Source organism: Clostridium sp. HMP27 (assembly GCF_000765165.1).
GTDB lineage: Bacteria > Bacillota > Clostridia > Clostridiales > Clostridiaceae > Clostridium_AK.
This window is the reverse complement of record NZ_JMFY01000012.1, coordinates 1-57671: the sequence shown is the minus strand read 5'-3', so window position 1 is coordinate 57671 and position 57671 is coordinate 1. Positions and strand designations below refer to the sequence as shown.

The following is a 57671-nucleotide window of genomic DNA, read 5'->3' as shown; positions in this document are numbered from 1 at the left end:
TTTTACAAAATTATAATTTAGAGGAATATTAGATGAAATTATATCTACATTGGTATTTAAATTAGATTTAAGCTCAATCATTAATTAGTTCCCCCTTTTATAGAAATTATTAGATACTTTTTTATTTTTAATTATAATAATTATGGAAGTTATTATTCCCCACAACATTCCAAGTCCCACCATATACGGAGTAATCTTATCTATAATATCTGCTCTGTTGTATTCAGGAATCATAAATATACTCCCAATTGCTGATAGAATTATAGCAATCAGTACACTTGCTTTGTATTTTATATTAAAGGCCTTTGATAAGCAGTATGCTGAAGCAAATAAATAGCACACAAGAATTCTAAATATAACAAATGCCCATAGTACCATTAATGTTGTTCTAAGGTTCTCAATTATAGGTATTTCTAAAATAGAAGCTAAAAATAAAATTGGATATGAATTTTTTGAAGTTATTTCCCATCCTAAGCTGTAGATGATTACAAATACATTTGATGCATATACAAATATAGTAAATAAAACTGCCTGCATACCCGCCTTCTTCGTATTAGTTTTATTACTTATAAAATATATAACTATATAGCTTAATTCTATTCCCGCATATGAATATAAACTATTTGGTATAGCTGAAATTATATTCTTAAAGGATGAAAAGACTGGTCTAACATTTATTATATGTCCCTCAACTAAAAATGAAATCATTATAATTACCAGTATTATCAATACGTAAGATACCATCTCACATAATCTTCCGACCATCGTAAGACCATTTATAGCTGTATAAAATGTCATTAAAGATAAAATAACTATTATCATATAAGGAGATATAAATGGAATAATTACTATTCTTGCTACATTACTAAATCCAGAAATAACACTGGCCTCAGAAAAAATAAATCTCATAGAAAAAATTATTAATATTATTTTAGATAAAACCTTCCCATATATCTTATTATTTATTTTTTCAAAACTATAGCCATTCATTTTTTTATCAATAAATGATGCTAATAATACTACAATTATAGGATATACGCCTCCAAGGATTACAGATATCCACGCCTCTTGATATGCACTTTTACTTACAACCCTAGATAAGGATAATATTCCTATAGCTATCATAGATGCTTCTACAATCGATCTATATTGATTTTCTGTTATTTTGTTGCTAATATCCATATTTTCTGCTTTCCTTTTAGTTATAATTTATTAAAATTAACAAACTATTCATTTCCATTTATTTTTCCCCTAGAAATTAAACATATGCAAAAATTTACACTACTTACTTAGGAATATTTCAAGAAAGTATTTTAAATAATAAATAGGTAGTATTTTAATAGGATAAACAATAGAAACCATACGGAGGTATGCTAATATGAGTGATATGCAAAACTTCATACAAAACTTCCCTAAACAAATTCCACCTCAGCATCAAAATATACATCCTGGAATTGAAAAGGATATGAATCCAAAACCTATTTATGATAACCCTAATTACAAGGGATCAGGAAAACTTCAAGATAAAGTAACACTTATAACCGGCGGGGACAGCGGAATAGGAAGAGCTGTAGCCATTTCCTACGCCAAGGAGGGCTCGGATATTGCAATAGTATATTTTAATGAACATCAAGATGCCGAAAAAACTAAAGAAGCTGTTATAAAATGCGGAAGGCGCTGCATACTTATCCCCGGTGACATTAAAAATTCTGCGTTTTGTAAGTCTGCAGTAATACAAACTGTAACAGAACTTGGAGGATTAGATATTTTAATAAATAATGCTGCAGTTCAGTATGTACAAAATACTATAGAAAATATTACAGATGCTCAACTTGAAGAAACCTTTAGAACTAATATATTTTCTATGTTTTATTTAACTCGTGAGGCTCTTTCTCACATGAAAAGAGGATCATCTATAATAAATACAGCTTCTATTACAGCCTATAAGGGACATGAACTTCTTATAGACTATTCATCAAGCAAGGGTGCCATAGTTACTTTTACCCGATCTATGGCAATTTCGCTAGCATCTCAAGGAATAAGAGTAAATGCTATAGCACCGGGTCCTATTTGGACTCCACTTATACCTTCTTCTTTTGACACCAATAAGGTAAAACAATTTGGTTCAAATACTTCCTTTGGAAGACCAGGTCAGCCTGTAGAGCTTGCCTCAGCTTATGTATTTTTAGGTTCTGACGATGCCTCCTTTATAACTGGAGAGATTATTCATGTAAATGGAGGAGAAATAGTTAACGGATAAAGTATAGGATTTTAGGCTGTATCTATAAAATAACCCTAGAGATCATTCTACTTCATAGATTGGTCTCTAGGGGATTATTTAAAATTTCATCTTAAATCTATTCTCGAACTCTTCCATTAAACTTAATCTAAATTTAGGGTGTGCAATGTTGATAAGTTCCCTTGCTCTATCCCTTAAAGTTTTTCCTTTAAGTCTTGCTATACCGTATTCAGTTACTATATAATCCACATCATTTCTTGATGTAGTTATAGCAGCCCCTTCGTCAAGTAGCGGTACTATTTTTGATATTGTTCCTTTTGATGCCGTTGAAGGTAGTGCCATGATAGATTTTCCATTCTTACTCATATTGGCTCCTCTTACAAAGTCAACTTGTCCTCCAACCCCACTTATTTGTGTAAGTCCTACACTTTCTGATGCAACTTGTCCAGTTAAATCAACTTGTACACAAGAATTTATAGATATCATATTATCATTTTGCATAATGATATACGGATCATTTACATAATCTACAGGATGTAATTCAACCATTGGATTATCATCTATAAAATCATAAAGTCTCCTTGTACCCATAAGGAAAGTTACAATCATCTTTCCTGGATTGATAGTTTTTTTCTTGTTTGTTATAACTCCAGATTCCACAAGCTCTACTACTCCATCAGATATCATCTCTGAGTGTATTCCTAAATCCTTTTTATCTTTTAAAAATAAAAGTACTGCATCTGGAATGGCTCCAATGCCTAACTGAAGAGTCGCCCCATCTTCTATAAGTGATGCACAATTTTCTCCTATAGCTTTTTCAACATCAGTTATCTTAGGAGGCTTTAATTCTATTAAAGGGTGAGATGATTCTACTATATAATCCATATCGGAAATATGAACAAAACAATTTCCTAGTGTTCTTGGAAGCTTATCATTTACTTCTGCAATTACAAGTTTTGCACATTCTGCAGCAGGCTTTATATAATCACTAGAAACCCCAAGACTACAATATCCATGTTTATCTGGAGGAGTTACTTGAATTAAAGCTACATCTACAGGTATATAACTTCTTTTAAATAAGTTAGGTATTTCATGAAAAAAACATGGGGTGTAATCTGCTCTTCCAGAAGCCACTGCATCCCTGGTTCTAGCTCCAACAAACAAAGCATTGTGTCTAAAATGCTTTTCCATGCCGATATTTACATATTCCATCTTACCCATAGGCAGCATATGAATAATCTCAACATTTTCATAGCCTTCCTTATTTTTTACCATAGCATCTACTATTGTGGATGGCTCTGATATAGCATGTCCAACAACTACCTTGTCTCCTGATTTAATTACGCTTACAGCTTCTTTTGCAGAAACTAATTTAGCATTATAGAGTTCTCTCCAATCCATGTAAACATCACTCCCCCTATACTTACATTAATATAATAAATTGTATTTCTTTTTGAATTTTATGATAAGTCTTCCTTACTTATTCTTTAATTTCAAAATAATTTTCAACTTTAAATTTAAGGTTCTAATTTAACGGGTCATTATTAGCGAAATAACATAAAAAAGAAGCTGGCATAAAATTATACCAACTTCTTTTTAACTTCTATTTTTCTCTGGGTGTACATCCATAAAATGGATATACCTCTGGAGTGATCCCAATTATCTACTGTTAGTCTGCTAAGCTTCTAGTTTGATCATCAAATACAACTACGTCATACTCTGGCTTATTTCCAAGCTGAATTAATAAGCAAAGTATTATACCTGTAATAAGTCCCCATGCAGCTCCTCTTGTGGCAAGTACCGCTCCCATAACACCTGCTATTCCTAAGTCATTAAATGTACGAGCTTTCATAACACCTACTCTTACAGAAACATAACCTTGAATAAGCATCGTAGATGCTAGTGCTATTCCAAGTATTGGAGTAACAAGACTTACTATTGGAAGCAAGAAATATCCTGTAAGTGTTCCAAATCTAAAGGATCCTGCTCCACCATGTAATGAATCCATAGCTTCACGTCCATGTTTATATCTTTCGCATACAACAACTTGCATTGCTGCCCAAAGTGGTCCACACATAGTTACATCTGGTCCAATTATAGACATTAATATATTTCTAAGTCCAAATACCATATGTGATCTATTTGGATTATAATCTACGTGTTCATCTTGTCTAATTCTTTGTGAATCTTCAATTAAAGCTTGTGATTGAATCATATCACCAAATAATACTATATAAGCTGAAAATACCATTGGAATACTCTTTATAAACATCTCTGCAGATGGAAATCCTACTGCGAAGAATGTCCATTCTGTCCATAATGCATGGAAATCTGGTTTTGTGATACCCCATTGGATTTGTGGCCATGGAGTTTCTCCAACTAATGGTCCTATAACAACTGCAAGAAGTATAATAGGTAATATTCCTAAATTCGAAATTATTTGCAAAAGCTTTGTTTTATGACTTATAGATTTAAAATGATTTGAGAATAGAAGGTAAAATCCTAGTCCTATACATATAGTAATAGTTATTGGAAATGTATCAAAACGTGCACCTTTTGTAAATATCATGTTTACAGCTGCAACACCAGCACCTAAAATTATTCCTGACTGCATTGCATTTGGAACAATTGAAACTATCTTTTTACCAAGTCCTGTAATACCCATTACAAGGGCTAATGTTCCAAGCATTAATTCAAATGCTATAAGCGCTTGCATTCTTTCAGGACCCGCCTGGAAGTCCTTTACATATAATATTAATAACGGAATTGCAGGAGTTACCCATCCTGGAACTACTGGATCTCCTAAAAATATATGAGTGCAGTACAATATACCATTTAATACAACTACAGCCATTGCTACTTCAAAAGGCATTCCTAGTGCATCTTGAAGCATTGGAATAGCACTTAAACAAACTGCACACATTATAAGTCCTTGTATATAATCTGCCCATTCAAATTTGTAATGAATAAATGGAATTCTGATTTTAAACGGTCCCGCTGGAATATAAGGTTGTTCTTTTCCATACTCTCTTTGTAGAGCCATGATTAATCCTCCCCGCTTTTAAATATTAAAACTTGACTTTAAATCTTTTCTCAAATTCCTCAATTAAACTTGGTCTAAAGTTTGGATGTGCAATGTTTATAAGTGCCCTTGCCCTATCCTTTAAAGTCTTTCCTTTTAGCTGCGCTATGCCGTATTCAGTAACTACATAGTCTACATCATTTCTTGACGTAGTTACAGCAGCTCCTTCATCTAATAAAGGCACTATCTTAGAAACCTTTCCTTTAGCTGCAGTTGATGGCATAGCCATTATTGATTTACCATTTTTACACATGTTAGCCCCTCTTACAAAATCAACCTGACCTCCAACTCCACTTATTTGCGTAAGTCCTACACTTTCTGAAGCAACTTGACCCATGAAATCTACCTGTACACATGAGTTTATGGATACCATCTTATTATTTTGCATAATGACACATGGATCGTTCACATAGTCTACAGAGTACATTTCAACCATTGGATTGTTGTTTACAAAGTCATATAGCCTCTTTGTTCCCATAAGAAAAGTTACAACAATTTTCCCCGGGTGAATGGTTTTTTGTTTGTTAGTTATGACCCCTGCCTCTACTAGTTCTACTACTCCATCGGATATCATTTCTGAATGTATTCCAAGATCCTTTTTATCCTTTAAAAATAGTAGTACTGCATCAGGAATAGCTCCAATGCCTAGCTGAAGTGTTGATCCGTCTTCTATAAGTGCTGCACAGTTTTCTCCTATTGCCTTTTCTACATCACTTATCTTAGGAGGCTTTAGTTCAATTACAGGATGGGAAACTTCAACCATATAATCTATTTCTGAAACATGTATGAAGGAATCTCCCATAGTTCTTGGCATTTGATCATTTACTTCAGCAATTATAGTTTTGGCAGATTCTGCAGCAGGCTTTGTGTAATCATTGGAAACTCCAAAGCTGCAATATCCATGTTCATCTGGTGTACTTACTTGAATTAAAGCTACATCTACAGGCAAATACCCTTGTTTAAACATCTTAGGTACTTCTGAAAAGAAACATGGTGTGAAGTCTCCCCTTCCTGATGATACTGCATCCCTAGTAGTTCCCCCTACAAATATGGAATTGTGTTTAAAATATTTTTCCACGCCGGGCTGAGCATATTCAGCTTTACCCATGGCTACCATGTGTACAATCTCAACATTTTCATAACTTTCTTTGTTTGCGACCATTTCATCTATTAGTATTGATGGCTCTCCTACTGCATGTCCAGTTACTAATCTATCCCCTGATTTGATTTTACTTACTGCTTCCTTTGCAGAAACAAGCTTACTATTATAAACTTCCTTCCAGCTCACACATACCACTCCCCTTAAAGAATGTTTCATAGATATCTTCTATATCATTTTGAATACCTATATAATCCTTCTCACTTTTCATAAATAGCTTTTTGTATTTAGCTTTTAAATTTTCATGATTGGCACAGCAACTTGTGCATCCACATAAAACTAACACTATATCGTAAATAATATTTTCTTTCCCCAGCTCTATGTTGAATTTAGGATATCTATCTTTTAATTTTGAAACTATACTTCCTCTATCATACCTTGGATTACATCCTCCACAGTACTTTATCCCTATATTCAATTTAGTCACCTATTCAAAATCTTTCTTGCCATTTGGAGTAATTCTTCACTAACTCCTTGTTCAACAATCACCTGCTTTATTTCAGGTAGTTCTTCTTTAAGACTTGCTTCTATTACATCTTCTACAGTATATTTTGCAGAAGGGCATCCACTACATTGTCCAAGTAGCCTTATACTTACCACTCCATTTTCCACACTTAAAAGTTTTACATCTCCTGAGTGACCCTGCATATAAGGTCGTATCTTTTCTTCGATTAATTTTTCTACTCTTTCAAACATAATATCAACCCTTCCTTAATCTCAGTTTTTAGTCTTTTATTCTAGCAATAGCCTTTGCTAAAGCCTTTTTATGAGCTAAGTTGCTTTGTCTTGCTATCATTATTCTTTGAGCCTGTGGTGAACCTGCACCATGCATGGATTCAGTTCTATATCCTACAGCTGCAGTTCCAAGTGTTAAATTTTCTATAAGTCTTAATATTCTCATTCTATTTTCTAGTGGTACTGATGACACACCCTTTAAGTATTTTTCTATATAGTGTCCTACTTCTGGACTTCTATAATCTTTTTCTGAAGGCATAGTAACCATTAGTCCACCAGCAATATCTTCTGCAAGTCTTGCTATTTCATATGGGAATCTAGTTACATTTTGTTTACATACATTAGCAAGTAATAGGTCTATTATATAGTTTCCTGACTCAGTTTTACTTCCCTCTGCAGAACAAGCTATTCCACAAGCATATAATGTTTCATTTAAATGAGTCATTTCTATTAATTTATCTTTTACATGAGATGCCTTATGAGCTCCATTATAATCTGCAGCAAGAGCAGTTGCTCCTATAAGTACATCACCAACACCAACTTTACATCCACCATAACTTTGTCTGTGGTATCCTGCAAATCTTTCAACAAGCATTCCTGCAAATTCAGTTTCTCCATTTAAAAATATTCTGTCGTTTGGCACAAATACATTATCAAATATAGTTAAAGCTTCCACTCCACCATATACTTTATTTCCTACATCTATGTCTGCTCCCTCTTCTGATTTTCTTGAGTCGCAAGATTGTCTTCCTATTATCATTGTTATACCTTCTGAATCTGTAGGAACTGCAAATGCTATAGCATAATCTTTGTCTTCTGGTCTCATTGCTATAGTTGGCATAACTAAAACTTCGTGGGAATTACATATTCCTGTCTGGTGAGCCTTTGCTCCTCTAACTACCACTCCATCTGGTCTTCTTTCAACTACTCTTAAATATAAATCAGGATCTGCCTGTTTACTTGGTGCTAATCCTCTATCCCCTTTAGGGTCTGTCATAGCTCCATCCACTGTCAAATCATTTTTTTGTGAATATTCAAGAAATTTCTTAAAGTTTTCATGATAATTTGTTCCATATTCTTTGTCTATTTCAAAGGTTGTACTATATGTTGCATTAAAGGCATCCATCCCAACACATCTTTGGAAACAAGCTGCTGTCTTTTGTCCACAAAGTCTCTGCATTTTAACTTTCTTAACTAGATCATCGGTACTGTGATGTATATGGGAAAATCTGTTTATTTTTTCCCCTGTCATATGTGATGTAGTTGTCATTAAATCCTCATATTCAGGTAACTGAGCTAAGTCATATGTTGCTCTTACTGAGTTTAATGATGGACGAAGCACAGGATTATCTACTGGATTTTCCACCTTTTCTCCAAACATATAAACATTTAAATTAAGCTTTCTTAAACTTTCTACATACTGTTCCCCTGTCATTAGCGACATCTTTAACCATCCCTTTCATAAATAAAATAATTTAAGTTCTGCTTTTACGCATTACTAAATTAAAAAATTAAATCTTTACACTTTATATATAAAGCAAGTAACATGCCAAAGTTTAATTAATAAATTATATATAGTAAATAATAATTAAAAATCATTTAAAACAGATAGTTTTATACTTACTTTATATAGAATATCAATTTCCAAAGAAAAAAGAATCGTTGCAAATTTACAACAATTCTCTCCCCCTTCATTAATATTTACTAAAAACGGTTTCATAACGCGCTATTTATTGACTTTTTGCAAAAATGCAACATGTTTTATTCTTGCAACACATACTTTTCTCCATACTTTTTACGCTTTCTTACTAAGGTTGATGCATCTATTCCTAAGGATTTTGCTGCATCTCTCACATTACCATACCTTTCAAAAGCATTATTTATAAATTTAAGTTCTACCTTTTCTATTACTTCTTTAAGACTTACATCTTCCTTACAACTTTTTAATTCTCCATCTAAAACTCCAAGTTTATTTTGTATAGGAAGCTCACTTTCAAGTATTTTGTCAGAGCTACTCATTATGACTACTCTCTCCACTACATTTTTAAGCTCACGTACATTTCCAGGCCAGTTATATTCTTTAAAACAATCCATAGCACATTTAGTAAAACTTTTATTAAATTCATATTTTTTATTTAAGATTCCAAGAAAATGTTCAATAAGAGGGTCGATATCACCTTTTCTATCTCTTAGAGGTGGAATAACTATAGGTACTACATTCAATCTATAGTATAAATCCTGTCTAAATATTTTTTTAGCTACCATATCCTCAAGGTTTCTATTTGTAGCTGCTATTACTCTTACATCTATTTTTATAGGTTTTACTGAGCCAATTCTTTCAACTTCTCTTTCTTGGAGAACTCTCAAAAGCTTTACTTGCATGTCTAAAGGAAGTTCTCCTATTTCATCTAAAAATATAGTTCCTCCATCTGATATCTCAAAAAGTCCCATTTTCCCTTCTTTGTTGGCTCCTGTAAAAGCACCCTTTTCATATCCAAAGAGTTCACTTTCAATCAAATTAGCAGGTATTGCTCCACAATTAATCTTTATAAATTGATTCTTATTTCTTTTACTATTCTTATGTATATATTTTGCTACCTCTTCCTTACCCGATCCTGTCTCTCCTAAAAGCAACACAGTAGTATCTACATTAGCTACTCTTTTTGCCATTCTCAGTGTATTTAACATATTCTTATCTTCTGCTATAATATCTGTAGAATTTAAAAGCTGGCTTCTCATTGCTTCTATTTCTGAATGATACTTTTTAGATAATTCTCTATGCTTGGCCAATTGTTCATTAAGTTCATATAATTGAGTTACATCACGAACATTAGTAACTACCATGGTGATTTGGCCACTCTCATTAAATATAGGGCTTCCTGAAACTAAAGCCCTTTTCCCAGTTTTAAAAGATTGGTTAATAGTTATGGACTTTTTAGTTTTTAGAACCTCCAAGGTTGCAGAGTTTGATATAACACCAGCTCTAACAAGTTCCCTCATATTTTTGCCCAGCATATCTTCTCTCTTTAGCCCCGTAATATTTTCATAAGCCTTATTTACCTTTATAGTATTTGCATCTGCATCAGTAATATATATGCCATCATATGAAGATTCAATTACTGCATCTAAGTCTATCACAGGCCTGCCCCCCAAATTTAATTTTTTATATAAATACTTCGCACTTTGATTGTTATCACTTGTTAATTTTATCGCTTCTCCCCAATTCCATTTTAAGTAATATTATACATTTAATTTAAGTTTTCTTCAATGTAAAATAAAAATGCAAAGCATTTTTCAATAGCCAATAAATAGTCCCCAGTAAAATGTATATTTGACTTACAAAACATTTATAACTGGTTACTACTATAGTGGTTACTAAAATTCTTTGCAGATCTTTAAAGTTAAATTTTTAGAAAAATTAATTTAAATGATTATAAGTCCTCACTAAGACTCAATGAACACCATCTTAAAAGTTCATGCATTACTATCATCCCATCCCATGGGTAATCATATATGTTCATACTTCCTAATGCTATAACTCTATCAGCCCCTCTTCGGGTAATCTCCTCTGTAAAACTTAATGCTTTACTTTTATCATTAAACGCAATACCTACAGTTTGAACTTTAGGAGTTATTAAATCTTTTATTTCAAATACATCGGGCACTTCCTTTAAAAATACGGTTCTATATCCTATGGGTTCTTCTAGGTTTATACTATTATTCACAAGTATTGTGTAATTAAAACATTTAGAGTTATAAAGCATTTTATCTAAACTTAATCCATATTCCGCTCTTTTGTTTATTATTTTAGCTGCTGCCCCCTGATCAATATGCTTTAATGGATATTTTCTAGATACCTTATCGAATACCTTTGCAAATCTATTGCCAACTTCATCTAAAGATACACTTCCCTTTTCTATAAAAACAACATGGGGCGATGAGCAAGCCTTTTGATTAAATGTAATTATATCTATTGCAAGCTTTTCAAGATATTTTTCAAGCTCAATACTTTCTACAGCTTCCCTATCCATTACCGCAAAGGAATACTTAGGCCCAAATATTATATCCTTACAAGTTGTCTTTTGAGTAAGCTTTTTCACCGAATTTAATGCTTCTTCTCCACCCCAAAAAACGCGTCCATCAGCAATAGAGGACATTTCATTATTCAAACTAAAATTATTACTTTTAAAATATACAAGCGAAATGGCCTTTAATAAATCTTCTCCTCTATAATAAATTTCGTTTAAGTTTACTTCAACTTCTTTTAACGGCTTTAAAAGCCTTAAAGTGATACTTATAAGCTCTTTAGGAACTCTAATTAAATTAGAATTTCTACAAAGCAAAGATTGTATTAAGGAGTATATACCTAAAGTTCCTACATTTCCTGCAATCCAATGGCATATGAGCCCCTTTCTTTGAGCTTTTATATACTTTCCATTCCCAACATCTACAAAGCCATTTAAATAATTCTTATTTCCTGTACTTAAATCAACCATTTTATCTATACTATTTTTCTTTAAATAAAATGTTAAAAAAGCCGTTCCCTCTTCCCTTAACAACTCTTTATCTCTGGAGATTTTTTTGCTGTACTCATCTATTAAACTTATTATTGCCTCTATAGGAAAATCCTTTATATTCTCTTGCCCAAAATCAAGTTTATTTTTAATATCATCAAAGTCTGTAAAACACATAGGGCTTTCATAAAATTCTCCACTTAAAGAATAGCATTCAATCATTTCCTACCTTCCTTTCAGCAAAAGTATCCCCACAACCTCTTACTTCGGACTTCTCTACTCTAGATAAAAACTTAAAATACTTTCCTTTCCTTCCACACTTGCAATCATCTACCCCCATAAATATCCCTATATCCTCTGTGAGTATTGCCTGAGCAGGATAACTTGTGGAAAGAGTACTCATTACTTCAATAAATCCTGTTTCCCCAATTTCAACCTCATATAGGGTATTTAAATCTCTTATTATTATCTCAGCAAAATCCGGTACATGCTTATTCCCACATTCACAGTCTATAAATATTACTCCGAGCTGTTCTACCATTCCATAAAAATCAAGTACACTAGTACACTCAATATTCAATATATGACTGCAGGTTTTAGAAAACTCCTCCTTAGACACCTTTCCTTCGGTGAGCTTTTTCCATCCACCGCTATGCAAAAGCGTTGCCTTCGGGAAATTAAAAGTCATATTATTTTCTTTTAACTTACTTATAAATTCACTCCAAACTATAAAAGTAAACCCATATATAATTACTTCTTCATCTCCATAAAGTCTTTCAAATTCCCTTATTCTATCTAAATTTATGCTTAATGCATCTCCATTCTTGTCCATTGCATATACTATCTTACTTGCAAAATTACTTATTCCTCTTACCGCTGCCCCTCTTGCAGTTAAATTGGAGCCATTCTTATTTATATCTTCACTATCTATTATTAGTACCGGTCTTCTCTTTTCCCCTAGAAAGTTTCTTAAGGTAGCGATAAGCGCCTGAGTTTGTCTTATTGAGGTTTGCTTATCTATATATATCTTACTTGGTACCCCTGTAGTTGTAGCGCTTGATTCTAGTACCCTTACTATGTTTTTTTCATCACAACTGAATAACTTAAATTGTTTAAACATATTTACGGGTACAAAAGGTATGTCCTGTAGCCTATTAAAATAATTTGTATCAAATCCTGCTTTATCATACATGCATTTTAAGTTTGGGTTTTTTCTGTTGCTTTCCAATTGTTCTTTAAATATATTTATTAAAACTTGTTCCTTTTTACGCTGTTCATAATTGAACTGTTTATTAAATATGAGCGTTTGGATCAAGTCGTTGCTTTCCATTTTAGTCACCACCTCTGCAATAATCATTCTGGATTTATTTCAACTGATTAAGAAGAATCTTTCCAGAAGAGTTTTTAGGAAGGGCTGAAACAAACTCAATATATTTAGGCACCTTATATCTTGGCAGCTTATCCTTACAGTACGCTTGTATATCTGCAAGTGTTATATTACTTTCCTTGCAGACTACTACTGCTTTCACAGCCTCTCCTAAGGTATCATCGTCCACTCCTATAACAGCACATTCTAATACTTCTTCAATTTCTAAAATTATATCTTCTATTTCCTTAGGACTTATTCTATTCCCCCCACTTTTTATTATATTTTTTTCTCTAGCTATAATATATATATATCCGTCTTCATCTACAGTTCCTAAATCTCCGGTATAAAGATAACCGTTTTTCAATACTTTATTCGTTTCTTCCTTATCATTGAAGTATCCCTTCATTATATTTTCCCCTCTAGCAACTATATGTCCTATTTCTCCTGGCTTGACTTCTTGATTATATTCATTTATTACTTTAAGCTGTGTGCCAGGTATCCCTTTCCCTATAGATCCTAGCTTATGATCTAAAAGATCCGGCGGAAGATATGAAAGCCTTGCTGTAGCTTCAGTTTGTCCATACATTATATAAATGTCTACTCCTTTTAATATATCCATAATATCTTTTATAAATATATTAGGAAGCCTTCCTCCAGCTTGAGTAACATATCTTAAAGAAGGGAACTCGCTTTGTTTTATATTAGTCATTTTTAAAAGTATTTGAAAAGTACTTGGCACCCCTGCAAATCCTGTACATTTATACTTATTTATATCCTCTATAACCGTTTGAGGAAACATAAATTTATTATTTATAACTAAACTTCCACAAACCCTAAAGTGAGTATGAAGGAGAGATGTTCCATAACAATAGTAAAATGGGAGTACAACTTCTACTCTGTCTTCACTAGTAAGTTTTAAATATTGTATTATTGAATCGGTATTATAAATTAAGTTATTATGAGACAGCATAACTCCCTTAGGCCTTGCAGTTGAACCTGAAGTAAAAAGAATTACCGCAATATCTTCTTCATCTATATTAGGCTGATCTTCCTCACTTAAATCATTTTTTATAGTTCTTTCATAAAAAATGTATTCAATATCTTTTTCTGTATATACATTTATTAAATTTTTATTAATTTCCTCGATCTTATTTAAAAGCTTATGCTGTATAAAGATATCCGTTATAGAAAGTTCATTTATTATATATTTTATATCCTCCAAAGATATAGAAGGATTTATAGGTATGCATATTCGTCCACTTTTTATAATCGAAAAATAGCAGGTTATAAAAAATGTTGAGTTTTCCGATATCAAGAGTACAGGTTCATTATTCTCGCTGCTTTTTAACATGCAAGCTATTTGTAAAACCCTTAAATATATACTTTTATAGCTTATTTCATCATTATCAATTACTGCTACATCTTCGCTATCTTTGGAGTACTGGAACACATAGTCAGTAAAGGTCATATCTCAACACCGTACTTTTTAACTATTTTTTTTATATCTCTTATAGTGTACATTCTAGATGCATCTAAAACATCTATAGATAATCCAAACTTTTCTTCAAGCCCAGTTACAAGTTCAACCTGAGCTAATGAATCCCATGATTCAATTTCATCCGGACTTAAGTCATCACTTAACTCTGATTTATCCTTAATATTAAATACATCGCATATTAAATTATTTAACTTATCTAAATTTGTCATAATAAATTCCCCCTAAAATAAATAATAGTCTTACTGATTAGTCAAAGCAAATTTTATACCAATTGGTGTTATTCATGCTAAACCTTAAGCAACTATTACCATTCACTATAATTTATAGCTAGTTATTATTAGAAACCCTATATTTATAAGGGGAAATTAAAAAGAATTTGTTGCATTACCGCAACAAATTCTTTTACATAAGCTGTATACTTACTACTAATACGAATATATATAATACATCTGTTGCAATATTACATCACAATGCAATATTGCAACAGATGTATTTATAGGAGTATTATCCCTAAATTTTTTAATACAAGTTTTTTGATAAAAAACGCTTCCTCTAAGTCTATAGTTATATCTTCTATCCTCGTATCAAATATTTTCTTACTCAAAAATACTTCTATATTAAAAATATTAAATACTTCATACTTATCTACATTTAAATTATTATTTTTTAAATACACATAGGGTTCATAGTACCGCCTGGTACCACTACAAGTTCCTCATCCTGGATTAGTTTCGTTAGGTATTAAGTCTATAACTAAAGAGTGAATCTTCCTTTTATCTAGATATTTCAATACTTTTTCTGTTATATCTATACTCAAAGTAATCACCTCCCATAAATTATATGTGATTACTTCTTTACATAGCATTTATCATACCAAATTATAACCCTTAGCTTGAAACGGTAACTTGAGAATTAACGCTGCTCCACTTTCCACACCTATCTCCTAAATTGCCTATAATTACGCCATCACTTTTTATGCTTATTATTTCACATCCATTGGGACACCCCGTACATTCAAAGCTTTCTGAGCTAAATGCACTTTCAGAAACATTAAATCCTTTAAAATTAGTATACCCCTGAGCCTTTACTCTTTCTTTACTTAAAATTGCAGCTCCTATAGCTCCCATAAGCCCATAATGCTTTGGCACATATACATTGGTACCTAAGGTTTCTTCAAAAACTTTTTTCATGCCTTCATTTGCTGCAACTCCACCTTGAAAAAATATCTTATCCTTGATATCTTTTCCCTTGCCTACGTTATTTAAATAATTTCTAACTAGCGCTTCACAAAGCCCTCTTATTATATCTTCCTGTTTGTGTCCCACTTGCTGCTTATGTATCATATCAGATTCTGCAAACACCGCGCATCTTCCAGCGATACGCACAGAATTTTTAGATTCAAGAGCCATTACTCCAAAATTTTCTATAGGCACTCCGAGCCTCTCTGCCTGCCTATCTAAAAAGGAACCTGTACCCGCTGCACACACCGTATTCATTGCAAAATCTGTTACTATTCCGTCCTTAAGTATTATTATCTTAGAATCCTGACCACCTATCTCAATTATAGTTTTTACCTGTGGATCAATCTCCAACGCTGCTACAGCATGGGCTGTTATTTCATTTTTTACTGAATCCGCTCCTACTAAAAATCCAGAAATCTTTCTTCCGCTTCCTGTAGTTCCTACGGACCTTATATCTTCATCCCTGTATTTTTCTCTAAGTTTTCTAAATCCATCTTGAATAACCTGTATAGGTCTTCCTTTAGTTCTTAAATATAATCCATCAACTACATTACTTTCTTCATCTATTAAAACTATATCAGTACTCACTGATCCTACATCAATTCCCATATAATACATTATTACCTCTTCTCCTTTCTAACAAATCAGCAAAAGCTTCTATCCTTGTATCAAATCCTGCCTGCCCAGTCATTTCATCTACTACCAAAGTCATAATAGGAAAGTTTTTATCACTAGCTATTGTTGGTAAAATTGACTTTGATACAATTTCCGGCATACACCCCATGGGCAGTATTTGAACAGCTCCGTCGAACCCATTTTTATGTGCAAGTACTGCCTCTCCAACACACTCTCTACTATGCCCACCGATATACAAAGGAAGATATTTTTTAGAAGCTCTTCTTATGTTTATGGAATTTAATTTAAATGGAGATAGTACAGTATTTTTAACCCACCAACTTGGAGTTAAGCTTTTTTGAGTAGATATCCCCATATCCATAAGTTTATCTTCAATGTACTGGTTTGAAAACGGCTCTAATATAGTATATATTTCTCCTATTATAGCTATCTTAATTGGCTTTCTATGTTTATCTAGCTTCACATTGTCTAGCTTTTCTTTATACTCCATAAGTACCTTAATCATTTCTTTAGATCCTAAAGCACTTAAGGCTTTTTTCTTACATTCTCTTAATAGCCTTTTACACTCCCCCCTACTTACCTCATACCCTGAAAGAAGCCTTGCTTTTCTCTCTAGTCCATCTATTAGACTTATAATTTTATATCCTTTTAAAACTGCTACTATTTTTTGGTTTCTTGATTTTTTTGAATACTTTCCTATCTCTGCTATCCTGCTTAAAAGTTCATCTTTTCCTATACCTCCTGGCGCATCTATCACTATAAATTTAACGTTATACCCTAGCTTTCTTAATATATTCATTTGTAATTCGCAGTATTCTCCATATCTACAGGGCCCACAGCTTCCAGGCAAAATTATAGTATCTGCTCCATTTTCAATACTTTGTATGTAAGCCCCCATCATTATTTTAAATGGGAAGCACATTTCTTCTGGAGAAATCTTCACACCCATTTCAAGACAAGTTTTATTGCTTACAGGCGGTAAAATATATTCTATCCCTATGTCATCAAATATAGCTTTTACAGCAAAGTATGTATTCCCAAGTTGGGGAAAAGTTACCTTCATATCACCTCTGCCTCCTTTCTTTTCAGCATATCTGTAAATGCTTCTAGCCTTGTAACAAATCCAGCCTCCCCAGTCTGCTCATCTATCTTAAGCTCCAGGAAAGGGAAACCTTCTATTCTATGTTTTATAAGATCAACTACTACAGAGTCTATGCCACAGGCAAAAGATGAGGCGTATATTATTCCATCGGCTAGCTTATTTTCAGCCATATATGCTCCAAAACCATAAGAATTTCTTGCAAAGGTCCAAAATGGTTTTTTAAATAACTTTTCTACCTCTTTATTTATATAAGAAGTCCCTATATGTTCTTCTGTGATAACTCCTATTCCTAACTTATTTAGCTTTTCTACTAAATTCATATTAATATAGCTATCATACAAATTATATGGATGCCCTATTAATGCCACCTTTATTTTAAATTCCTTATCATTTAATCCACCTATGTATCCATTTTGTTTCTTCAATGCTGCATTAAAGGCCTTATTAATAGCTACTATATTCTTAGTAAATTTAACGCCTACCTTAAAAGCCCATTTTTTTAAACTTTTTAAACTATCCGCATATATAGGCTCTGAAATTATCGTTGGCATATTTGGGATACTATTTTGAACCATTTCTACAAGTCCACAAAATTTAGGACATATATATTCATTTTCATAAAGCTTCATTATTCTAGGTATGAATATAAAATCGCACTTATCTCTAAGATAAGCACAATGACCATGGAATATCTTCATTGGTACACAAGCTTCATCTACACAATATCTAACTCCCTCATTTAATATATCTTTATTTGTATTAGGAGATAGTACTATTTCCAAGCTAAGCTCTTCAAAAAAAGTTATATAAAAATTATGATATCTATAAAATAAAAGACCCTTAGGAATACCAACCTTCAAATTTAACACCACCTTGCTTAATAAACTCAGTTTTCTATTAAATTCTTGACAAGTTTTTATTTTTTATACAAAAAAGAAAAGCCTCATACGAGACTTTTCACTTTTCTAGCACCTAGTACCTATATTCCTAAATTAAGAACTTTAATACAAACAGTGCTGCTATTATATATGTTGTTATTGTTATATCCTTTTGTTTTCCTGTTAATAACTTTAATAGCACATAAGATACTATTCCAAATACTATACCATCGGAAATACTGTAGCTTAAAGGCATTATAATTATTGTTAAGAAAGCTGGGATAGCTTCACTAAAATCTTCTAAATTTATTTCCTTTATAGGTGATAACATAAATAATCCGACTAATATTAATGATGGCGCTGTAGCTGCTGCTGGTATCATTAAAAATAATGGTGATAAAAATAATGCTATTATAAACATTCCCGCTGTAGATACTGCTGTAAGTCCTGTTCTTCCACCTGCTGCAACTCCTGATGCACTTTCAACGAAAGTTGCTACAGTACTTGTACCAAAGCATGCGCCTAATGTAGTTCCAATAGCATCTGATAAAAGAGCCTCTTTTGCTCTTGGAACATTTCCCTTCTCATCTAGCATTCCTGCTTTAGTTGATACTCCAACAAGAGTTCCCACTGTATCAAACATATCCATAAACAGTAACGTAAATAATGCTATAGCCATATCTGCTGTAAATATATGATTCCATTCAAATTTCATAAATACAGGGCTTAGACTTGGAGGAGCACTTATTATTCCTGTAGGAAGCTTAGTTATTCCCATAGGTAATCCTATAAGTGTAGTAATTATAATTCCTAAAAGTAATGCTCCACTTATGTTTCTTGCTAGAAGCACTCCTGTTACTATAACTCCTATTATTGCAAGTAGCCCTGCTCCAGAAGTTATGTTACCAAGCGCAAGTATTGTTCCTCCATCCTTTGGGTGAAGTACTATACCTGCATTTTCAAGCCCTATAAACGCTATAAAAAGTCCAATACCAACTGAAATTGACTTCTTTATATTTGTAGGTATTGAGTTTATTATAGCCTCTCTTATGTTAAATGCTGTTAATGCTATAAATATAATTCCTTCTAAAAATGCTGCAGTTAATGCAAACTGCCAAGTATGTCCCATTCCTATAACTATAGTATACGCAAAGAATGCATTAAGTCCCATTCCTGGTGCCTGAGCAAATGGAAGCTTTGCATAAATTCCCATAATAAGCGTTGACACTATGGTAGCTAATGCTGTTGCTGTAAATACTCCTCCAAAATCCATACCCGCATCCTTTAGTATGTTTGGATTTACTATCAATATATATGCCATTGTCATAAAAGTCGTAATACCTGCAAGAATTTCAGTTTTTATATTAGTTTTATTTTCAGATAACCCAAAGTATGAATCTAAAAAGCTACCTTTTAATTCTTTTGAATTTCCCATCAAATTGCCCCTCTTTCATCATAATTTTATGTAGTAAATTGTATAATCCCATCGAAAACATGTAGTTTTTTGAAACCACAATTTTATATATTACTAGATACCGAACTATAAGTCAACATTTTTTTACGAACGTTTTTGTTTATTAACTTTATTATTATTTGCCATAAAATGATAAATGCAAAAGTACTTTTGTTTATACTTTTGCATTCAAATATATAAAATAATTCTTAACTTTTTTACTTTTTTAATTTGCCCTTAGCCTTTACCTTATTTTTATCCTTTTTATCCTCATCTTTTTTATCATCGTCGTTATATTCTTTATTGTTTTCTACATCTGTATTTATATTATTCTTTTCATCAGTATTGCTTTCCATAGCAGGGACGTCACTTTCTTCTAAGTCTACTATTTCTAGATTTTCATTTATATTATTAACATTACCTGCATTTGCCTTCCTGTTAGCTTTGGTTTCCTGATAACTATATACCAAGCTATACGTTCCTATAATAATTAAGGTAATAATTAAAAAGAATACTAGTAAGGCTTTACGTAAAGATCTCTTTTTAGTATATCTTGAAACAGATTCCTTATCTAAGAATAATCTAGTTCTTAAAATTGTAGCTTCTGTTTCTGAGACCTTATGGACTTCTTTGCTCATTTCTTTAATAGAACTATATCTTTCTTCAACCTTAATTTTCATTGCCTTTTTTATTATTTCTCTTATGTCTACATTTACATTTTTATCATAGTTTTCATCATATAATGGCTCTAACGCCGTAGATGGTGCTTTTCCAGTAAGCATAAAATAAATTACAGCCCCTAGAGCATAAATATCTGTTTGTATAGATGATTGTCCAGTACCATAAAATTGTTCTGGGGCTGCATATCCCCTTGATCCAATATATACTGTATCACTTTCTTGACCTGGCTTATATACTCTTGAAATTCCAAAATCTATTAAAACTACCCCACCTTCTGGAGTTATCATTATATTAGAAGGCTTTAAATCTCTATGTATAATAGGAGGGTCAAAGCTATGCAAGTATTCTACTATTTCACCCATTTCTGATGCAATCCTACATATCTCCTCAGTAGTTAAATTACCTTTTCTTTTAACACATTCCTTTAAGTTCTCACCCTCTATATAATCTTCTACCATATACAAATTATCATTTTCATAAAATATATCTATAATCCTCGGAATACCTGGATGTTTTAGCTTCTTAAGTATATTAGGTTCCGCTAAAAAATTCACATTACTTTTTACTTCCTTTGGGACTTCCTTTATCGCCCATAAAGTATCCAAGTTTATATTCTTGCACAAATATACGCTTCCCATTCCACCTTGTCCAATAATCCCAATAACTTCGTATTTTCTATCAAGAACACTTCCTTGTTCAAGCAAAAAAAACCCCCCTCTTCCATTCAAAAATACTCCCATAAATCTATACGGAATTTTTTTGTAATTTGAGGGGGTAATTTAACAATAAAATTTATTATCATCCCAAAATTCAGCTTATTTTTCATCTTTTATAATTAGATAAATATTGTTAAAATGTATATGCATGCTTTTCACAGAGGAGTGTTCATATGAATAAAGCAAAAATACATTATTTATATCATGATGGATTTGCAGTAGAAACTCAAAACTTCTTTTTAATATTTGATTATTACTACAATTGCCCTCAAAATTTAGACCCAACATTGGAAAATGGGATTATAGATATTCCTTCACTTAAGAGCAAAAAAAATATATACGTATTTGTGTCTCATGCTCATCATGATCATTTTAATGATGTGATTTTTAGCTGGAGTGACATAAACCCAAACATTAAATATATTATGAGCTGTGATGTTCCTTTACGGGATTATAAAAAGAATTATCATTTTATATTTGCTAACAAAGAACTTATCTTTCAAGGAATTAAAATAAAAACTTTTGATTCTACAGATATCGGAGTATCCTTTTTTATAGAAGTTGATGGATTAACCATTTTTCATGCTGGAGATTTAAATTGGTGGCATTGGAAACATACCTGTATAGAAAATCAAGAGACTATGGAACTAAGCTTTAAAAAGGAAATATGGAAAATAGCTGAAAAAAAAATAAATGTAGCCTTTTTCCCTACGGATCCAAGGCTAGAAGAATTTTTTCATATAGGAGGGGAGTATTTTATAAGTAAAGTACATCCAGATTTATTTATACCAATGCACTTTTGGGACGATTATTCTATGCCACAGAAGTTTTATCATAAAGTTAAAAGTGGTAAAACAAACATAGCTAAGATTTCAAAAAGAGGAGAAATTATTGAGTTTTAGTAACTAGTAATCAGTTCCAAAGGTTTTTAGCAGCAAAACTAAACTTACTGAAACTTGAATACTGGTTACTGGTTACTAAAGAAGGACATCTGCCTTATACTGTTATCACTAAGTGAAGATACCGTAAGACCAATGAGCCTAATACTATCTTCAAATACTATTGCATCTAATATCTCACAAGAGACTTTAAATATATCTTCGTCACCATCAATATAATTTAGCAGCGTTTTGCTCCTTGTGTGATTTTCAAAGGATGAGGTCTTAATTTTTACTGTTATAGTTTTTCCTAACAATCCTTTGTTTTTCAGATAACAAGAGACCTCATTTGAAAACTCCCTTAAATATCTCTTCATTTCATCCTTATTTTTAATATCATTTTTAAGAGTAGTTTCACGTCCTACAGATTTCCTTTCTCTAGTGATTTCAACTTCTCTCCTATCTATTCCACGTATTCTTTCATAAATTTCTACGCCAAACTTACCGAAGTATTCAAAGAAAAAATCCTGTGGTAATTTATAAAGGTCTTCTACAGTATAAATTCCTATGTTATTTAACTTCTCTCTAGACTTTTTACCTATTCCATGAATCTTAGAAATAGGTAACTGAAGTAAAATACCCGGAATCATACCCTTTGTAATTATCATTATTCCATTTGGCTTATTCCAATCCGAACCGAGTTTTGCCAAAAACTTGTTATAGGAAATTCCCATAGATATAGTTAGCCCTATTTCCTTCTTCACTCTAGATTTTATATAATCTACCGCATCCATGGTGTTTATGTTCAAATCCGATATGTCTAAATAAGCTTCATCAATAGATACCGGTTCCACTTTAGGGGTAAGCTCATAAAGTATATCAAACACCTTATTAGAAATTTCCTTATATCTTTCATGTCTAGTAGGAAGATATATACCCATTGGGCACTTTTTTCTCGCCATAAATATTGGCATAGCAGAATGAACTCCATACTTTCTTGCTTCGTAAGAACAAGTTGCAACCACTCCTCTTTCTCCAATCCCCCCTACTATTATAGGTTTTCCCTTGAGCTTTGGATTATCTAATTCTTCAACTGATGCAAAAAACGCATCCATATCTACATGCATTATAACTTTATCCATATATTCACCTATATAAGTTTTATATCTTCGTGTTTTTTAAATTCAACAAGTAAAGTCTCAACTATAGTATGTTCCAAAGTTCTAAAACTTCTGGAGCCACAAATAAATCTTAATGTAAGAACTACTTTTCCCTCAGAAAGGGAAGTATATACCGTATGAGATAGATTTTGATAGTAGATTGGTTGGGTTTTAGCCGCCATGTCTAAAGCTTCTCTTACTTCCTCTTCCATATTTCCAAGAATATCTTCTGCCTTATCAAGTATTATTTTTTTTGCCTTTTCCCAGTTGCTATCTATTGAAAGCTTTATTTCAATTTCATTCCAACTATACGGAAAACCTCCTGTTCCATTAATAACCTCGATACTTAAGAGCTTTATATTAGGTATATGAATAAGCCTTCCAGTGCTTTGTCCATATGCATTACTTGTTTGAGTTACTTCTATTATAGTTGTATAAAACCAATTTATCTCAATTATATCTCCTATACTGTCTCCAATTTTAATTCTATCCCCTAAAGTAAATGGTTTATGAGAATTTATAATTACCCACCCTAAAAAGCTAGATACTAAATCCTTTAGTGCAAATGCAAGTCCTGCTGAAAAAAGTCCTAGAAACGTCATTATGTCTTTGGTTTCATATACCCATACAGGAATTAAAATCGCTATAAAAACAATTCTTAAAATATTAGAAATAACTTTTTTTGTAGTCAGTATTTTCGTTGACTTCCAATTAGCCTCATCAACTTTCTTTACTATAACTTTATTAAAAGAATATAGCATTCCAGCCATACCCAATGTAAGTAAAAACTTAGGAAATACTCCAATCATTCCAAATTTTAAACTTATATATTCAAACCACTGACTTACTTTAACCAAAAATATATGCACCCCTATCCCCTTATTTTAATTTCTATTTTATATAATTTTATTGTTTCTAAGCATTATTTGAAGAACTAGTCTACTTACATTTACTAAATCTTTCACCTTTATATATTCCTCTACAGTATGGTCCTTAGACATTCCAGTTCCCAAATTTACTGTCTTTATTCCTTTAGATGCAAATACATTTACGTCACTACCTCCGCCTGTTGATTCTAATTTAAAGGTTACTCCTATTTTATCACAAGCTTCTCTTATTATCTCTAGTATTTCATCATCTTCACTTATTGCATAATTTCTATAGCTCAATTTATTTTCTACATAAACCTCTGCTCCGAATTTTTCTGAAGCCTTTTGAAAACAATCTGTCATATGCTCAATTTGATTATTTAATTTATCCATATTTAAACTTCTAGCTTCTGCTTTAACTTCAACATACGGACACACAACATTTGTTGCTTCTCCCCCAATTATAGTCCCAATGTTTGCTGTAGTTTCCTCATCTACTCTTAGAAGCTTCATATTTGAAATTGCATATGCAGCAACTTGAATCGCACTTATCCCATTCTCAGGTTCAACCCCTGCATGAGATGCCTTTCCCTTTATTTTAACTGTAATTTGACTTTCTGCTGGGGCCTTTACAATTACAGCTCCTACCTCCTTTGAACTATCTACTATAAACCCTTTCTTAGATTCCAATCTTTCATATTCTACGCCCTTAGCACCATAAAGTCCTTCTTCTTCTGCTATGGTAAATACTACTTCTATCGGCCCATGAGACAAATTTTTATCCTTTATAGTTCTTATAGCTTCTAAGATAGATGAAATGCCTGCTTTATCATCTCCTGCAAGTATTGTATCACCACTGCTATATATAACTTCATCTTTAATTATAGGTTTTATGCCCTTACCTGGCTTTACAGTATCCATATGGGCACAAAATAGTATTGGTTCTATAGTTAAATCTCCATCTAAATACCCATATACATTATTTGCATTTGATCCTATATTTTCTCCTGCCGTATCCGTTTCAACCCTCATTCCTAACTCTTTCATCTCTTTTATAAGAGTTTGTGCCATTTCATTTTCATTAAAACTTTCACTATCAATTTTAACATATTCAAAAAATTTATTAATTAGTCTTTCTTTATTTATCACTTTATCATCCCCTATTTACATAAGTAACATTTAATATGGAAAAGCCCTTTAAAGGGACTTTCCCATAAGCTTGTTACTTACTATATATACTCATGATTATTTAACTTTATGCTGCTTTTTTATTTTTAACTTTTCTTTCGTATCTTCCATAGATTATAAGGGCTGCTATAATAAATACTACTGGTCCTACAATCATCCATATGGTTGACATGTAATCTCCCTTCATTATTGTCGGCTCTATTATAGTAAATAAATTTGCAAATCCAACAGTTAATGTAACAAGAGCTGTTGCTAAAAATGCTATTGAGTAACTTTTAAAGAATTCAAAAGGCTTTCTTATATTAGTATTCTTTTTAAAAGCAGGAAATGCTATTGATAAAAACATGTAGGGTAATGTCATCGCTACATTTGTCATCAGTATAAGCCTTGAAAAGAACTTAGAGGCTCCTTCTCCACCAAATGATACTAACGCAATCATAACTGCTACAATACCGCATTGAACCCACATAGCATTAACTGGTATATTATCTTTAGTTTCTTCAATTTTAGGAGTCCAAAGCCCGTGTGGAGTTCCATCAATAAGCTGCTTTAAGGGTGAATAAGAAAGTGCAAAGAATGCCCCTGTCAAAGCTAAGAACATTGATAATCCTACAAATCTTGCTACCCATATTCCAATTTGAACCGATACAACTTCTCCAAGTCCAAATGCTCTTCCAAATTCATATCCAAAATTTTTCATCAATATATACGCTACATTCCCCATATGAATTCTATTGGACGATAAAACATCTTGCCAGTTCGTAAATACCCCACATAAAAATATTCCAAGTGAATATCCTATAGAAATTACTATCGCAGCTAACGTTATTCCCTTAGGAAAATTAACTCTTGCATTTTCCGTTTCATCAACTAAACCTCCTACAACTTCTATCCCACCGTAACTAAATATAGCAAATACTAAAAATCCCAAAGAAGAAATAGTAGTTTGATATCCAGGGTTTGGTGAACTTATAAATGCCCTTCCTCCTTGAAGCGGCTGCGCAAGTGTTCCTCCATTTGCTATAAAAATTAGAACCGCACCTACAATCAAAACTATATTAAGTGCCGCTACTGCAGTACCTCCTATAGAGGTTATTTTAGTTATTTGATCCACACCTTTGGATGCAATGCGAGTTACTAATACTACCCATATTATGCCTAATATCCCGATAACTTGAGTTGAGTTTAACCCAAATGCTGCCCACGTAGCTGTTCTATCATCTCCAAATATAGATGTTGAAAAAGGTATCCATATACTTGATGATATATTAACCATCCATACGATATAGGATGCATACCACATAAATGTTCCTACAAAAGCAAACTTTGGACCCACAGATTTACTCATCCATGAATAAATTCCTCCCTTTTCTTTTTCAAAAGCAGATCCAAATTCCGCCATCATAAATGCAAAGGGAATAAAAAATGCAAATGCGGCAAATATATACCAGATAATAGCTCCATATCCCATTAAATAATAAGATCTTGGCATGTTTGCAAATCCAAATACAGATGTAAAAATCATCAATACAAGTGCCTTAAGACTTAATTTTTTACTATTCTTTTTATCCATTTAACGAATCACTTCCTTGCATGATTTATATAATTTATAACTAAATGTATTATTAGCTTGTTCCTCCACAAGGTTTTTATACTTTAAGATTAAGGAAGCGTACTTAAACAATTCTTGTTTTGGATTTAATTATTAAATAAGTATTTTTATTATTAAAAATAAAAAGTTGCCATAAAAGGCAACTTAAATTATAATTTTGTAACTGAATTTCTTATTATTAAATTAGTATCCAATATAATTTGCTTAGATGGAATTTCTTCTTTATTTATTATTTTAAGAAGCAATTCTACAGCATTATATCCCATTTCATAAGTTGGTTGAGCTACAGTGGTAATCTTTGGAAATGTCACTTTAGTTAAAAATATATTATCAAATCCTGTTACAGATATTTCATCAGGTACCCTTATTCCTTTATTATTTAAAACTTCTAAAGCTCCTATTGCCATTAAATCATTCTCTGAAGCCACTGCTGTAAACTTTAAATTCTTTTCTAAAAGCTCTTCCATACACTTTATCCCACCGCTTATCTTATAATCCCCATATCTTATAAGGCTATCAATGATAGGTATGTTATACTTGCTTAGCGCTTTTTTATATCCCCTAAGTCTCTTATACTCTCCATACATACCCTTTTTACCCGATATATAAGCTATTTGTGTATGCCCATTTTGGATTAAATATTCTACTAATTTGTACATTCCCATTTCGCCATCAGTAGATATAAAAGGGACTTCATCTATAGGGCCATTTCTGTCCATAGATACAAAAGGTATTTTATACTTTCTGAATAACTCTATATTTTCTCCTTTATTTTCAAGAGTACTGGTATATATTACTCCATCTACAGACTTTTCTTTTAAAATTTGTATATGTTCTATTTCTTTCTCTTCTTTATCATCGGTATTGCAAAGTATGATGTTATATCCATATTTACTTGCAGCATCTTCTGCTCCTCTTACTATTCCAGGAAAAAAGGGATTATTTATATCCGGTAATATAAGGCCTATTATATGGGTCTTTTTTGTAACCATTCCTCTTGCCAAGCTACTGGGAATATAATTATGTTTTGCCATTATCTTTAGTATATTTTCTCTTGTCTCCTTGCCTACACCATCTTCTTTGTTATTTATAACTCTTGATACAGTAGCAATAGATACCTTTGCTTCTTTAGCTATATCCTTTATAGTAACACCCATTCTTACTCTCCCTTATTAGCTCTCCTTAAAGCTGCAACTGTCCACTTAGATAACTCACTTATTTTTAAATGTTTCATGCCTCTAACATAAGTTATTAAATCATCACCAATTGGATCTATCCATTTTTTATCTATTCCCTTAAATCCATAAATCGCACCATATACACTTGCTATCTGCGCTGCATTACAATCAACATCTTGTCCTTCCATAGAAATTATATTCATAGTTTTTTCAAAATCATTTCCTCCAAAGTAAAGAGCCACTACTTCTGCAGCTGCATTTGGATATGCATGAATCCAATTATACATTTTAAACTTTTCCTCACATGCCTTCCATGCCTCTTTCCAATTGTCATTTGACTTACACTGATTATATGCAAAATCAATTACTGAATAGTATTCTGAATCCTTAGGAATTGAATTTATAGTCTTATCAAGTATAACCTTTACATCATTTTCTACAAAAGCAAGTGACACAAGTACAGCATTAAATATTTCTCCTATTACCCCATTATTGTGATGTGAAATAACACCATCAATCCACGCAAGTCTTGCAGCTTCCCCTGCATTTCCAGGAGCTACCATACCACAAATAGCACCTCTCATCTGAGCACCTATCCATTCACGGTAATAGTTGTTAAGTTCCCCGCTTAAAGGAGGGTATATTCCTCTTTGAATATTTTTCAAAGCAATATCCTCCGCTGACCATCCTGTGGGAATAAGCCCCACCCATTCTTCCGCTATGTCAATTGAGGTTACATTATATCCTTTTTCATCAAATGCTTTCAAAAATGCTAATTCATAAGTTATATCATCATTATAAGTGTTTGGTTTTCTAACATAATTTGTTACATTGCCAAAAGTTTTCTCTATATTGTCTGAAGTATAGCCTTCAATGGCTGTTCCTAACGCCCCGCCACATATTTGAGCTATCCAAGCTGCATGAATTTTTTCTTCAAACTTCTCTGTGTATATATTACATTCATCATATTTAGGAAAACTTACAGATTTCTCATACTCTGCCCAAGAGGAATATGTTTTATATTTAAAGTAATGGGAATCTAACTCCTTTTTTGCATTGTTTAATTCATAATAAACTCTAGCAGTTATCTTACTTAATTCAATTATATTATCTTCTTCTAATGCCTTAAGTCCAAGCGGAATTAACGCTTCTGCTCTTTCCACGTTGTATCCCATATTTTCCATAGATTGAATTGCACCTATTATTACTCTTTCAGGAGCAAAGGAACCTGGTACATTGCTTTTCCAAACAAGCCTTGTAGAAAATTCTATATGATTTTCCATCTCTTGCGCTCCCATTTCCCAAGTTTGTTCCTCATCGCTTAATACAACAGGTATAGCATTACTCATCAATTCATGTTCCATTTCCCATGCCTTTTTCATACTTTTCCTCCTCTAATAACTTATTTTATTTGTTCCTTTTCCTTTACTTAAAATTTCCTTAGAAGTTCTCTCTATTTCATTCCATAAAGAGGTATTTTTTAATACAACTTTTCCATTTCTTTTTACAAATTTACCTTCCACTATAGAATGCAGGATATTTTTACTTTCACTACTATAAATTATAGATGTTAAAGGATTATATATAGGATATGTATTTGTCATATTCAAGTCCCAAACAAGTAAATCTGCATCATATCCTACTTTAATATCTCCTGTATTAAAGTCTAAAGCCTTATGCCCTCTCATTAACATTTGCCACATGCTCTTCAGCTTAAAGTTCTCAGATTTACCTTCTGCCTTTCCTATAAGTGCAAATAACCTTAACTGCTCTAATGGATTTAATGTATTTGAACTTGCTGCTCCATCTGTTCCTATACATAGTTGAAGTCTGTCGTAATTATTCCACAAACCTCCATAACCCATACCTAGTTTCATATAGGTTTTAGGGCATACCGCGACGTAAGTGTTGTCATTTGTATAATTCAAATCCTCTTCACTAATCCATAGTCCATGAGCAATTATTGCAGGGATATCAAAACCTCCTGTTTCACTTAATATTTTAAAAGGGGTTTTTCCATAAGACTTTAAGCTTTCTTCTACTTGTTCTAAAGTTTCAGAAAGGTGAATATGAATTCCTACATTTAGCTCCCTTGCCCTTTTAATAATCTTTTCAAGTTTTTCATTTGGACACGTATAGGGAGCATGGGGACCCATTCTTAAGCTTAATCTAGTACTTTGATTTCTTCTCTTTTCTATAAGTGACGCTGCATCTTCTAAAACTTCCTCAAAGTTATCAGATAGACCAAAGATTGTAGGTGCTATATCTCCTCTTATTCCACTTTCTATAACTGCGTCACATACCTTATCTGCAAAGAAGTAATGATCTGCAAAAGAAGTCACTCCATTATCTATCATTTCACTTATGCCAAGTAAGGCTCCATAATATACATCCATAGGTGTTAACTTACTTTCATAAGGAAAGATTTCTTTATTAAACCAATCCTTTATATTTACATCCTCAGCTAATCCCTTTAGTATGTTCATAGGTACATGAGAGTGTAAATTTACAAGACCTGGTGTTATAAAATAGCTTTCGCACTCTATTACTTCACCGAGTCCCCCTTCATATTGATCCAATATTTTTTCTATCTTTCCGTCTTTAACGTAAATACTTTTTCCACTAAATATATTTCCTTCCCCATCAATTATATTAGCATCCTTTAAAATCATATCCCAAGACTCAACCCTATTCATATGAATACATCATCTCCCTAAACATTTCTACGAATCCTTCTCTATTTACATTCATAGCAACTTCTGCATTAGGTTCCTTTTTAGTAACATTATAAATATCAACTACAGTTTTTCCATAAGTAAGTTCACTCTTTGTTTCTACCGCAACATAGTATTTATACTTTTCAATAATATTAGGATTAATAACCGAAGCTACCGCTAAGGCATCATGAACTATTGCTCCTTCAAGACCATAAAGCTTACATATACTTGAGCAACACTGAAAGAACTCCCTTACAGTTTCACGAATCCTGTTTTCTTTGCTAGTTATATAGTTTATCTCCTCATCTGAAATTAAAGCCTTATGCGTTGCATCAAGCCCTACCATAGTTACCGGTATTCCCGATTTAAATACCATATCTGCAGCTTCTGCATCCACATATATATTAAATTCTGCTGACGGAGTAGTGTTTCCTATATAGCAAGATCCCCCCATAAGAGTTATCTTTTCAATTTTATGCACTAAATCTGGATACTTTATTAAAGCTATCGCTATATTTGTAAGAGGTCCTAGTGCTATTATATTAAGCTTTCCCTCACACTTTATAGCCTCTTCATATATGGTATCCCAAGCGCTTTTTTCATAAAGTTTTATATTTCCGTCAGGTAAGACTACAGAATGGAGTCCAGTTTCCCCATGTACATATTCTGCAGTATGAAGCTTTCTTAAAATAGGACCAGCTGACCCCTTAGCTACTTTCGTATTAGCTCCCATATAACTTACAAGGTCCATAGAGTTTTTAGTAGTCTTTTCTAAAGGTATATTACCTCCTACAGAAGTCACAGCCCTTATATCCAACTTTTCCGATGAAAATGCCAAAAATAGCGCTAAGGCATCATCTATTCCTGGATCTGTATCTATAATTACAGGTATTTTCATGTATAATTCACTCCTTAATTGTAGTGTTCCATAGCTTCTACTAACATATCTACAAATCTTTCCCTGTCTATATCAAAAGCAACATCTGCATTTTTTTCTTTTTTAAGCACATCATAATAGTCAACAACTGTTGCTCCTAATGTATGTTCTCCCTTAGTTTCTATATCCACATGAAGCTTTTTAGTAGTCATTATTGATGGGTCAATAACCCAAGCTACTGCACAAGGATCATGAAGTGGACTTCCCTTAAATCCCATATCCATATGAAATTTAGAAAAGAAGTCTAAAAGTTCTGCAACCATCGCAGCAACTTTTCCACCAACATTTCTTATTCTTTCTACATCCTCATCATAAATTAAAGCCTTATGCGTTACATCAAGCCCACTCATTGTTATTGGTATTCCAGACTTAAACACTATATCTGCAGCTTCTGGATCTACTAATATATTAAATTCTGCAGCTGGACTCCAATTTCCACCAAAACAAGCTCCACCCATTAGAGATATTCTTTCTATCTTTTCTTTTAATTCTGGATAGCATAAAAGAAACTTTGCTATATTTGTTAATGCTCCTGTTGGTATCAAAGTAACCTTTCTATCACTTTCCCTAATTGTTTTTGCTATAAGTTCAATTGCAGATATATCCACAGCTTTTAAATTTGACTCTGGAAGTTCTGGGCCATCAAGTCCACTATCTCCATGAACTTCTGGTGCGATTATTAAATCTCTCATTAGGGGTTTATCATCTCCCTTTGCTACAGGCACATCTACCCCTGCAAAACTTAAAACCTTTAAGGCATTGTTTAATGTCTTTTCTTGAGTTTGGTTTCCGGCAACTATAGTTACTGCCTTTACATCTAATCTTTCACTAGCAAAAGCAAGTAATAGAGCTATTGCGTCATCATGCCCTGGGTCACAATCTATTATCACTGGTATTCTCATGTTTATTTCCTCCTAATTTTCTTAATCTTGTTAGTTTGCTGTATTGAGTATATAACTAGTCCAAATATTGTAGTTAAATATGGCACCATTTGAACAAATTCCGCCGGCACTCTTAAAGACTGCATTACATTAGATAAGGCATCTGCAAATCCAAATATTAAGGCAGCTGCAAAAGTTCCTATAGGAGTTCCTCTTCCCATAGCTTCAGCTGCAAGAGCTATAAACCCTCTTCCTGCAGTCATATCTCTTGAGAACCATGATACATATCCCATGGACATATATACTCCACCTAAAGCTGCAAATATACCGCTCATTATTAAAGCTAAGTATTGTATTTTTATAACACTTATACCCACTGAATCTGCTGCATTTGGGTTTTCTCCAACAGCTCTTATCTTAAGTCCTAGTGGAGTTCTATATAAAAAGTAATGTACAACTACAACTGATAATAATGATAAATATGTTAATATGTTATGTCCTGATAGTATTGACCCAAGTACTGGTATTCTATTTACTAAAGGGATCCATATTTCTGGTACTACAAGACTTTTTAAAGAAACAGAAATTCCCTTATCTTTAGCTACTAAAAATAACAAAAATACCGTCCCCCCACTAGCGAGCAAATTAAGAGCAATACCTGTTAGTATTATGTCAGATTTCAAATGCAAGGAAAAATATGCAAGAGCTAAAGAAAGTAATACTCCAACTATTATTCCAGCAACTACTCCAACCATTATACTTTTGCTAAAAGCGCTAGCAATTACACCAGCTAACGCAGATGAAAGCATTATACCTTCAAGTCCTATATTAATAACTCCCGCTTTATCCGATATTAAAGCTGCTAAAGCTGCAAAAAGTATAGGCGTTGTAACTCTGAGTATTGAATATCCAAAACTAGTTGTAAATATTAGTGAAAACAAGTTATCCATTTACTTTCCCTCCTTAACAGCCAACTGCTCTTGAGAATGCTTAACGATTTTCTTATGTTTCCATTTTGAAAGGAATCTGTTTGCTGCAATTAATATGATTATAATTGCTTGTATAACTGATATTACCTCACTTGGAACATCTGTCATTCTTGCCATGATATCTGCCCCAACCCTTAGGTATGCTAGGAATACAGCTGCTACTGGCACTAAAATTGGATTGTTTCTTGCTAAAATAGCTACTATTATTCCATCAAATCCATATCCCGGAAGGCTCTGCCACTGAAATCTTTGATACATTCCAAGTACTTCTGTACCTCCACCGAGTCCTGCAATAAATCCGCCTAGTAACTGTGAATATAAAATCACTTTCTTTGTATTAATTCCTGAATACTTTGCAAAATTCTCATTTAACCCTGTCATTCTAAGAGCGTATCCCCATTTTGACCTATACATAAATAAGTAGGTTAGAATTATAAATAATATTGCTACGAATGTTCCAGCATGTATTCTTGTACCTGGAATTATCTTCTGAAATATTGCTGTTTTATTAAATATAAATGACGCCATAAACCCTGAGTTAGGATCTCTTATAATGTTATTTATCACATATATACCCAAATATAGGCAAACATAGTTTAGCATAAGAGACGATACCAGCTCATTTGCATTCCATTTTGTCTTAAGTATTCCTGGAATAAATCCAGCTAAAGCTCCTATAAGACCCCCAAACAATATTGCTACTATTGGATGAATCCCCATAGGAAGTATTACTTTAACTGCTATAAAGGAGGCCGCTACCCCTCCAATAAAAAATGCACCTTCACTTATCATGTTAAATTGTTTTGCCTGAAACATTACACATACAGATAATCCTGTGAAAATAAATGGAATAGACATTTCTATTACATTACCAAATCGTCTTATTGAAGAAAATGGCCCTGTAAAAAGTGTGGTTATAGCATTTATTGGCTGCTTACTTATCCCTAAAATTATTAAAAATGCTAAAGTCATAGCAAGTAAAATTGCTACAAAGGTTCTTATTACCTCAAATTGAGTTTCAATCTTTTTACTACTCATTTATAGCCCTCCTTATCTCTTCAGGAGATTGTTTGTTTATGCCAAGCATGTATGTTCCTAACTCTTCTTCAGTAACCTTTGAGCTATCCTTGAAGTAAGCTACAACTTCTCCTCCATACATTACCATTAGACTATCACTTAGTTCCATCGCTTCATTTAAATCTGCAGATATTAATAATACCGCTGTGCCTTCATCTCTTAGTTCCACTAGTTTTTTATGAATAAATTCTGTTGCTCCTACGTCAATACCTCTAGTTGGTTGATTTGCTACTATAAGTTTTGGATTTGATGAAAATTCTCTAGCTACTACAACCTTTTGAATATTTCCACCTGATAACATTTTTACTGGTTGATCTGCACTATCGCACTTAACTCTATAATCTTTAATAAGTTCTTTAACCATGGAGTGTATTTTTGACATACTAAGCAGCACACCTTTACTTAATTCCTTACTATCAAATCTATCTGCAATAATATTTTCCTCTATGCTGGCTTCACCAGATGCACCAAATATCATTCTATCTTCTGAAATATGAGAAGCACCTAGATTTCTTATTTCCTTTATACTTAGGTTTTTAACTTCTTGTCCATCTATAAAAATTTCACCATCATGATACTTTTCAAGTCCTGTTATAAGTTCTATAAGTTCCCTTTGCCCATTACCCTCTACTCCAGCTATTCCAAGTATTTCACCTTTTCTTACAGTAAAGTTTATATTATTTAATATTGTCTTTCCAGTTTCATCAATATGATTTATATTATTAACCTTTAGTACCACATTACTTGGGTTATTTTTTTCTTTTTGAATTTTAAGTACCACATCACGACCTACCATAAGTCTTGAAATATCTTCTTGAGATACTTTTGCAACATCATAAACCCCTATACTTCTTCCAGCCCTTAAAATTGTTATTCTATCACATATCTCTTTTATTTCTTTTAACTTATGAGAAATAAATATTATGGTATGTCCCTTTTTCTTTAAGTTTATAAGTTCCACAAATAATTCCTTTGTTTCTTGAGGAGTTAATACTGCAGTTGGCTCATCTAGTATAAGTATTTCTGCTCCTCTAAGTAATGCCTTTAGTATTTCAACCTTTTGTTTTATTCCTACAGGCAAATCTGAAACCTTTGCTTTTGGATCAACTATAAGATTATATTTCTTTGAAATTTCTTCTGTAACTTTTATTGCCTTTTCTATGTCGATAAGTCCATTTTTCTTTGGTTCCATACCTAAAACCATGTTTTCTGCAACAGTAAGTGATGAAACAAGCATGAAATGCTGATGCACCATTCCTATACCATTTTTTATAGCCGTGCTTGGGGAATCTATACTTATCTTTTGTCCCTTTAATAAGATATCTCCCTCTTCTGGCTTCTCAAGCCCAAATAGTATTTTCATAAGTGTACTTTTACCTGCCCCGTTTTCTCCCATTAGAGCATGTATTTCTCCTGATTTAACAGAAAAATTTACATCTTTATTTGCAACCATTCCATTTGGATATACCTTAGTTATATTTTCCATGGATAAAATTTCATCTGACAAACTCTTCACCTCTCCCACATTTTATGTATTAGTTAATTAATGCACTGGAAAATTATCCAGTGCATTATAATATTGTAATTATTTATTTAGCTGTTACTTTACAGAATTTCTTATATCATTAAGAACTTTTGTATCCATTCCAATAGCTGAATCTACTTTTATTTCTCCATCTATTATTTTCTTTGAAGTTTCTTGTACAAACTTTCTCATATCTTCTGAAACATTTTTATTATAAAATTCATTTTCAGCAAGACCAACCGCTTCTTCCTTTAATCCTAAGCTTTCTGCCTTACCCCATGGTAATTTTCCTTGTTTTTCAAGTTCAATTGCTCTAACAAGTGAGTTATCAACTCTCTTTAGAACTGAGCTCATTATTAAATTTGCTTTTGCAGCATCATCTTTAAATAACATTGCCTGATCTGAATCTACACCTATAGCATATTTTTTCTGTAGCTTAGCTGCATCTAATGCTCCAAGTCCTGCTTGTGACGCAACTGGGAATACTACATCAACCTTTTGATTAAACTGTGCTAATGCCATTTCCTTACCTTTTGCACTGTTAAAGAAATCTCCAATGTAAGATATAGCAACTTTTGTATCCTTATCTACGTATTGAGCACCTTTTATATATCCAACAAGGAAGTCGTTTATAACCGGAATATCCATTCCACCAACAAATCCTATAACCTTATCTTTATTAGCTTGAGGCATAGTGGAAGTTGTTATCTTAGCCGCTAAAGCTCCTGCTAAAAAAGAGCCTTCATTTTGTTTATAGTTTATTGAATATATGTTTTTAAAATCACCTTTGTCATAATTTACTGCTGCATCAAATAATATATATTTTTTTTCTGGATGTTCTGGCGCTATCTTTTCTAAATGCTCCTGCATCTGCCAAGTACCACAAATTATTATATCCCAATTTTCTTCAGATACATCTGCTAAAGTTGGCTCCCATTTTGTCTGATCTGATCCAACTTCTATTACCTTTGTTTCAGCCTTAAATTTTTCTTTAATTTGCTTTAAACCTTCATTTGCTGAGTCGAAGAAAGACTTGTCTCCTAAATTTCCGTTAAGAACTAGTACTATTTTCAACGGTTTGTCTTTTCCTGAATCCTTTGCTGTCTTATCTCCTGAATCCTTGCTTCCACAACCAGTTAATGCAAGTGCAAGCACCATGATGAAACTTAACATTAAACCAAGTACCTTTTTCATCCTATTATTTCCCCCTATTACTGAAACGTTTTAGTAAAACGTTTACTTATTTTATCTATATTATATTCATTTATTCATCACATTTCAACCAAAATATTCTAAAAATAACATAAAAACTTCTTTAAGTTTTATTTTTAATTCATTTTAAAGCTATTTTAAGTTATTTCAAATAATTTGTACTATACAATTAGTCGAAATATGCATCATTTTGTACTATTTATGCTTTTATCAATTTGTTATAACTGATACCTCCAAATTTTGGTATAATTTATTTATAATAAATTACTTTGTTTCCAATAACATTTTATTAATTGTTTAATTTTGTTATAATATTAATATATACCAAATTTCATAGCAAGTTCAAAAGGAGTGATATTCATGCAATGTCCAAATTGCGATACGGAAATCTTAAGCTTAGATTCTAAATTTTGTAGTTGTTGTGGCTATAAGCTTTCTAATTCTGATAATTCAAATTCAACTAAAATAAAATTTCCTATAAATAAAAAAATAATTGCATTTTTAGGCCTGGTATTATTAGTTTTATCTTTTACCATTATTCGATCTTATAGCTCTGTAAATTCCAATCCTGAAAATGTCATCAATGGATTTTTTAATAACTTACAAAATAAAAACTATGAAAAAGCTTTTAAAAATTTAGATACTGCAAAACTTCAATCTTCCCCATTTTTAAGTAAAGAAAGCTTTGGAAAAGCTTTAAGCTTAGCTCCTATTAAAAACTTTACTATAGAAGAAGCAGATACCGCTCTTTATAAGACTATTGGAGAAAAAGTCCATACTATGTTTTATAATGTATCCATTTACTCTGATGAGGTTCCAACCAAAAACTTTATTATAAAACTTACCAAGAAAAATGATGATTGGTTAATAGAACCTTTCCCATTTATAGTTAAAAAATCAATATATATTCCTCAAGATAAAAATATTGAGGTAATGGTAAATGATATAAAATTAGATTTAAAAAATACTAATTCTGATAAAGAATACGACTTTTTCATATACTCTCCTGTGGTGGTTAAGTACCAAGGCTCCAATATCAAGCCCCTAGTTGTAGACATGAATAACTTAAGTGATACAAGCAGTATAGTATTTGAACCTGCAAAAATTGCAACTTCAAATCCAGATACCGAAATTTCTAAGGAAAATCCTAATATTAAAGACTTAAATAATAATTTAGATTTTATCTTCTCAAATAGTTCTACTCAAGAGCTATCTGTATATGATTTGAAAAACCTAACTAAATATGAATTAGGTATTGCAAGAAATGAGATTTATGCACGCCATGGATATGTATTTAGCCAAGAGCCTTTCAAAAGCTATTTTCAAGGCAAAAACTGGTATGTTCCAAATCCTGAATTTAAGGGATTAAACACCGACTTGTATCCCGTAGAATATAAAAATGTACAGCTCATATTGCAATATGAAAAAAGTAGAGATTAGAACTTTAGTTCTAATCTCTACTTTTTAATTTAGTATTCTTCTAGCAGTAAGATAATCAGATCTCGTAAGCGGAGATATCTTTATTACATCTCCTGTACGTGGAGCATGTATGTACTGATTTCCTCCTATATACATTCCTACATGATGAGGATCATTCCATGTACCAAACAGTACTAGATCACCAGGCTGAAGCTCTGAACGTGATACTTCAACTCCATTATGTATTTGGTCATAGGTAGTTCTTCCTATACCAATTCCAAAATGAGCATATACATACTGCATGTATCCCGAGCAATCAAATCCACTTGGAGTTGTTCCACCCCAAACATATTGCAATCCTAAAAAATTCTGTGCATAAGACACTAACTCATTACCTGATACAGAACCACTATAGCTTGGTCCTCTTGAAGGTGTGGAGCTATTGTTTGAACTATTATTTGAATTATTATTTTGTTGACTTTGAGCTGCTTCTCTAGCTAATCGTGCAGCTTCTGCCGCTCTTGCATTTTCCTGATTGATTGCTTGTAATGTTGAATTTACTGCTACCTGCGAAGTATTTATTTTTGATGCATAAATCTTCTTTTCACTATTTAAGTCTTGAATGAGCCTTTTTTGCTCAGCAGCAGATTCTTTTATCTCTGCTAACTTCTTTTCACTATTATTCTTAAATGCTACTAAGTTTTGTTTCTCTTTATCTAACTCACTTTTCTTAGCATTCAAAACTTCTCTTTGAGACTCCATTTCAGCAAATATTTCTTTATCATATTTCATTACTCTTCTTACATTTTCAACTCTACTCATAAGATCAGAGAATCCTTCTGCCTCAACAAGCACATCTAAGTAAGAAGCTTGTCCATTAACATATAAGGCTCTCACTCTTTTATTAAACAAGTCCTGCTGCTTTTCCAAATCTTCTTCTGCTTTAGTTATATCCTTATTTACTTGCTCGATATTTGCTTCGGTTTTTGATATTTTACTCTTGTATCCTTCAACCTCTGCAAGTGCCTTTTGTATTTTATTGTCCAAATGCTCTATAGCGATTTCTTTTTCTTCCAATTTTTTTGTTATATCTTCATAGGTCTTTTTTTCTTGTTCTAATCTCTGCTTTTGAATTTGCAGCTGCTTTGATAAAGGCGCTGCAGATACCACACTACTATTAATGAAAATCACTGTTAGTATACTAGCATAAATTTTTAATTTCTTATTCAAGTTCCCACCCCTTGTCCATGTTTCCTTATAGATTATTACATCTTAATTTATGAAGATGTTTCATTACTTAAATTATACTTAGTAATTACCTCCACATTATATGGAATAATTATGAATATTTTATGTAGGAAATTTTACTTTGATACTATTATATCATTTAAATTGATACTTTTTACATATTTTTTTATTATTTTTGAGTTTTTTTCCATAATTTTCGCTAATATAAGAATATGTGCTTTATAAGGGCAATATATGAACAAAAATATGAGAGCATATATAGATTTGAATTCAAATAAATCTATATATGCTCTCATAATAACTTTACTATTATCTTAGTACTCTTCTGCCTGTTATAAAGTCCCTTCTAGTCATTGCTGAAAATTTAATTACTTCTCCTGTACGTGGAGCATGTATATATGTATTATTTCCTGCATATATTCCCATATGTGTAGGACCAGACTTCCCAAAAAATACTAAATCGCCTGGTTGTAGTTCTCCTCTGGATACGGAAACTCCATTATTTATTTGGTCATATGTAGTTCTACCTAAACTAACTCCAAAATGTCTAAATACATATTGAGTAAACCCTGAACAATCAAATCCATTTGGAGTAGTTCCTCCCCATAGATAAGGGGTTCCTAAAAACTTCTGAGCATAAGCTAGTACTTGCCCTGCATCTCCACTAACTGTTCCTCCTCTAGAAGGAGTTGAGTTCATTGTATTTTTAACGTTAGAATTACTACTAGTTGTAGCAACCTGAATATTTGCGGCGTATACCCTTGATTCTTGATTTAGCTTAGCAATTAACTTCTTTTGTTCATTCATATCTTCTCTTGCTTTTATAAGCTTGCTTTCGCTATCCTTCTTTAAAACTAGAAGCTTTTCCTTTTCATTAGTTAACTGTTTTTTCTTATTATTTATTTGCTCCTTATTGGCCTTAATTGAAGTCAATACCTTCTTGTCATGGCCAAGTATACTTTTAACCATGTCAATTCTTGATATAAAATCTCCAAATCCTTCTGATTCAAACAGCACCTCTATGTATCCTGTTTGTCCACTTATGTACATAACTCTCATTCTGTCTTTAAACTTCTCTTGTTGCTCCTGTAACTTTTTCTCAGCTTCCTTTAGTTCTTCATCTGATTTCTTAATACTTTTTTCCGTTTCACTTATTCTTTTCTTGTAGCTTTCTACCTCCGATAAAGTAGATTCTATCTTGTTGTCAAATTGTTCTATTTTATTTTCCGCTTCTTCTATTCTGTCCTGTATGCTTCCTGTAACCTGTCTATTATTTATACGCTGTGTTGAATTTACCCTCGGCGCAGCTTGTACAGTACTACTACTCATAAGTACAACTGTAAGTATGCTTGCATAAATTTTTATTCTTTTATTCAAGACATCCCCCTCCTTTTCCTTTAAAGTTTATAGTACGCCATCTTTATTGTAAAAGATATTGAATAATTTATCAATAAAAGCTGAATTTTTTTTAATGGCATACCTTCCTAATATAGGTATATATGTAATTCTATATAGGTAAGAATACCTTAAACACGGTTCCTTCATTTATGTTACTTTCCACAATCACCTTCCCATTATGTGCCTCTATAACACTCCTTACTATAGCCAGCCCTATTCCAGCTCCCCCTGTTATCCGAGTTCTCGACTTGTCAGCTCTATAGAAACGCTCAAAAATATGAGGTAAATCTTCCTTAGAAATTCCAATACCTGTATCCCTTACAGTTAAGACAATATTCTTGCTTTCTTCCTCTAAAATAACATCTACATTTCCGCCTTCTTTTGTATACTTTAAGGCATTTGATAATAAATTTACTACTATCTGACTTATCTTATCTTTATCCCCAGTTATACATTTACTTAAACTTTTATATTTCAGTTCTACATTTTTATTCATATATTCATTTTCAAAATTCATTATTATATTTCCTATAAGTTCTCCAATATTAAACTTTGACTTATTAAGTAAAAACTTATCACTTTCATATCTTGATAGTTTCTCTAAATCTCCAACTAACTTGTTTATTCTTATGGATTCTTCATGACAACTTTTAATTCTTTCAATAGTAGGTTCCCATACTCCATCAATCATTGCTTCCATATGACTTTGAAGTGTAGTCAAAGGTGTTCTAAGTTCATGAGCTACATCTTGAGTTAATCTTTTTCTTAAATACTCTTGATTTTCTAGAGTTTTTGCCAAGTCATTTATTGTATCAATAAGATTTTTAATTTCTACTACATTAGATACTTCATTTATTCTATTTTTATATTCCCCTCTACGAATACCCTTGGATGCCTTTATAACTTTATATAAAGGCCTTGCTAGTGCAGAAGCCATAATAAGTCCAACCATTATAGCCATTAATAAGGATACCGTTCCTACTCCTATAAACAAAGCATTTAGCTTTTTTAAGAAAGCTAAATCATTATCACTATAGTAGAATGGTCCATAATATCCAACTTTTACACTGCCAATAATGTTATTTGCATTAACCATAGGATATTTAATTTCCACGTATTTACCCTTCCAATTTGAATACCTATCCATCATATTCTTTGCCATATTTGTAAGTATTGCTTCACACCGTCCACTATCATAAACACTTGCATCCCATATAATTTCATCATTACTATTTGATATGCTTATAATAAGTCCATTTTCTAAAGCTTCGACTCCTACAGCTTCTATAAATGCTAAATTTACATCTCCATCTTTACTAAATTGATCAGTAATAGAGGCCACTACTCCCTTTACCTTATTTTCATGGGCAGATAGTACATAGCTTTTGAACTGCTTTTCTAAAAATATATTAGAAAATATACCTATTAAAAATACACATATCATTGCTACCATTATATAAGACATCACAAGCCTTTTCCTTAAAGTTACCATATCTAAGCTTCACCACCAAACTTATATCCTACTCCGTGTACTGTTTTTATGTATTGAGGTTTTCTAGTGTCTCTTTCTATCTTCCTTCTTAAATTCTTAATATGCGAATCTATAACTCTATCAAAGCCCTCAAAATCCTCCCCCAAGGCTTTACAAACTAACTCTTCTCGAGTAAATACTTTATTAGGATATTTAATCATAGCTACAAGTATATTAAGTTCTGTGCTAGTTAAATTTATTATTTCTCCATCTCTTTTAACCTCATAAGTTGAAGCATCTACAGTCAACTCATCATTATTGTAAGAATAATAATTTGAAAGAAGTCCCATATCTTCTTCAGATCTTCTAAGAAGCGCTATAACCCTTGCAACTAATTGTTTAGGACTAAATGGCTTTGTAACATAATCATCTGCCCCTATATCAAATCCATTTAAAATGCTATCTTCCTCCACCTTTGCTGTAAGCATTATAATAGGAACCCTAGACACCGCTCTTATACTTTTGCATACTTCCTCTCCGGTTAAATCTGGAAGCATTAAATCCAATATAACTAAAGAAGGATTTAACTCATTAAACTTCTCTAAAGCCTCTATTCCAGTTACTGCTTCATGCACTTCAAATTCCTCTTTTTGCAAGTAAGACTTTACTACCTCCAAAATTTTCATTTCATCATCCACTAGTAAAACTTTCTTTTTATTCATGGTATGTCTCCTTAAACTTTCAAGTTATATATTATATTAAAACACTAATTGCTTTTTATACACAATAGTCAAATAATTATATATTAAAATAGAGGTAAGTCTTTAAGTGACTTACCTCTATTTTATGTTATGGGGAGTTTTAGGGTTAATGGGTTAACAGATAATAGAATTAATATATCAACAAAATGTGTAGAAAATATGAAAAATCACTTGGTAAAACTTACAACAAAATTGTTATAATGCGTGCAATGCCAGTAGTAATAAGGCAAACAGTAAAAGCAATCCCTGTTGGAATTAGCATCCCAAGCAAAGTCCACTTTTTACTTCCTGTTTCTTTTTTTATAGTTAAAATTGTGGTTGCACAAGGCCAATGAAGTAAGCTAAATAGCATCATGTTTAAAGCCGTTAGATAGGTCCACCCATGGCTTAATAAAATTTGCCTGAGAGAATCTATACTTTCAAATTCAACCATAGAACCAGTTGACAAATAAGACATTAAAAGTATAGGCAGTACAATTTCATTTGCAGGTAGTCCTAAAATAAATGCCATTAAAATGTATCCATCTAGCCCTATTAACTTAGCTAATGGCTGTAGTAAATTCGCAGCATGAGCTATTATACTTAAATCTCCAATATATACATTCCCAAGTATCCACGTAAGAGCCCCTGCTGGTGCTGCAACAGTTATGGCTCTTCCTAACACAAATATGGTTCTATCAATAATAGATGTATATAAAATTCTTCCGAATTGAGGTTTTCTATAAGGAGGAAGCTCCAATGTAAAACTTGAAGGTACACCCTTAAGCAGGGTTTTAGAAAGTGTATATGAAACAATCAATGTAACTATTACTCCAATTACAACCATTATAGTAATGGCCAAGGTTGGATAGATATTTGAAATTTTATTATTACTTGTAAGCAAAAATACTGATGAAATAGCGATCAGCGTTGGAAATCTTCCATTACAAGGCATAAAATTATTTGTTAGTATTGCAATAATTCTTTCTCTAGGCGACTCAATAATTCTGCATCCAACAATACCTGCTGCATTACATCCAATTCCCATACACATTGTTAAGCACTGTTTTCCATGAGCGCAAGCTTTTTTGAAGAGATGGTCTAAGTTAAATGCCACCCTTGGCAAATACCCTAAATCCTCAAGTAGTGTAAACAGCGGAAAAAATATTGCCATCGGAGGAAGCATTACAGAGACCACCCATGCTAAGGTTCGATAAAGACCAAGCACTAAAACTCCATAAAGCCAAGCTGGTGCATCAATCTGGTTAAACCATTTAGTTAGAACTTCTTCAAATCCAAATAGCAAATTTGAGAGAACTTTTGAAGGTATATTAGCTCCCGTTATTGTAAGCCAAAATATCATTGCTAATATTAGAAGCATTATTGGGATACCAAAAATCCTTGATGTTATATAATTATCAATAATTCTATCCCTACTATTTTTGCTTTTATCTTTAGTTACATATTTGTCCCTAATATATTCTGCTTTTTTGTAAATTTGATAGGTTATATCATCCCTTATTTCCCTTTTTTCATGAGTTAACCTTAAATTTTCTGCACTCCTTAATAACTCCTCAGATATATTTTCATCTATTCCTTTTAAAATCGTACTTGTAATGCCTTTATCTCCATCAATAAGACGTAGCGAAAGCCATCTTGAGTTAACAACTTGTACTCTTTCCTCTGCAAACGGCTGCATATGATTAATCATTTCTTCGATATAATCTTGATATATTATCTTTTTAGGGTTTGGTTTTATCTCCTCAGAAGAAACCTTATAAACTGCCTCCTTTAATTCCTCTATACCAATATTACTTCTTGCTGCTGAAAGTATCACAGGTATTCCAAGCTCTTCCTCTATCCCTTTACTGTTAATTATTATAGCCTTCTTCTTTGCTTCATCTATTAAATTAATACATAGTATTACGTTGTCTGTAAGTTCCATCACTTGATAGGCTAAATTCATGTTTCTTTCAAGACAAGTTGCATCCGTTACAACAATAACTGCATCAGGATTTCCAAAGCAAATAAAATCCCTTGCAACTTCTTCTTCCACAGAGGATGCAAAAAGCGAATAGGTTCCAGGCAAGTCTACTAGTATATATTCTGTATCTTTTACCTTGAATTCTCCCCTTGCATTTGCAACAGTCTTTCCAGGCCAATTTCCTGTATGCTGGTGAAGTCCAGTTAAAGCATTAAACACAGTACTTTTCCCGGTGTTCGGATTCCCAGCTAATGCTATAACGTATTGTCCTTCCCTTTTGTCCACCTTGTATAGTTCAGTTAGTGCTTCCATCCCTGTGGACTTATAGGTCAGTCCCATCTTAAATCCTCCTATTAATTGCTACATGATTTTTAGAGATCTTTGATTTCTTTGCAAATCAGTACATCTCAATTCATTAAGATGTTTCTTTTAAGAAATCATTATTAACGATGCTTCTTCTTTTCTTAAGGCAATCATCGCTCCTCTAATATCATATACCGTTGGGTCTCCTGAAGGCCCTCTTCTTATAACCTCTATATTTGTACCTTTGGTAACTCCTAAAGCAAGCATTCTTTCTCTTAACAATCCTTGCGCAAATATATCTTGAACTTCTACAAAGTTTCCTACCTTTGCATTATTTAAAGTCTCCATTTTTAATGAACCCCTCACTTTTTTATAATTGTTAGCTTAGGCTAACTTTTAATATTAGCTAATGTTATCTTATGCATTTTGTTCTATAAGGGTGAGTGATTAAAAGAAATTTACCAAGGAATTTATAGCTCTTACGATTTTGGTAAAAGAATAAATGAACAAAAAAAATTAAGGTGATTTCCACCTTGTTTTTTCTTATTATATATAATCATCATAGTACAAGAAACTACTGTAGCCAATACAATACATCTTAAAGGCCTAGTGATTCACAGCTAAGCCTTTAACTATGGTTTTAGCTACTAAATAATAGGAATGAGAGATTGTAAAACCTAATAGCATACAAAAGTATCTATTTTATTTGTATCAATTCCAAAGTATTTCCAACCAGTTCTGGTCCACATATAGCCTGCAACAGAAGTTCCTCCTACAAAGGTTAAATAGGCCCAAAACGACTGTCCATTTGTAAGCCAAATATATATATATCTATTATCGCATGGTTTTACAGCACCAGGTTGAGAGCCTGCACTTTGAGGCTTAGGTGGTATAGTTTTGGGTGGTGGTGGGATTTGAATGTCCTGAGGACTTCCTGGCATGCCCGGCTGCTCAAGCTGTCTATTATATTCATTTGTCTCTTGCATAAATGGACATCTAAATTTTTTTAAATAATATTGATAATAAGGGCACATGTTTCTATCTGGATAAGTGTATTCTCCATTCTTGTCTAAATCTCTAATATCAAATCCATCATAAAAAATTGACAATTAATAATACACCTCTTTTTAATATTTCATTAATATTATATGTAATGATGCAAAAGTTGCCATATATAAAATAAACTTATTTCATAAAAACTTCATAAATTGTTTATTGTTTAGCACTCTATAACGAAATTTTCCTTCGTAATATTTATTCTTTATGTTATAATATTAACATCGTAATATTTAAATATAACAATACAGAGGATGGTGCATATATGGACAAAATACTACTTGCAGTGTTTGCAGCTGTTGCCCTTTTTAATATACTTAGAAGAAGGTCTATTGTAAACAATGAAAATGTGAAAAATCTTTCTCCTGAGGAAACCTATAGATTTATAAATCAAAGTAAAGACGTTATTATATTAGATGTTAGAACAAAAGAAGAGTTTAGTTCTGGCCATATACCTAATGCAAAATCTTTTCCTATACATGAGATGCCTTCTAGAATTAATGAACTTGAAGAATTCAAAGATAAGCCTATTCTTGTTTACTGTGCCTCTGGCGGAAGAAGCCCTATGGCAATTAAGCATTTATTAAAGAACAACTTCACTAACGTATATCACTTAAATAAGGGTATTTCTGCTTGGAAGTATCCAGTAAAATAATAAATAACAGTTGTTATTTATCATATTTAAAACTATAATTAATATTATAATAGTGACTAATAAATATCCCCTTATTTGGATTTAAAACTCTTAATAAAGGGATGCATGAAGGCATGCATCATTCTAATTGCAAGGATTATTCTAAGCAAAAGGACACGAAGTGCTATAGCTTAATTTTGGTAAGACAAAATTCTGCTCTTCTACCCTTTTGGGGTAGAAGAGCTTTTATTTTTATCTCGAGTATTTCATATAAAGGAGTGTATTAATAATGAGAGAGTATAAATCAGAGGAATTTATAATTGATTCAGAGATACTACAAACAATAGATGAAGGCGAAAAACTTTCCAAAGATAAAGAATACGTGAAATCACTTTTAGAAAAAGCTAAATTATACAAAGGACTTACACCTAAAGAAGCTGGGGTTTTGTTAAGTGTAAATGATGAGGATATACTAGAAGAAATATATACAGTTGCTAAGGACATTAAAGAAAAGATATACGGAAGAAGAATTGTTATGTTTGCTCCATTATATGTAAGTGATTACTGCGTAAATGGATGCACATATTGCGGATATAAGTGTTCTAACTCTTCCTTAACAAGAAGAAAACTTAGCATGGAAGAAATAGCTGAAGAAGTTAAAATCCTTGAATCCATGGGACATAAAAGACTTGCCTTAGAAGCCGGAGAAGACCCTGTAAATTGCTCCTTAGATTATATAATTGACTGCATAAAAACCATATACTCATTAAAGTTTGAAAACGGAAGTATAAGACGTATAAATGTAAACATAGCTGCAACTACAGTGGAAGATTATAAAAGATTAAAGGACGCAGATATTGGTACTTATATTTTATTCCAAGAAACTTATCATAAAGATACTTACGAAAAAATACATCCAAAGGGACCAAAGCATAATTATGACTATCATACTACAGCTCATCACAGAGCAAGAATGGCAGGAATCGATGATGTAGGAATTGGAGTACTCTACGGGCTTTATGATTACAAATATGAAACCATAGCTATGCTAATGCATGCTGATCACTTAGAAAAAGCTACAGGGGTTGGACCTCACACAATATCTTTCCCAAGAATTAGGCCTGCTGAAGGAGTATCCTTGAAAGATTACCCATACTTAGTTTCTGATGAGGAATTTAAAAGAATTGTAGCTGTTGTAAGACTTGCAGTCCCATACACTGGAATGATACTTTCAACAAGAGAAGATACTGATTTCAGAAATGAAGTTATAAATCTTGGAATATCTCAAGTAAGCTCTGGCTCCTGTACTGGAGTTGGTGGATATACAGATTCTCAAAAAATAGAACATCAAAAACCTCAATTTGTTGTAGGAGACCATAGAAGTCCACTTCAAATTATAAAAGACTTATGCAAAGATGGATATATTCCAAGTTACTGTACTGCTTGCTATAGAGAAGGAAGAACTGGCGATAGATTTATGAGACTTGCAAAGACAGGTCAAATATGTAACGTTTGTCAACCAAACGCATTACTTACATTAAAAGAATTTTTACTTGATTATGGCGACGAAGAAGCAAAAATCCTTGGAAACAAAGTTATAGCAGAAGAACTTACAAAAATATCAAATGAGAAGGCTAAAGAAGAGACAATTAGTAGACTTAAACGAGTTGAAAATGGTGAAAGAGATTTAAGATTTTAGTCCTTAAAATGATTTTATCACAAAGGAGAATTAACAATGCTAGATACACCTAAAGCAAATAGACTTCATATAGGAGTTTTTGGTAGAAGAAATGTTGGAAAATCAAGCCTTGTAAACGCCTTAACTTCTCAAAATTTATCTGTGGTTTCGGATATAGCTGGAACCACTACAGATCCTGTATTTAAGGCAATGGAACTTTTACCTATAGGCCCTGTTATGATAATAGACACTGCAGGACTTGATGATGAAGGAGCTCTTGGAGATCTTAGAATAGAAAAAACCTTAGATGTGATGAATAAGACAGATATTGCGCTTCTTTTATTTGCAGGAAACTCTAAAGACTTTTCTATGGAAAGTACTTGGCTTAATGAACTCCATAATAAGAAAGTACCTGTTATTGGAGTTATAAATAAGATAGATTTATACAAGTTAAATGAAGATAACTTGAAAAAAGATTTTAATATACCCTTTGTAAGTATTAGTGCTGAAAATAAAATAAACATATCTGGGCTCAAAGAAGCAATAATTGAAAATGCTCCTTTAGACTTTGAAAGAGAAAGTATTGTGGGCGATATACTAAACCCTAAAGATATGGTAATTGTAGTTGCCCCTCAAGATATTCAAGCTCCCAAAGGAAGGCTTATTCTACCTCAGGTTCAAGTAATAAGAGATATCTTAGATCATGATGCTATGGCTCTTACCGTAAAAACTACAGAACTTGAAGACATTTTAAAGTCTTTAAATAAAATGCCTGATTTAGTTATTACAGACTCTCAAGTATTTAAGGAAGTTAATTCAATACTTGACTCATCTATTCCTTTAACATCCTTTTCCATACTTATGGCAAGGTATAAAGGGGACATAAATATGTTTAAAGATGGTGCAAATGCAATAGAAGACTTGAAGCCTGGAGATAAAGTACTCATTGCAGAAGGCTGCACTCATCATGCTCTTAAGGGAGATATAGCAAGAGAAAAGCTGCCTAGCTGGATAGAACAAAAGGTAGGGGGAAAACTTCAAATAGATGTGAAGTCTGGTAATGACTTTCCTCATGATTTAACAGAATACAAACTTGTAGTTCACTGTGGAAGCTGTATGTTTACAAGAAAACAGCTTTTATCTAGACTTTCACGATGCAAAGAACAAAATGTACCTATAACAAACTTCGGAGTATGTATTGCTAAGCTTAACGGGATACTTGATAAGGTTACAAAAATGTTTTAAAAAGGGACTGTCTCATAGTACATGAACATGTACCATGGAACAGTCCTTTCTTTCTTAAGCGGTTGCTAGATTTTCTATTCTTATTATATTTTCAATTTTCTCAGAGTCCTCTAAGGCATTTATCATATTAATGGAATTATTAATACTTTCCTCTACTGTGCTGTGAGTTATAAATACCAAAGATACCTGTTCCTCCCTTTTGCCCTTTTGAATTACAGAAAGAATACTTACATTGTTTTCACCAAATATAGATGATATTTCTCCTAGAACACCAGGTTTATCCTTTACTGTTATTCTAATATAATATTCACATTGAACCTTTTGCATATCCCTTACTTCTCTATATTGATTACTTTCTGAGTATGGATGATAAGCAAATTTATCCTTATTTCTTAGTATAGAAACTATATCTCCTACCACAGCACTGCCTGTAGGAAGTTCTCCAGCACCTCTACCATATAGCATTAAATCCCCTACTGCATTACCTTTTAGAAAAATAGCATTAAAGGAGTCATTCACATTGGCTAATGGATGTTCAGCAGGTATCATAGTTGGGTGCACTCTTAATTCCAACTCACCATTTACTTCCTTAATTATACCTAATAACTTTATTACATAACCAAATTCTCTTGCGTATTCTATATCAATAGGCTTTATATTAGTTATTCCTTCTCTATAAATTGAATTTACATCTACAATTGTATCAAAAGCTAAAGATGATAAAATGCACAATTTATAAACTGCGTCAAATGCTTCTACATCTGAAGTAGGATCTGCTTCAGCATACCCTTTGCTTTGAGCCTCCGCTAAAGCTTCCCCAAAGCTTATTTTTTCATGTGTCATTTTAGTTAAAATATAATTTGTAGTACCATTTATTATTCCTATTACTTCCTCTATCTTATTTGCTACAAGATTATCATTTAAGCCATGAATTATAGGTATTCCACCTCCGACACTGCCTTCATAGTGGAACATTACTCCTTCTTCTCTAGAAGTTTTAAAAAGAATTTCTGCATTTGTAGCTATTGCCATTTTATTTGCTGTAACTATATGCTTCTTTCTTCTCATCCCTTGTATCATATAGTCAATGGCAGGTTCTACCCCTCCCATAACTTCCACAAGGATTTCAATGTTGTCGTCTTCAATAATCTCTTGAAAATTTGTAGTAAATAACTCCTTTGGTACTTCCAGGTTTCGTTCCTTATTAATATCTCTCACAAGGATTTTGCTAATTTCAATATCGTATCCCGATCTCTTTAAAATTTCGTCTTTGTTCATATTTAATATTTTCCAAACGCCTTTACCCACATTACCAAGACCTAATAAAGCTATTTTTACTTTTTGCATACATACTTCCCCCAATTCATAATTTATAAAGGCTTATTTCGAAAATGCGTTATATATGGCTCTTACTGCATTTTCAAAATTACTATTTTCAACTCCCACGATTATATTTATCTCGCTAGACCCCTGACTTATCATTGTTACATTTATGTCCTCCTTGGCTAAAGCTTCAAAAATTTTAGCTGATATTCCTATTGTCCTTAGCATACCTATGCCAACTACAGCTACTAATGCTATATCAGGATGTACATCTATGGAATCAGGTTTACATTTAATTTCTATTTCCTTTATTATTCTTTCTAATTTACCATCAAGCTGTGATTGTGCTATAACAAGGGATACTGTATCTACCCCTGAAGGGATATGTTCAAAGGATACACTATTGTCTTCTAATACTGAAAGAATTCTTCTACAATAGCCCTGTTCTATATTCATCATACTTTTTTCAATAGTTATAATGGTAAAATCCTTTTTTCCTGCTACTCCTGTAATACTTCCTGCGTAGCTTGCTGGTAATAAATCATTTATTATATAAGTTCCTTCATCATCAGGACTATTTGTATTTTTAATATTTATAGGGATATTTGCCTTTCTTACAGGAAAGATTGCTTCTTCATGTAATACTGTAGCTCCCATGTAAGACAGTTCTCTTAGTTCTCTATAGGTAATATTTTTAATATTCTTAGGGTTTTCTACTATTCTAGGGTCTGCCATTAAAAATCCAGATACATCTGTCCAGTTTTCATATAAATTTGCATTTACTCCCCTTGCAATAATGGACCCAGTTACGTCTGAACCACCTCTTGAAAAAGTTCTTACCTCTCCATTTGGCGTAGCGCCATAAAATCCAGGTATCACTGCCTTATCTATCTTTAGTAATCTTTCACTTACAGCTCTTTGAGTTCTTTCTTCATCAAAAACTCCCTTTTCATTAAAGAAAACTATCTCTACTGGATCAACGAACTCATATTTAAGAAAATCAGCTAATATAAGTCCATTTAAATACTCCCCTCTACTTGCTGTATAATCCGCAGAGGCTCCTTGTGCTATATTAGCTTTTATCTCTTTCAAGTATTTTTTAATATCGATGGTTACATCTAGTTCTTGTACTAGTTCTAAAAATCTATTTTCAATTACGCTAAATACATCCCCAAATGGAATGTTCTGTTCAACATGAGCATGACATAAATAAAGTAAATCTGTAATTTTATGATCTTCCTTATATCTTTTCCCTGGTGCTGATGGAACTATATATCTTCTATTTTTATTAGCTAGTGCTATAGATTTAACCTTATTAAATTGGGCACTGTCTGCAAGAGAGCTTCCCCCAAATTTAGCAACTATTACATTATCCATTGTTATTACCCCACTTTTTTTTAAATTTAATATTCCCTTACCGTAGCCCCTTTTAAATCTAAATAAAGCTCCTTTATAATCCATTCTCCATTTAAACTTTTTAACGCGCTTTTTATATTATTATAAAACTCCATGTTTTTTTCTTCTAATAATGTCATTATTGTAGGACCTGCTCCACTTAAAAATACCCCTAGCGCCCCTAGTTCTTTACTTGTATTTACAACTTCCTCATAAGATTCAATTAATTTACCTCTATAAGGCTGATGAAGCTTGTCCTGACACGCTACTTTTAACATATCAAAATTCCCATTTATAAGTGATGTTATCATAAGAGATACTCTTCCTACATTAAATATGGCATCTTTATAGGATACCTCCTTTGGAAGAACAGCTCTACTTTTTTCTGTAGATAATCTAAAATCAGGAATTAATGAACAAAACTTAACTCCTTCTTTTATGTTTATTTTATCGAAATACACACTATGATTTTCATAAATTGCTGTAGTCATGCCTCCTAGAAGTGCAGGCACTATGTTATCAGGGTGACCTTCTATTTCTGTAGCTAATGTTAATATATCATCTGTATCTAATTTATTTCCTGCAATACTATTAGCTCCCAGTACCCCTGCAACTATACAAGATGCACTGCTACCTAGCCCTCTTGATGGAGGTATATCTGACTTTATTGATATTTTTATTCCCTTTTCCTCATATCCTATTTTTTCAAAGCACCTTTTCATAGACGTATATACTAAATTATTTTCATCTCTATACTGTTCTTCACAGCCTTCTATGATTAATCCCTTTTCTATTTCTTCTATATAAAATTTGTTATATAAATTCAACGCTACACCTAAAGTATCAAAGCCAGGTCCAAAATTAGCACTTGTAGCTGGTACTACTACTTCTATCATACTTATCACCTATACCTTAAGAAATTTTTTTATTTCTTCTTTTATTTCTTCCTTTTTACATACATTATTATGAAGTATATCTTTACTCTCTATATTATTTATAGCATTTGGAATCTCTACTTCCGCAAAAGAAGAAAGTTTATGCACTAAATCAAAATCACTGAGCTTATCATTATCTATTTTTAATGCCTTACATACATCTCTAGGAAATTTGAACGGACTAGCTGTGGATACAACGATAGTTTTTCTATTATCTCCAGTAGCTTGTTTATAATCTATATATGCCTTATAAGCTACGGCCGTATGTGTGTCAACTAAATATGATGTGTCTTTAAAAATATCTCTTATAGCTTTATAAGTTTCTTCATCACTAGCAAAATTAGAGTAAAAACTATCTAGTTCATTTTTCATATTTTCATCTATAATATATTGACCTTTATCATTTAGTTCTCTCATAAAGCTATCTACTTTGTGATTATTTTCATTGCTAATATGATATAAAAGCCTTTCCAAATTACTAGAAACCAATATATCCATGGAAGGAGAAATTGTTACTTTAAACTCTCTATTTTTGTCGTATATTCCTTCATTAAAGAAATCACAAAGTACATTATTCTCATTAGATGCACATATTAGCTTATTTACAGGAAGCCCCATTTTTTTAGCATAATATGCAGCTAGTATATTTCCAAAGTTTCCTGTAGGTACAGCAATATTTATGCTTTCTCCGTCTTTAATTTCTCTATTCTTTAACATACATAGGTATGAATATATGTAATATACTATTTGTGGTACAAGTCTTCCTATGTTAATAGAGTTAGCAGATGAGAGCATGCATTCCTTATCCTCTAATAATTTATTAAATTCCTTATCGTTAAAAATTTCTTTAACAGCCTTTTGAGCATCATCAAAATTACCATCAATTCCAACTACGCAAGTATTTGTTCCCTCTTGAGTAATCATTTGCCTCTTCTGAATAGGACTTACTCCCTTTTCTGGGAAAAACACTATCACCTTTGTACTTTCTACATCAGCAAATCCTTCTAATGCAGCTTTCCCAGTATCCCCTGAGGTAGCTGTAAGTATTACTATTTCATCTTTTATATTTAACTTTCTAGAAGAAGTCTTCAATAAATGTGGCAATATAGATAGCGCCATATCCTTGAATGCTAAAGTAGGTCCATGGTATAGTTCTAAGAAAAAGTTATCGCCTATTTTAGCCACAGGAGCTATGTATTCATTTGTAAATTTATTATCATAAGCTTTATAAACGCAATCATTTATTTCTTCATCTGTAAAATCAGTAAAATATTTTTTTAGTATATATACTGATAATTGTTTATAATCATAAGAAGCTAACTCTGAAAAAGGTATATCAATTGTAGGAAATTCTATTGGTATATACAACCCTCCATCATCTGAAATTCCTTTTATAATAGCTTCAGAAGAAGTTATTTCTTTTCTGCCCCTTGTACTTGTATATGCTATTTTCAAGAATATCCCCCCATTAATTGTGTAATTTTTTCTTTTATATTATGCTACAATGTTTTTGTGCAAAAGTCAAGTGTATTTTTATAACGAACAAGTAGTTTTTTGTAATTTTAGTCATATAAAAAACACCTCAATAAATTGAGATGCTTTAAAAGGGAGAAGGCGACCTTGGGGTAAGGTCGCCTTTTATGGGTTTAATGGATGTTTATGGGATTATTATATTAATGAGCTGTGCTAATCTATAGAAGTTACATACTTCAATAAATTGTACATTGCTCTCTGGTTTAGCCTAACATTTTCTTAAGATCTGCCTGTGCATCTCCGCTTATTAACTGTAAGTTGAATACATCTTGTAATACCTTTAATACTCCTGGAGTTATGAACTTTGGAGCTGAAGGTCCTACATACATATTCTTAACTCCTAAGCTGAATAATCCTAATAGTACTGCAACAGCCTTTTGTTCGAACCATGATAATACTATTGTTAATGGCAATTCATTTATATCACATTCGAAAGCACCTGCTAACGCTATAGCAATTTTAGCTGCAGAACCTGAGTTGTTACATTGTCCTAAATCTATATATCTTGGAATATCTGTTCCTGGAACTGTTCCAAAGTCTATATCATTAAATCTGTACTTACCACAAGAAGTTGTAAGAATTACGCAATCCTTTGGTAATGTATTAGCCATTTCTCTATAGTAATCTCTTCCCTTAGTTGGAGCATCACATCCAGCTATAACGAAGAATCTCTTTATCTTTCCAGCTTTAACTGCATCTATTATTTCTGGAGCTATATCTAAAACTGTATTGTGATGGAATCCAGTTGTAAGCACTTTATCAGATTGAATGTTTGCCTTAGGTAAGGATAATGCTTTTTCAATTATTGGAGAAAAGTCATTATTTACTATTTTCTGGATGTTTTGTAATCCTGCCGTTCCATAAGTCCACATTCTATCAGCATAATGTCCAGTAGTTATTGGCATTAAGCAGTTTGTAGTACCTAGAATTGCTCCTGGGAACTCTTCAAATAATTTTCTCTGATCATACCAAGCCTTACCTACGTTACCCTTTAAGTGAGCATATTTCTTTAGCTCTGGGTATCCATGAGCTGGTAACATTTCTGAGTGAGTATATATGTTAATTCCTTTTCCCTCTGTCTGCTTTAATAATTCTTCTAAAGCATAAAGATTATGTCCTGTAACTAATATAGCATGTCCTTCAACTTTATCCTGTGAAACTACTACAGGTGTTGGAACTCCTAATTTTGAAGTATGAGCTCTGTCTAATAAATCCATTACTTTAACAGCTGCAGTACCAACTTTTAAAGTCATATTTATGTGTTCTTCTAAACTAAAGTTTGAATTTGTAAGTGTTGTATATAATGCTTCGTGTGCTATAGCATCTACTTCTGGATCAATATATCCTAATTCTCTTGCATGAGTTGCATATGCCGCTACCCCTTTAAGTCCAAATATCATTATATCCTGTAAACTTGCTATATCAGGGTTCTTTCCACATACACCAAATTTAGTACATCCTGTCTGTGGTGTTTGTTCACATTGATAGCAGAACATTGGGTTTGGTTCCTGTACCACTGCCTTATTTAAAACTTCATTTTCTTCTTTGTTCTTAAAAAATCCAAACATATTATATCTCTCCTCCTGATTTAACTATTTATTTTAATTTTTATATTTTCTTTATTGCCTCGCTGTCTACAAGATATATAATACACTGGATTATATACAAAATCGGTAACGTATGAAACTAAATTTAAAATTTTATACTTTTTTAGTATAGTTTATTATAAAAATGCTCTGCATTTTTTAGTCACCAGTATAAATAGTAACCAGTTACCAATACA

49 protein-coding genes (1 of these 49 running past the window's edge) are annotated in these 57671 nt (G+C 32.3%); 6 read left to right on the top strand and 43 right to left on the bottom strand.

Annotated elements, in window-relative coordinates:
* Together DP68_RS05670 and DP68_RS05665 are read right to left on the bottom strand one after the other, a co-directional pair.
* Positions 1–81, bottom strand: partial view of a spore germination protein gene (locus DP68_RS05670; protein WP_052085663.1) — the 5' portion only. 1383 nt of this gene lie to the left of the window's left edge; the window shows 81 of its 1464 coding nt (coding positions 1–81); the start codon lies at positions 79–81; its stop codon lies off the left edge, out of view.
* Between the two features lie 3 nt (positions 82–84).
* Entirely contained in the window at positions 85–1182 is a 1098-nt protein-coding gene (locus DP68_RS05665) for a GerAB/ArcD/ProY family transporter (RefSeq protein ID WP_035307296.1), read from the bottom strand.
* Positions 1183–1378: 196 nt separating this feature from the next.
* On the opposite strand from DP68_RS05665, the gene DP68_RS05660 reads away from it, so the two are divergent.
* Positions 1379–2260: an SDR family oxidoreductase gene (locus tag DP68_RS05660; RefSeq protein ID WP_035307294.1), complete on the top strand. Its 882-nt coding sequence runs from the start codon at positions 1379–1381 to the stop codon at positions 2258–2260.
* A 78-nt stretch (positions 2261–2338) separates the two neighbouring features.
* Here the strand turns inward: DP68_RS05660 and DP68_RS05655 are convergent, their stop codons facing one another.
* The 16 genes from DP68_RS05655 to DP68_RS05575 all read right to left on the bottom strand — a co-directional run bounded on the left by DP68_RS05655 (position 2339) and on the right by DP68_RS05575 (position 21291).
* On the bottom strand, positions 2339–3640 hold the full coding sequence (locus DP68_RS05655; RefSeq protein ID WP_035307291.1) for an acetyl-CoA hydrolase/transferase C-terminal domain-containing protein: 1302 nt from the start codon (positions 3638–3640) through the stop codon (positions 2339–2341).
* Between the two features lie 268 nt (positions 3641–3908).
* Positions 3909–5282 (bottom strand): membrane protein, encoded by a 1374-nt coding sequence (locus DP68_RS05650; RefSeq protein ID WP_035307288.1) that lies wholly within the window; start codon positions 5280–5282, stop codon positions 3909–3911.
* Between the two features lie 25 nt (positions 5283–5307).
* Positions 5308–6609, bottom strand: a complete 1302-nt coding sequence (locus tag DP68_RS05645; protein ID WP_035307285.1) for an acetyl-CoA hydrolase/transferase C-terminal domain-containing protein — start codon at positions 6607–6609, stop codon at positions 5308–5310.
* Complete coding sequence (locus tag DP68_RS05640) at positions 6587–6898, bottom strand: hypothetical protein (protein ID WP_052085662.1); 312 nt, start codon at positions 6896–6898, stop codon at positions 6587–6589. Before DP68_RS05640 ends, DP68_RS05645 begins: the two co-directional genes overlap by 23 nt.
* A gap of 5 nt (positions 6899–6903) precedes the next feature.
* Positions 6904–7176 (bottom strand): NifU family protein, encoded by a 273-nt coding sequence (locus DP68_RS05635; RefSeq protein WP_291547535.1) that lies wholly within the window; start codon positions 7174–7176, stop codon positions 6904–6906.
* 28 nt (positions 7177–7204) lie between these two features.
* The gene (locus tag DP68_RS05630) at positions 7205–8659 is read right to left on the bottom strand and encodes a 4-hydroxyphenylacetate 3-hydroxylase family protein (protein ID WP_035307280.1); all 1455 of its coding nucleotides are present in this window, start codon (positions 8657–8659) and stop codon (positions 7205–7207) included.
* Between the two features lie 317 nt (positions 8660–8976).
* Entirely contained in the window at positions 8977–10353 is a 1377-nt protein-coding gene (locus tag DP68_RS05625; RefSeq protein WP_291547532.1) for a sigma 54-interacting transcriptional regulator, read from the bottom strand.
* A 293-nt stretch (positions 10354–10646) separates the two neighbouring features.
* A complete protein-coding gene (locus tag DP68_RS05620; RefSeq protein ID WP_035307276.1) occupies positions 10647–11951 on the bottom strand; it encodes an acyl-CoA reductase in 1305 nt (434 codons plus the stop codon).
* Positions 11944–13059, bottom strand: a complete 1116-nt coding sequence (locus DP68_RS05615) for an acyl-protein synthetase (protein WP_035307273.1) — start codon at positions 13057–13059, stop codon at positions 11944–11946. The genes DP68_RS05620 and DP68_RS05615 overlap by 8 nt, the downstream gene beginning before the upstream one ends.
* 34 nt (positions 13060–13093) lie before the next feature.
* Positions 13094–14566: an AMP-binding protein gene (locus tag DP68_RS05610; RefSeq protein WP_035307270.1), complete on the bottom strand. Its 1473-nt coding sequence runs from the start codon at positions 14564–14566 to the stop codon at positions 13094–13096.
* Positions 14563–14805 (bottom strand): acyl carrier protein, encoded by a 243-nt coding sequence (locus DP68_RS05605; protein ID WP_035307267.1) that lies wholly within the window; start codon positions 14803–14805, stop codon positions 14563–14565. Before DP68_RS05605 ends, DP68_RS05610 begins: the two co-directional genes overlap by 4 nt.
* Before the next feature lie 678 nt (positions 14806–15483).
* The gene (locus tag DP68_RS05595) at positions 15484–16455 is read right to left on the bottom strand and encodes an acyl-CoA dehydratase activase (RefSeq protein ID WP_035307261.1); all 972 of its coding nucleotides are present in this window, start codon (positions 16453–16455) and stop codon (positions 15484–15486) included.
* Positions 16436–17536 carry an acyl-CoA dehydratase activase-related protein gene (locus DP68_RS05590; RefSeq protein WP_035307258.1) on the bottom strand — a complete coding sequence of 367 codons (1101 nt, stop codon included), beginning with the start codon at positions 17534–17536 and terminating at the stop codon, positions 16436–16438. Before DP68_RS05590 ends, DP68_RS05595 begins: the two co-directional genes overlap by 20 nt.
* Entirely contained in the window at positions 17533–18435 is a 903-nt protein-coding gene (locus DP68_RS05585; protein WP_035307256.1) for an acyl-CoA dehydratase activase-related protein, read from the bottom strand. The genes DP68_RS05590 and DP68_RS05585 overlap by 4 nt, the downstream gene beginning before the upstream one ends.
* A 127-nt stretch (positions 18436–18562) precedes the next feature.
* Positions 18563–19888 (bottom strand): NCS2 family permease, encoded by a 1326-nt coding sequence (locus DP68_RS05580; protein WP_035307254.1) that lies wholly within the window; start codon positions 19886–19888, stop codon positions 18563–18565.
* 236 nt (positions 19889–20124) lie between these two features.
* A complete protein-coding gene (locus DP68_RS05575) occupies positions 20125–21291 on the bottom strand; it encodes a serine/threonine-protein kinase (RefSeq protein WP_052085661.1) in 1167 nt (388 codons plus the stop codon).
* A gap of 185 nt (positions 21292–21476) precedes the next feature.
* Between DP68_RS05575 and DP68_RS05570 the strand changes: the two genes are divergently transcribed.
* Positions 21477–22205, top strand: a complete 729-nt coding sequence (locus tag DP68_RS05570; protein ID WP_035307252.1) for an MBL fold metallo-hydrolase — start codon at positions 21477–21479, stop codon at positions 22203–22205.
* Positions 22206–22270: 65 nt separating this feature from the next.
* On the opposite strand, the gene DP68_RS05565 is transcribed toward DP68_RS05570, so the two are convergent.
* From DP68_RS05565 to DP68_RS05505, 13 genes are all read right to left on the bottom strand, one after another.
* A complete protein-coding gene (locus tag DP68_RS05565) occupies positions 22271–23323 on the bottom strand; it encodes a DNA polymerase IV (RefSeq protein ID WP_035307250.1) in 1053 nt (350 codons plus the stop codon).
* A gap of 8 nt (positions 23324–23331) precedes the next feature.
* A complete protein-coding gene (locus tag DP68_RS05560; protein WP_035307248.1) occupies positions 23332–24198 on the bottom strand; it encodes a mechanosensitive ion channel domain-containing protein in 867 nt (288 codons plus the stop codon).
* Positions 24199–24237: 39 nt separating this feature from the next.
* Positions 24238–25359 (bottom strand): M20/M25/M40 family metallo-hydrolase, encoded by a 1122-nt coding sequence (locus DP68_RS05555; protein WP_035307246.1) that lies wholly within the window; start codon positions 25357–25359, stop codon positions 24238–24240.
* Positions 25360–25465: 106 nt separating this feature from the next.
* A complete protein-coding gene (gene yjeM, locus DP68_RS05550; protein WP_035307245.1) occupies positions 25466–26971 on the bottom strand; it encodes a glutamate/gamma-aminobutyrate family transporter YjeM in 1506 nt (501 codons plus the stop codon).
* Positions 26972–27159: 188 nt separating this feature from the next.
* Complete coding sequence (locus DP68_RS05545) at positions 27160–28167, bottom strand: LacI family DNA-binding transcriptional regulator (protein WP_035307243.1); 1008 nt, start codon at positions 28165–28167, stop codon at positions 27160–27162.
* 2 nt (positions 28168–28169) lie between these two features.
* Entirely contained in the window at positions 28170–29570 is a 1401-nt protein-coding gene (locus tag DP68_RS05540) for an ADP-ribosylglycohydrolase family protein (RefSeq protein WP_035307241.1), read from the bottom strand.
* Positions 29571–29582: 12 nt separating this feature from the next.
* On the bottom strand, positions 29583–30884 hold the full coding sequence (locus DP68_RS05535) for an amidohydrolase family protein (RefSeq protein ID WP_035307239.1): 1302 nt from the start codon (positions 30882–30884) through the stop codon (positions 29583–29585).
* Positions 30877–31803, bottom strand: coding sequence for a nucleoside hydrolase (locus DP68_RS05530; RefSeq protein ID WP_035307238.1), 927 nt, complete (start codon positions 31801–31803; stop codon positions 30877–30879). Before DP68_RS05530 ends, DP68_RS05535 begins: the two co-directional genes overlap by 8 nt.
* 14 nt (positions 31804–31817) lie before the next feature.
* Positions 31818–32744 carry a pyrimidine-specific ribonucleoside hydrolase RihA gene (gene rihA, locus DP68_RS05525; RefSeq protein ID WP_035307236.1) on the bottom strand — a complete coding sequence of 309 codons (927 nt, stop codon included), beginning with the start codon at positions 32742–32744 and terminating at the stop codon, positions 31818–31820.
* Positions 32745–32746: 2 nt separating this feature from the next.
* The gene (locus tag DP68_RS05520; RefSeq protein WP_035307234.1) at positions 32747–33673 is read right to left on the bottom strand and encodes an ABC transporter permease; all 927 of its coding nucleotides are present in this window, start codon (positions 33671–33673) and stop codon (positions 32747–32749) included.
* A complete protein-coding gene (locus DP68_RS05515; RefSeq protein WP_035307233.1) occupies positions 33674–34750 on the bottom strand; it encodes an ABC transporter permease in 1077 nt (358 codons plus the stop codon).
* Positions 34743–36296: an ABC transporter ATP-binding protein gene (locus DP68_RS05510; protein ID WP_035307231.1), complete on the bottom strand. Its 1554-nt coding sequence runs from the start codon at positions 36294–36296 to the stop codon at positions 34743–34745. The genes DP68_RS05515 and DP68_RS05510 overlap by 8 nt, the downstream gene beginning before the upstream one ends.
* Positions 36297–36389: 93 nt before the next feature.
* Entirely contained in the window at positions 36390–37508 is a 1119-nt protein-coding gene (locus tag DP68_RS05505) for a BMP family ABC transporter substrate-binding protein (protein ID WP_035307229.1), read from the bottom strand.
* A gap of 378 nt (positions 37509–37886) precedes the next feature.
* Here DP68_RS05505 and DP68_RS18855 point away from each other — a divergent pair, with 378 nt between their 5' ends.
* On the top strand, positions 37887–38966 hold the full coding sequence (locus DP68_RS18855) for a YARHG domain-containing protein (RefSeq protein WP_052085660.1): 1080 nt from the start codon (positions 37887–37889) through the stop codon (positions 38964–38966).
* A gap of 24 nt (positions 38967–38990) precedes the next feature.
* Here DP68_RS18855 and DP68_RS05495 read toward each other — a convergent pair whose 3' ends face one another.
* The 7 genes from DP68_RS05495 to DP68_RS05465 all read right to left on the bottom strand — a co-directional run bounded on the left by DP68_RS05495 (position 38991) and on the right by DP68_RS05465 (position 47198).
* The gene (locus tag DP68_RS05495; RefSeq protein WP_035307226.1) at positions 38991–40175 is read right to left on the bottom strand and encodes a C40 family peptidase; all 1185 of its coding nucleotides are present in this window, start codon (positions 40173–40175) and stop codon (positions 38991–38993) included.
* Between the two features lie 327 nt (positions 40176–40502).
* Positions 40503–41570, bottom strand: a complete 1068-nt coding sequence (locus DP68_RS05490; RefSeq protein ID WP_035307225.1) for a C40 family peptidase — start codon at positions 41568–41570, stop codon at positions 40503–40505.
* Between the two features lie 130 nt (positions 41571–41700).
* Entirely contained in the window at positions 41701–43083 is a 1383-nt protein-coding gene (locus tag DP68_RS05485) for a HAMP domain-containing sensor histidine kinase (protein WP_035307224.1), read from the bottom strand.
* A 2-nt stretch (positions 43084–43085) separates the two neighbouring features.
* The gene (locus DP68_RS05480; protein ID WP_035307223.1) at positions 43086–43784 is read right to left on the bottom strand and encodes a response regulator transcription factor; all 699 of its coding nucleotides are present in this window, start codon (positions 43782–43784) and stop codon (positions 43086–43088) included.
* Between the two features lie 220 nt (positions 43785–44004).
* Positions 44005–46125 (bottom strand): ferrous iron transport protein B, encoded by a 2121-nt coding sequence (feoB, locus tag DP68_RS05475; protein ID WP_035307222.1) that lies wholly within the window; start codon positions 46123–46125, stop codon positions 44005–44007.
* A gap of 90 nt (positions 46126–46215) precedes the next feature.
* Positions 46216–46437, bottom strand: coding sequence for a FeoA family protein (locus DP68_RS05470; RefSeq protein ID WP_035307220.1), 222 nt, complete (start codon positions 46435–46437; stop codon positions 46216–46218).
* 329 nt (positions 46438–46766) lie between these two features.
* Positions 46767–47198 (bottom strand): hypothetical protein, encoded by a 432-nt coding sequence (locus tag DP68_RS05465; protein WP_052085659.1) that lies wholly within the window; start codon positions 47196–47198, stop codon positions 46767–46769.
* A 212-nt stretch (positions 47199–47410) separates the two neighbouring features.
* On the opposite strand from DP68_RS05465, the gene DP68_RS05460 reads away from it, so the two are divergent.
* From DP68_RS05460 to hydF, 3 genes are all read left to right on the top strand, one after another.
* Entirely contained in the window at positions 47411–47800 is a 390-nt protein-coding gene (locus DP68_RS05460; RefSeq protein WP_081957101.1) for a rhodanese-like domain-containing protein, read from the top strand.
* A 268-nt stretch (positions 47801–48068) separates the two neighbouring features.
* Positions 48069–49478 (top strand): [FeFe] hydrogenase H-cluster radical SAM maturase HydG, encoded by a 1410-nt coding sequence (hydG, locus tag DP68_RS05455; protein WP_035307218.1) that lies wholly within the window; start codon positions 48069–48071, stop codon positions 49476–49478.
* 36 nt (positions 49479–49514) lie between these two features.
* Positions 49515–50702, top strand: a complete 1188-nt coding sequence (gene hydF / locus DP68_RS05450) for a [FeFe] hydrogenase H-cluster maturation GTPase HydF (protein WP_035307217.1) — start codon at positions 49515–49517, stop codon at positions 50700–50702.
* A 54-nt stretch (positions 50703–50756) separates the two neighbouring features.
* Here the strand turns inward: hydF and DP68_RS05445 are convergent, their stop codons facing one another.
* The 5 genes from DP68_RS05445 to hcp all read right to left on the bottom strand — a co-directional run bounded on the left by DP68_RS05445 (position 50757) and on the right by hcp (position 57384).
* Positions 50757–52049 carry a homoserine dehydrogenase gene (locus tag DP68_RS05445; protein ID WP_035307214.1) on the bottom strand — a complete coding sequence of 431 codons (1293 nt, stop codon included), beginning with the start codon at positions 52047–52049 and terminating at the stop codon, positions 50757–50759.
* A 33-nt stretch (positions 52050–52082) separates the two neighbouring features.
* Positions 52083–53402 carry an aspartate kinase gene (locus DP68_RS05440; protein WP_035307415.1) on the bottom strand — a complete coding sequence of 440 codons (1320 nt, stop codon included), beginning with the start codon at positions 53400–53402 and terminating at the stop codon, positions 52083–52085.
* A 26-nt stretch (positions 53403–53428) separates the two neighbouring features.
* A complete protein-coding gene (thrB, locus tag DP68_RS05435) occupies positions 53429–54316 on the bottom strand; it encodes a homoserine kinase (protein WP_035307212.1) in 888 nt (295 codons plus the stop codon).
* Positions 54317–54325: 9 nt separating this feature from the next.
* Positions 54326–55804 carry a threonine synthase gene (thrC, locus tag DP68_RS05430; RefSeq protein ID WP_035307412.1) on the bottom strand — a complete coding sequence of 493 codons (1479 nt, stop codon included), beginning with the start codon at positions 55802–55804 and terminating at the stop codon, positions 54326–54328.
* A 287-nt stretch (positions 55805–56091) separates the two neighbouring features.
* The gene (gene hcp / locus DP68_RS05425; protein WP_035307410.1) at positions 56092–57384 is read right to left on the bottom strand and encodes a hydroxylamine reductase; all 1293 of its coding nucleotides are present in this window, start codon (positions 57382–57384) and stop codon (positions 56092–56094) included.
* Positions 57385–57671: the final 287 nt, after the last annotated feature.

Coding starts and splice junctions, on each gene's coding strand:
- DP68_RS05665 (WP_035307296.1), bottom strand. CDS start 1,182: ATGGATATTAGCAACAAAATAACAGAAAATCAATATAGATCGATTGTA.
- DP68_RS05660 (WP_035307294.1), top strand. CDS start 1,379: ATGAGTGATATGCAAAACTTCATACAAAACTTCCCTAAACAAATTCCA.
- DP68_RS05655 (WP_035307291.1), bottom strand. CDS start 3,640: ATGGATTGGAGAGAACTCTATAATGCTAAATTAGTTTCTGCAAAAGAA.
- DP68_RS05650 (WP_035307288.1), bottom strand. CDS start 5,282: ATGGCTCTACAAAGAGAGTATGGAAAAGAACAACCTTATATTCCAGCG.
- DP68_RS05635 (WP_291547535.1), bottom strand. CDS start 7,176: ATGTTTGAAAGAGTAGAAAAATTAATCGAAGAAAAGATACGACCTTAT.
- DP68_RS05630 (WP_035307280.1), bottom strand. CDS start 8,659: ATGTCGCTAATGACAGGGGAACAGTATGTAGAAAGTTTAAGAAAGCTT.
- DP68_RS05620 (WP_035307276.1), bottom strand. CDS start 11,951: ATGATTGAATGCTATTCTTTAAGTGGAGAATTTTATGAAAGCCCTATG.
- DP68_RS05615 (WP_035307273.1), bottom strand. CDS start 13,059: ATGGAAAGCAACGACTTGATCCAAACGCTCATATTTAATAAACAGTTC.
- DP68_RS05610 (WP_035307270.1), bottom strand. CDS start 14,566: ATGACCTTTACTGACTATGTGTTCCAGTACTCCAAAGATAGCGAAGAT.
- DP68_RS05605 (WP_035307267.1), bottom strand. CDS start 14,805: ATGACAAATTTAGATAAGTTAAATAATTTAATATGCGATGTATTTAAT.
- DP68_RS05595 (WP_035307261.1), bottom strand. CDS start 16,455: ATGTATTATATGGGAATTGATGTAGGATCAGTGAGTACTGATATAGTT.
- DP68_RS05590 (WP_035307258.1), bottom strand. CDS start 17,536: ATGAAGGTAACTTTTCCCCAACTTGGGAATACATACTTTGCTGTAAAA.
- DP68_RS05580 (WP_035307254.1), bottom strand. CDS start 19,888: ATGGGAAATTCAAAAGAATTAAAAGGTAGCTTTTTAGATTCATACTTT.
- DP68_RS05570 (WP_035307252.1), top strand. CDS start 21,477: ATGAATAAAGCAAAAATACATTATTTATATCATGATGGATTTGCAGTA.
- DP68_RS05565 (WP_035307250.1), bottom strand. CDS start 23,323: ATGGATAAAGTTATAATGCATGTAGATATGGATGCGTTTTTTGCATCA.
- yjeM (WP_035307245.1), bottom strand. CDS start 26,971: ATGGATAAAAAGAATAGTAAAAAATTAAGTCTTAAGGCACTTGTATTG.
- DP68_RS05545 (WP_035307243.1), bottom strand. CDS start 28,167: ATGGGTGTTACTATAAAGGATATAGCTAAAGAAGCAAAGGTATCTATT.
- DP68_RS05540 (WP_035307241.1), bottom strand. CDS start 29,570: ATGAAAAAGGCATGGGAAATGGAACATGAATTGATGAGTAATGCTATA.
- DP68_RS05535 (WP_035307239.1), bottom strand. CDS start 30,884: ATGAATAGGGTTGAGTCTTGGGATATGATTTTAAAGGATGCTAATATA.
- DP68_RS05530 (WP_035307238.1), bottom strand. CDS start 31,803: ATGAAAATACCTGTAATTATAGATACAGATCCAGGAATAGATGATGCC.
- rihA (WP_035307236.1), bottom strand. CDS start 32,744: ATGAGAATACCAGTGATAATAGATTGTGACCCAGGGCATGATGACGCA.
- DP68_RS05520 (WP_035307234.1), bottom strand. CDS start 33,673: ATGGATAACTTGTTTTCACTAATATTTACAACTAGTTTTGGATATTCA.
- DP68_RS05515 (WP_035307233.1), bottom strand. CDS start 34,750: ATGAGTAGTAAAAAGATTGAAACTCAATTTGAGGTAATAAGAACCTTT.
- DP68_RS05505 (WP_035307229.1), bottom strand. CDS start 37,508: ATGAAAAAGGTACTTGGTTTAATGTTAAGTTTCATCATGGTGCTTGCA.
- DP68_RS18855 (WP_052085660.1), top strand. CDS start 37,887: ATGCAATGTCCAAATTGCGATACGGAAATCTTAAGCTTAGATTCTAAA.
- DP68_RS05485 (WP_035307224.1), bottom strand. CDS start 43,083: ATGGTAACTTTAAGGAAAAGGCTTGTGATGTCTTATATAATGGTAGCA.
- DP68_RS05480 (WP_035307223.1), bottom strand. CDS start 43,784: ATGAATAAAAAGAAAGTTTTACTAGTGGATGATGAAATGAAAATTTTG.
- feoB (WP_035307222.1), bottom strand. CDS start 46,125: ATGGGACTGACCTATAAGTCCACAGGGATGGAAGCACTAACTGAACTA.
- DP68_RS05470 (WP_035307220.1), bottom strand. CDS start 46,437: ATGGAGACTTTAAATAATGCAAAGGTAGGAAACTTTGTAGAAGTTCAA.
- DP68_RS05460 (WP_081957101.1), top strand. CDS start 47,411: ATGGACAAAATACTACTTGCAGTGTTTGCAGCTGTTGCCCTTTTTAAT.
- hydG (WP_035307218.1), top strand. CDS start 48,069: ATGAGAGAGTATAAATCAGAGGAATTTATAATTGATTCAGAGATACTA.
- hydF (WP_035307217.1), top strand. CDS start 49,515: ATGCTAGATACACCTAAAGCAAATAGACTTCATATAGGAGTTTTTGGT.
- DP68_RS05445 (WP_035307214.1), bottom strand. CDS start 52,049: ATGCAAAAAGTAAAAATAGCTTTATTAGGTCTTGGTAATGTGGGTAAA.
- DP68_RS05440 (WP_035307415.1), bottom strand. CDS start 53,402: ATGGATAATGTAATAGTTGCTAAATTTGGGGGAAGCTCTCTTGCAGAC.
- thrB (WP_035307212.1), bottom strand. CDS start 54,316: ATGATAGAAGTAGTAGTACCAGCTACAAGTGCTAATTTTGGACCTGGC.
- hcp (WP_035307410.1), bottom strand. CDS start 57,384: ATGTTCTGCTATCAATGTGAACAAACACCACAGACAGGATGTACTAAA.